The organism is Streptomyces sp. NPDC030838, from assembly GCF_055572035.1.
The window spans coordinates 1,357,991-1,413,840 of sequence record NZ_JBVIED010000001.1 but is presented as its reverse complement, the minus strand read 5'-3'; the positions used below and the strand labels follow the sequence as shown (position 1 = coordinate 1,413,840).

Genomic DNA, 55,850 nt, shown 5'->3' with positions numbered 1-55,850 from the left:
GGGAGCGGTGCCTCGCCCTGGCCCCGTCCGACTGGCCCGCGCTGCGCTGCCTGGCCGTCGCCGACCGGGCGGACGGCCACCACGAGCGGGCCGCGGACCGGTACACGGAGGCCTACGAGGCCCTCTGCCGGGACGACGCCGGGGGACGGGCAGAGATCGCCGCCGCCCTCGGCCGCGAGGCCGTCGAGGCGCTGCTCGCGGTCGGACGGACGGCCGGGGCGCGGGCCGTGTGGGAGCGGCTGGACCCGGTGACCCGGGCACGCGGCGGGTTCCGGCTACTGGAGGCCGGACTGCTGCTCGCCGAGGGCCGTCGGGACGCCGCACGCGCCGTGTTCGACGCCGGGTTCGACGTCGCCGACCTGCGCGAGGGCGCCGAGTCCATCGGCCTGCTGTGGGCCCGGCTCTCGGACGAGCCGCTGCCCGCGCGGTACGACTTCCGGATGCGCCCGCCGACGTCGTGACCGAGCGTCGCCCGCGACCGGCGCCGTGACCAAGCGTTATCCCCGACCGGCACCGGGTACCCGGCGGCCATGAACCGCATGGATCATCTGGAGCATCTGGACAAACACCTCGTCGACGAGCTGGCGCAGGTGGCGCGCGAGACGATCCGCGACGAACTGCGGGAGCAGACGCGCAAGCAGCGCAGGACGGCCATGCTGTACGCCGCGTCCGGCACCGTCGCGCTGTACGCGGGCGCGGCCCTCGCGCTCGCCGTCGGGCTCGCCCTGGCGCTCGCGCTGCCGGACTGGGCCGCCGCGCTGATCACCGCGGTGATCCTCGGCGCCGTCGCCTACGCGCTGCGCGGCGCCGCCCGGCCGAAGCACACGTCGATGTACGACTCCGGGAGCGGACGCACCGTCGGCGGCACCGCGCCCGCCGCACCGCCCAGCGGGCTCGGCATGCCCTACCCGCCGATGCCGCCGGTCGCCCCGGGTGGGGCCGGTGCCGCCACCGGCGCACCGGGCGCGGGCACCCCGGCCCCCGGCGGGACCGGCGCCCCCGCGCCGCGGCCGGAGGACATCGACCCCGAGCGGCCGCACCACCGGGCGTGACCGCGATGCGCCGGCCGGGGATGCCGTCGCGGCGCGGCAGAGCAGTCGTCGTCACCGGGGCCGCCGGGGGCGTGGGCCGGGCCACGGCCCGCGCCTTCGCCGCGCGCGGCGACCGGGTGGCCCTGCTGGCCCGCGGCCGCGAGGGCTTGGCGGCCGCCGCCGACGAGGTGCAGCGCGCGGGCGGGGAGGCGCTGGTCGTCACCGTCGACATGGCCGACGCGCAGGCCGTGGACGACGCCGCCCAGCAGGTCGTCGACGCGTTCGGGCACATCGACGTCTGGGTCAACAACGCCCTCGCCGGGGTCTTCGCACCGTTCACCGAGATCACGCCCGACGAGTACCGCCGGGCGACCGACGTGACCTACCTGGGCTGTGTGTTCGGCACCCGGGCCGCCCTGCGGCACATGCTGCCGCGCGGCAAGGGCACCGTCGTGCAGGTGGGGTCCGCGCTCGCCTATCGCGGGGTGCCGCTGCAGTCCGCGTACTGCGGGGCCAAGCACGCGATCCAGGGGTTCAACGAGTCGCTGCGCTGCGAGCTGCTGCACCAGGGCAGCCGGGTGCGCACCACGATGGTGCAGCTGCCGGCGGTCAACACCCCGCAGTTCGACTGGGTGCTGAGCCGGATGCCCGGCCGGCCCCGGCCGGTGCCGCCGGTCTACCAGCCGGAGGTCGCCGCCCGGGCGATCGTGCACGCGGCCTCCCACGCGCGGCGCCGCGAGTACTGGGTGGGCGGCTCCACGGTGGCCACCCTGCTCGCCAACGCCGTGGCGCCCGGCGTGCTGGACCGGTACCTGGCGCGGACCGGGTACGCCGCCCAGCAGGAGGAGGCCGGGCCCGGGCAGGTCTCCGCCGTCGGCGGGAACCTGTGGACACCGGCCGACGGGCCGCACGGACGGGACTTCGGGGCGCACGGCCGGTTCGACGAGGAGTCCTACGACCGGAGCCCCCAGCAGTGGCTGTCCCGGCAGCGCGGGCGGATGGGCGCCGCACTCACAGCCGGAGCGGCTCTGCTCGCCGCGCGGCGTGTCCGGCGGCTGGTCCGGCGCTAGAGGACTGTCGGCCCGGCGCCGGGGACGGTCGGTCCGCCGGGGACTGCCGGTCCGGCGCTAGGCGACCCGGAAATCCTCCACCTCGTCCGTCCGCAGCGTCAGCCCGTGCCCCACGCCCGCGGTGGGGCGGACCGTGCCGCCCGTCGGGTCCAGGACGCCGTCGAAGAACATCGCCTCGATCCGCACATGGTCGTGGAACCACTCCAGGTGGCGGAGGTTGGGCAGCGAGGCCGCCGCCGCGGCGTGGGCGTGCGGGGCGCAGTGCGCGGAGATCTCCAGGCCGTGCGCCTGGGCGAGGGCCGCGGCGCGCAGGAAGTCCGTGATGCCGCCGCAGCGGGTCGCGTCCACCTGGAGGCAGTCGACCGCGCCGGCCGTGATCATCCGGGCGAAGTAGGGCAGGTCGTAGCCGTACTCGCCGGCCGCCACGTCGCAGACCAGGGTGTCGCGCAGCAGCCGCAGCCCGGTGAGGTCGTCCGATGGCACGGGCTCCTCGAACCAGCCCACCCCGTGCTCGGCCAGGGCGTGCCCCACCCGCACCGCCTGCTTGCGGGTGTAGGCGCCGCCCGCGTCCACGTACAGCTCGGCGTCCTCGCCGACGACCTGGCGGGCCGCCCGGACCCGGGCCAGATCGCGGGTGACCGCCCGGCCCCACGCCTCGCCGATCTTCATCTTCACGCGCGGAATGTGCTGACCGTGCACCCAGCCGTTCAACTGGGCGGCCAGATGCATGTCGTGGTACGTCGTGAAGCCGCCGCTGCCGTACACCGGCACCCGCTCCCGGGCCACCCCCAGCAGCCGCGCCAGGGGCAGTTCCAGCAGCCGGGCCTTGAGATCCCACAGCGCGATGTCCAGCGCGGAGATCGCACAGGCGGCGACGCCCGGACGGCCCGCGTCGCGCACGGCGCGGACCAGCCGGTCGTGCACGGCCGGTACGTCGAGCGCGGAGCAGCCCTCGACGCGCGGGGCGAGATGGTCGCGCAGGAAGTCGCCGACCGCGGGCGGGCCGTAGGTCCAGCCGGTGCCGGTGGCCTCGCCCGCCGACACCTCGGCGAAGACGACCGTCGTGGTGTCCCAGGCGAAGGTGCCGTCCGCCTCCGGGGCGTCCGTCGGCACCGTGTACACCGACACCGCGGGGGTGCGCAGCCTCATCCTCCCGTCAGCTCCCCGGGAGCTGCGGCAGCACCTTCGTGCGGTAGAAATCGAAGAACCCGCGCTGGTCGGGGCCTATCTGGTTGACGTAGATCGTGTCGAAGCCCGCCTCCGCGAACGCGGTCAGCGCCGCCACGTGCTCGTCCACGTCGTCCCCGCAGACGCCGTTCTCGGCGATCATCTCCTCGGTGACCAGCGGCTCCAGCTGCTCGAAGTGGCGCGGCGACGGCAGCACCTGCCCCATCTCGCCGGGCAGGAACTGGTTGGACCACAGCCGGCGCACCGTGCGGACCGCCTCGGCGCGGTCGGTGCCGTAGCAGACCTTGGTGCCGCCGCTGACCGGCTTGCCGTTCCCGCCGCCCTCGCGGAACTGCTGCACCATGTCCGACTCCGGCATCATCGTGATGTAGCCGTCGCCCACGCGGGCCGCGAGCGCGGTCGCCTTCGGGCCGAAGCCGGAGATGTCGATCGGGACGGGCTCGTCCGGGACCGTGTACAGGCGGGCGTTCTCCACCTTGTAGTGGGTGCCGTAGTGGCTGATCTCCTCGCCGGAGAAGAGGCGCCGCATGATCAGGATCGCCTCCTCCAGCATGTCGAGACGGACCTGCGCCGGCGGCCAGGTGTGGCCGACGACGTGCTCGTTCAGCGCCTCGCCCGTGCCCACGCCGAGCCGGAACCGGCCGTTCGTCATCACCGCGCTGGTCGCGGCGGCCTGCGCCACCACCGCCGGGTGGATCCGCACCGTCGGGCAGGTCACCGCCGTCTCGATCGGCAGCGACACCGCCTGGGAGAGCGCGCCGATCACCGACCACACGAACGGACTCTGCCCCTGGGCGTCGTTCCAGGGGTGGTAGTGGTCCGAGATCCACAGGGACCGGAATCCGGCCTGCTCGGCCATCCGGGCCTGTTCCAGGAGGTCCGCGGGGCCGTGTTCCTCGCAGGAGAGGAAGTAGCCGTACTCGGGCATGGGGGGCACCTCCGCGACGGGCGGCTCGAGTCGGGTCGCGGACCGGGTACCCGGCGCCCGGCCGGGAAACCGGCGGACGCTCGGGTGCCCCGGCCGGACGTTTGGGTGCCCCGGCCAGGGGGACGCGGAAAGCTCGAACGCGCGGCCGTACGGGGGTGCTCGTACGTCCGCGTACCCGCCCACGCACACGCCCGCCCTCGTACGGACGAGAGCGCCGGAGGCACACCGTGAGTCGACCCCGCATCGTGATTGTCGGTGCCGGCTTCGCCGGCTACCGGACGGCCCGCACGCTGTCCCGGATGGCCCGGGACAAGGCCGAGATCACCCTGCTCAACCCGACCGACTACTTCCTCTACCTGCCGCTGCTGCCGCAGGTCGCCGCCGGCATCCTGGAGCCGCGCCGGGTCACCGTCTCGCTGTCCGGCACCCTGCCCTGGGTGCGGCTGGTGCTCGGCGAGGCCGACGGTGTGGACCTCGACACGCGCACCGTGCACTACAGCGATCCCGAGGGCGGCGCCGGAACCCTGGAGTACGACCGGCTCGTCCTCGCCGCAGGCAGCGTCAACAAACTGCTGCCCATCCCCGGCGTCGCCGAGCACGCGCACGGCTTCCGGGGCCTGCCGGAAGCGCTGTACCTGCGCGACCACGTGACCCGGCAGGTGGAACTCGCCGCCTCCTCCGACGACCCGAAGAGCTGCGCGGCGCGCTGTACGTTCGTCGTGGTCGGCGCCGGATACACCGGCACCGAGGTCGCCGCCCACGGGCAGCTCTTCACCGACGCGCAGGTGCGCAAACACCCCCTGCGGGAGGGCATGCGTCCTCGCTGGATGCTGCTGGACGTCGCCCCGCGTGTCCTGCCCGAACTGGACGAACGGCTCTCCCGCACCGCCGACCGGGTGCTGCGGCAGCGGGGCGTCGACGTGCGGATGGGGACGTCCGTGAAGGAGGCCATGCACGGCGGGGTGCTGCTGACCGACGGCGAGTACGTCGAGACCCGCACCCTCGTGTGGTGCGTCGGGGTGCGGCCCGACCCGCTGGTCGCCTCGCTGGAGCTGCCGATGGAACGCGGCCGGCTGCTCGTCGACCCGCACCTTCGGGTGCCGGGCCGGCCCGAGGTGTTCGCCTGCGGCGATGCCGCCGCCGTGCCCGACCTGGAGAAGCCGGGGGAGTACACGCCGATGACCGCGCAGCACGCCTGGCGGCAGGGCAGGGTGTGCGCCCGCAATGTCGCCGCCTCGCTGGGGGCGGCGGAGCGGCAGGCCTACCGCCACCGCGACCTGGGGTTCGTCGTCGACCTCGGCGGCGCCAAGGCCGCGGCGAACCCGCTCGGCGTGCCGCTGTCCGGGCCGCTCGCCGGGGCCGTCACCCGCGGCTACCACCTCGCCGCGATGCCCGGCAACCGGGTGCGGGTGGCCGCGGACTGGCTCCTCGACGCGATCCTGCCCCGGCAGGCCGTGCAGCTGGGGCTCGTCCGGTCGTGGTCGGTCCCGCTGGACACGGCCTCACCGGAGCTGGCACAGGTGCCGGAGGCCTCCGGCGGTGGGGGCGGGCGTACGGGGGGTGGGGGTGACGGTGACGAGGGGGCGGAGGCAGGGAGGCGGACCGTGTCGGAGAACGCGAAGAACCAGAAGAACCAGAAGAACCGGATGGGCGCGGAGCCTGCGAGGAACCAGCCGGGTGGGGAGCCTGCGAAGAATCAGCCGGGTGGGGAGCCTGCGAAGAACCAGCCGGGTGGAGAGCCCGCGAAGAACCAGCCCGGCGGTGAGCCCGAGAAGGGTCCGCCGGGCGGTGAGCCCGCGAAGGGTCCGCCGGGCGGTGAGCCCGCGCGGGAGCCGGCGGGTGGCGAGTCGCACGGTGCGGAGCGGCCGGGCGGCAAGCCCGGCGCCGGGCAGCCGGATGTCGAGCCCCTGTCCGGCCGGCCCGATGGCGAGCGCCTGGCCGGGCGGCCGGGGGCTGAGCCAGGCGAGGCCGGTACCGGTGGGGGGCAGGTCCCCTGGGGCGCCGTCGTGGAGGCCGACGCCGAGTGGTCCGGGGTCGCAGGGCCGTTTCTGGACGCGGAGACACCGGGGCCGGTGGGGTCGGCGGACATCGAACCCTCCGGACCCACGGAGACCGTGACCGGCGAGGAGGGATCGAGCCCCGCCGAGCCGCACTGGGGGCCGATGCGCAGCCCTGGCCCTGGCGCGCCGCACTCGGGTTCGGGGCACAACCCTGGCCCCGGCGAGCCGCATGCGGGCTCGAGGCGCAGCCCCGGCGCCGCCGAGCCGCGGGCGGATCGTGAGCCGCCAGGGTCGGGCGAGGCCGAGGCCGAGGCGGGTGCCGAGCCGCCGGGGCCGGTGCGGCGCCCCGAGACGGCCGCCGCTCCGCGGGCCGACCGCGAGCCGCCCGGTCCGGCGGAGGCCGGGTCCGGGCACCGGACGGGCCCCGAGCCGCCCGGGCCGGTCAAGAGCTCCGATCTGCCCGGTGACGACGCCGATCTCCCCGAACCCTCCGCAGAAGGAGAGCGATGAACACCGACGAACTCGAGGAGCTGGGGCAGCAGCTGCGCGTCGACAGTGTGCGGGCGGCGGCTGCCGCCGGCTCCGGGCATCCCACGTCGTCCATGTCGGCCGCCGACCTGATGGCCGTGCTGCTGGCCAACCACCTGCGCTATGACTTCGACCGCCCCGACCACCCCGCCAACGACCGCTTCATCCTCTCCAAGGGCCACGCGTCCCCCCTGCTGTACGCGGCGTTCAAGGCGGCCGGCGCGCTCGACGACGAGGAGCTGCTGACGTTCCGCGAGAGGGGCAGCCGGCTGGAGGGGCATCCCACGCCGCAGCGGCTGCCGTGGGTCGAGACGGCCACCGGGTCGCTGGGACAGGGACTGCCGGTCGGCGTCGGCGTCGCCCTCTCCGGCAAGCGGCTGGAACGCACCGACTACCGGGTGTGGGTGCTGTGCGGCGACAGCGAGCTGGCCGAGGGCTCCGTGTGGGAGGCCGCCGAGCACGCGGGCCACGAGCATCTGGACAACCTCGTCGCGATCGTCGACGTCAACCGGCTCGGCCAGCGCGGCCCGACCCGGCACGGCCACGACCTCGACGCCTACGCCCGCCGCTTCCAGGCTTTCGACTGGCACACCGTGGAGATCGACGGCCACGACGTCGACGCGATCGACCGCGCCTACGGCGAGGCGATCTCCACCATGGGGCAGCCCACCGCCATCCTCGCCCGCACCCTCAAGGGCAGGGGCGTCGAGGGCGTCCAGGACCGGGAGGGCCTGCACGGCAAACCGCTGCCGGACGCGGAGGAGGCGGTCGCGGAACTGGGCGGCAGGCGCGACCTGATCGTCCAGGTGCACGAGCCGTCGGCCGACCGGATCCTGCACGCCGTACGCACCAGGTCGGCGGTCGACCTCCCCGAGTGGGAACGCGGCGGCGACAAGGTCGCCACCCGGGACGCCTACGGCAAGGCCCTCGCCGCCCTCGGCACCGCCCGCGACGACGTCGTCGCCCTCGACGGCGAGGTCAGCGACTCCACCCGGGCCGAGCACTTCGCCAAGGAGCACCCCGACCGCTTCTTCGAGTGCTACATCGCCGAGCAGCAGATGGTCGCCGCCGCGGTGGGCCTCGCCTCCCGCGGCTGGATGCCGTACGCCTCCACCTTCGCGGCCTTCCTCACCCGCGCGTACGACTTCGTGCGCATGGCGTCGATCAGCGGCGCCGGGATCAACCTGGTCGGCTCGCACGCGGGCGTCGCGATCGGGCAGGACGGGCCGTCCCAGATGGGCCTGGAGGACCTGGCGATGTTCCGGGCCGTGCACGGCTCGACCGTGCTGTACCCCTGCGACGCCAACCAGACGGCCCGGCTGGTCGCCGCCATGGCCGGACTCGACGGCATCCGCTATCTGCGCACCTCGCGCGGCGCGACCCCGGTGCTCTACGGGCCCGACGAGGAGTTCCCCGTCGGCGGCAGCAAGGTGCTGCGCTCCTCCGACCGGGACCGGCTCACCCTGGTCGCGGCCGGGGTCACCGTTCCCGAGGCGCTCGCCGCCGCCGACGCCCTGGACCGCGAGGGCATCCAGGTGCGGGTCGTCGACCTCTACTCGCTCAAGCCCGTCGACCGGCTCACCCTCCGGCAGGCCGCCGAGGAGACCGGCTGCCTGCTGACCGTGGAGGACCACCACCCGGAGGGCGGCCTCGGGGACGCGGTCCTCGACCCCTTCCTCGACGGCCGCCCCATGCCGCGCCTGGTCCGCCTCGCGGTCCGTACGATGCCCGGCTCCGCGTCGCCCGAGGAGCAGCTGCACGCCGCCGGCATCGACGCCGAGTCGGTCGCGGCCGCCGTACGCCTGCTGGTGGAGCAAGCGGTGGTGCCATGAGCCGTACCGACATGCGCACGGTGCGGGCGGGCCGCCGTACGGTCGAGGTACGGCGGCCCGGCAAGGTCCTCTTCCCGGGCGGTGACGGTCATCCGGAGTACACCAAGGGCGACCTCGTCGACTACTACCGGTCCGTGGCGCCCTTCATGCTGCCGCAGCTGCGCGGCCGCCCGCTGATGCTGGAACGGCATCCGGACGGCGTCGACGGCCCCCGCTTCCTGCAGAAGAACACCCCGGAGAACTACCCGGACTGGATCACCCGCGTCGAGGTGCCCAAGGAGGGCGGCACCGTCTGCCACACCGTCTGCGACGACTCCGCCACCCTCGTCCACCTCGCCGACCAGGCCTGCGTCACCCTGCACCGCTGGCTGTCGCGCTCCGGACGCCTGCACCGGCCCGACCGGATGGTCTTCGACCTCGACCCCTCCGGCGACGACTTCACGCCCGTCCGCGAGGCGGCCGGACTGCTCGGCGAACTCCTCGACGAACTGCGGCTGCCGTCGGCCCTGATGACCACCGGCTCGCGCGGCGTGCACGTGGTGGTGCCGCTGACCGGACATCACGACTTCGACGAGGTACGGCGGTTCGCCCGGGACGTCGCCGACACCCTCGCCGCCGGGCACCCCGACCGGCTCACCACCGCCGCCCGCAAGAAGGACCGCGGCGACCGCCTCTATCTGGACGTCCAGCGCAACGCGTACGCCCAGACCGCCGTCGCCCCGTTCACCGTGCGTGCCCGCCCCGGCGCGCCCGTCGCCGTGCCCGTCGCCTGGGACCAGCTCGACGCCCCGGACTTCGGTCCGCGCCGCTGGAGCATCACCGATGCCGTCGACCAGGCCCGCACCAACCCCTGGGCGGGCGTGATGAGCCGGGGCCGCGCCCTCGGGCCGGCCCGTCGCAGGCTGGACGCGCTGCGCGGCTGACGTCCCCCCGGACCCCGCTCTGCCGTCCGCAGGTTTGGCCATGGGCTGTGCGGCCACCCGACCTCCGAGGTGGCCATGTCGAACACAAACCGCACAGCACAGTCGCAGAGTTCACGAGAGTCCCATAAGGAGAACGCGCACACGGCGGACGACCGGCCGAGCCCGATGGAGGTGCTGCGCCAGGCGCGCACCCAGCTCACGGAGCTCACCGGCATGGACGCCGAGACCGTGTCGTCCTTCGAACCCACGGAGGACGGCTGGTCCCTGGAGGTCGAGGTGCTCGAACTCGCCCGGGTGCCCGACACGATGAGCCTGATGGCGAGCTACCGGGTGGACCTCGACGACCGGGGCCGGCTCACCGGCTACCGGCGCGTCCGCCGCTACGAACGCGGGCGGGCCGACGCACACCGGCCCGGCGGCCGCTAGGCCGCCCACGGCCCGTCACCATCACACCAGCAGAGAAGGAGGACCGGTCGGCATGACCGTTGTCCCGGCACAGCAGACCGGCTCGGGGGGCGGCTCCAGCGGCCTCTACGACGTCCTGGAACTCGTGCTCGACCGAGGGCTCGTCATCGACGCCTTCGTACGGGTCTCCCTGGTCGGCATCGAGATCCTGAAGATCGACGTACGGGTCGTCGTCGCCAGCGTCGACACCTACCTGCGGTTCGCCGAGGCCTGCAACCGCCTGGACCTTGAGGCCGGGCCGCGCAAGAGCCCCGGCCTGCCCGACGTGGTCGGCTCGATCACCGAGTCCGGCGCGCGCGGCAAGTCCAAGGGCGCGCTGTCCGGCGCCGCGCAGACCATCTCCGACGCCTTCAAGCAGGCGCGCGAGGAGGGCACCGCCGAGCCCGAGACCAAGGCCCGCACCCGCCGGACCACCACCGCCCGCCGGAAGGAGGAGCAGGAGTGAGCACGTACGTCTACGGCATCGCCGCGCGCTCCCACCCCGCGCTCCCCGACGGCATGGCCGGCGTCGGTGATCCCGCCCGCCCGGTGCGGGTCCTGAAGGAGGGCGAACTGGCGGCGATCGTCAGCGACGCGCCCGACGGGCTGCGCCCCAAGCGCCGCGATCTCGTCGCCCACCAGAACGTGCTCGCCGAGGCGGGAGCCGCGGGCTGTGTGCTGCCCATGCGGTTCGGCAGCGTGGCCCCGGACGACGCGGCCGTCACCGGCGTCCTCGCCGAACGCGCCGCGCACTACCGGGAGCGGCTGCGGGCCCTGGACGGCAAGGTCGAGTACAACGTCAAGGCCTCCCACGTGGAAGAGGCCGTGCTGCACCACGTGATGGCCGAGGACCCCGAGATCAGGGCGCTCGCCGAGGCCAACCGGCAGGCGGGCGGCGGCAGTTACGAGCAGAAGCTGCGGCTCGGTGAGATGGTCGCCGCCGCGGTGCGGGACAAGGAGGCGGAGGACGCGCTCGCCGTCCAGCGGCTGCTGGAACCGGCCGCCGAGGGGGTGAGCGTCGGTCCCGACTCCACCGGATGGCTGGTCAACGTGTGCTTCCTGGTCGACCGGGACACGGCCGCGCCGTTCCTCGCCGCGGTCGAGCAGGCCCGCAAGAACCTGCCCCACCTGGAGCTGCGCGCCAACGGGCCGCTGCCGCCGTACAGCTTCGTCGAGCCCGGCCCCGCCGAGCCCGCGGGCAGCACGGCCGGCGGGCGGAGTGCGGAGGAGTGAGCCCGTGGGACTTCTCGGAGAAGTGCTGATGCTGCCGTTCGCCCCGGTGCGCGGCAGCGCCTGGGCGATCAGACAGGTGCTGCGGGAGGCGGAGCGGATTTACTACGACCCCGCCACCGTTCGCGCCGAACTCGCCCGCCTGGAGGAGCAGTTGTCCCTCGGGGAGATCACCGAGGAGGAGTTCGACCGCCGGGAGGACGAACTCCTCGACCGGCTGGAGATGGCACCGTGAAGGGCAGGCTGGCGACGGTGGCCGTACTCTTCCTGATCCGCCGGCGGCTGCGCGCGCTGTCCCGGCAGCTCCGCGAGAACCTGCGGATCCGAGAGATCGAGGAACAACTCCGCGAGGACCTGCGCGGCGTCCCGGACGCGGCGGCGGCCACCCTGACCCGCTGGGCGGAACACCGCCTCGACGTCCTCGCGGACCGGCTGCACGAGCGGACGGAGGAGATCCACGCGAGTTTGGGCGCCGGGGGATCGGTGGGGGTGGCCGGGCGCGTCGAGGCGGGGAAGGCCATGGCAGAAGATGCCGCCGACAAGGCCGCAGCCGGCAAGGCCGCCGACAAGGCCACGGCCGGCGAGGCGACCACCGAGGGCGTCGTCGGCGAGGGCACCGCCGAGAGGGAGGCGCCCCCCGAGGAGGCCGTGAACGAGAGGGAGGCTCCCGCCGAGGAGGCCGTGAAGAAGGCCGACAGGGCTGCCGCCAAGAAGGCGACCGCCGCGCGGGCCGCCGCCCGGCGGTCTGCGGGCGGGCAGCCTGGCGGCGGGCAGGCGGGGGCCGGGCAGGCGTCCGGCAAGAGGGCGCCTGCCAGGGCCGCTGCCCGGCGTCGTGCGGTGTCCGCGCAAGCGAGTGGGCGGGGAGGTGGGGAGCGATGACGGGTGTCCCTACCCAAGGAGTGTCCGGCCGCCCCGGCCTGCTCGGTGAGCTCGCGCGCGGTGAGGCCGCCGACCGGGTCCGGGCGGAGGCGCGGGAGTATCTGGCCGCCCAGGTCCGGCGGCTGCTGGCCGGCGTCGGCCGGGGGCTCGGCGCGGCCACCGTCCGGCTCACCGATCTCGCCGAGGGCCGCGACGCCGGCCTCGCCCGGCTCGCCCGCGACACCGGCCGCAAGATCGTCGCAGGCAGGGGCCCGGCACGTGCCGTGCTGGAGATCGCCGTCGCCCGGATGGCGGCCCGGCCGCTCGTCGTCGTCGAGCGGGTCGACGTCGGCGTACCCCCGCGTACGGCGTACGAGGAATGGGCGCGGCACCCGGACGCGCGGCCCGTCCCCGGCGACCGGCTCGCCTGGACCGCGCACGGCCTGCGGGGCGTGGTCTCCTTCCACCCGCTCGCCGACCGGCTCACCCGCGTGCTGCTGGTCGCCGAGCACCTGCCCGCCGGCCCGGCCGACCGGGCCGGCGCCCTGCTGCGGACGCCGCGCCGCCGGGCCCGGCGCGACCTGGCGGACTTCGCCCGGCACGTCACGCTGAGCGGGGTACCCGAGGGGGACAGCCCCGCCTCCGTACCCGAGGACACCCGGCCGACCACCCGAGGGAGCCATCGATGACCACCGCCAGCCGGCTCCCCGAGCCTTACGGCCGCGACGGGAGCGCCAACCTCGCCGACATCCTGGAGCGGGTGCTCGACAAGGGCGTCGTCATCGCGGGCGACATCCGGATCAACCTTCTCGACATCGAACTGCTCACCATCAAGCTGCGGCTCATCGTCGCCTCCGTCGACAAGGCCAAGGAGATGGGCATCGACTGGTGGGAGGACGACCCGGCCCTGTCCACCCGCGCCCGCCGCGACGAACTCACCCGTCGCGACGAACTCGCCCGCGAGAACGCCGAGTTGCGCGAGCGGCTGGCGGCCCTGGAGACCGGCCGGACCGGGGAGGGATCGTGATGACCATCGGACTGCGCTACGTCTACGCCGTGTGCCGCCCCTTCGACAGGCCGCTCCAGTCCCAGCTGACGGGCGTCGGCGGTGCCCCGCCCCGGCTGCTGCACCACCACGGCCTGGTCGCCGTCGTCAGCACGGTGCCGGAACGGCACTTCGCCGAGGAGCCGCTGCGCGCCCATCTGGAGGACCTGGACTGGCTCACCGAGACGGCCAGAGCCCACCAGCAGGTGATCGACGCGCTGACCACGGTCACCACCCCGCTGCCGCTGCGGCTGGCCACCGTCTTCCGGGACGACAGCGCGGTCCGCGTGATGATGGAAGCCCGCGAGGACTTCTTCCGGCGGACCCTCGACCGGCTGGAGGGCCGGGTGGAATGGGGCGTGAAGATCTACGCCGAAACGGAACCCGGCGAGGCCGGGGATTTCGACGGGCCGCCCGGAAAGGCCGCCTCGGGGCGGGACTATCTCCGGCAGCGCAGCGCCCGCGTCCGCGCCCACGAGGATCTCTGGCAAAGGGCCGAGACTTTCGCCACGCGACTGCACGAAACGCTTTCCGAGTACGCCGAGGATTCCCGGCTGCACGTCCCGCAGAACCCGGCGATTTCCGGTGCGGCCGGACGGAATGTGCTCAACGCTGCCTATCTGGTTCCGCGGGACCGTTCCGAGGAATTCGTGGAACTGGTGGACCGTACGAAGGACGACTCCTCCGGACTGCGTGTGGAACTCACCGGCCCCTGGGCCGCCTACTCGTTCGTCGACGGCCCCGACACCGACGAGGAGAACGCGGAGGAGGTGCCGTGACCGTCGTGGAACGCCGTGAGGTCGCCCTCGTGGACCTGCTGGACCGGCTGTTGGCCGGCGGGGTCGTCATCACCGGCGACATCACCCTGCGGATCGCGGACGTCGACCTCGTCCGCATCGATCTCAACGCCCTGATCAGCTCGGTGAACGCACAGGTGCCCACACCGTGGGAGGGATGAACCGTGGAAGCGAGCGGCGACGACAAGGACGGCCTGCCGCGCTCGAGCCGCCGGCGCCGGCTCGAGCTGGAACCCGACACCGTGGAGCGCGACCTGGTCAAGCTCGTCCTCACCGTGGTCGAGCTGCTGCGCCGGCTGATGGAGCGGCAGGCGCTGCGCCGGTTCGACGCCGGTGACCTGACCGAGGAGCAGGAGGAGCGGATCGGGCTCACGCTGATGCTGCTGGACGACCGGATGACCGAACTGCGCGAGCGCTACGGACTGCGGCCCGAGGACCTGAATCTGGACCTCGGGCCGCTGGGACCGTTGCTTCCCCGGGACTGACGTCCCTTCCCCGGGCTGATGCCCGGGGAATCTCACCACCTATACCACCGTCCCCTGGATCCGCCCGCCGTCGTGCTGCGGAGCAGGAATCCCAGCAGCCACACCACGAGAACGATCAGAGCGATCCACCAGAGGATATCCCAGGCGAATCCGGCACCGAAAAGAATCAGCACCAGAAGCAGTACGAGCAGGATAGGAACCATCTCCAGAACCTCCTGCCGTACGAGTTTCCCGAAATCCGCAGCTCAGACTTCCTTGCGGCACAGAATTTCGCCGTGCAGGACCGTGAACCAGGCGTCCTCCCGGCGCCCCCACTCCCGCCAGGCCTCGGACACCGCCCGCAGCTCCTCCTCGGTGGTGTGCCCGCCCTCGACGGCGACCCGGGCGTACTCGGAGGCCAGGGTGCGGTCCGCCCACAGGCCGCTCCACCAGGCCCGCTCCTCCGGCGTGGAGAACGTCCAGGTGGCGGAGGTCGCCGTGATGTCGGTCAGACCCGCCCGCAGCGCCCAGGACTTCAGCCGGCGCCCGGCGTCCGGCTCGCCGCCGTTGGCGCGGGCCACCCGCCGGTACAGCGCCAGCCAGTCGTCCATCCCCGCCGACGCCGGGTACCAGGTCATCGCGGCGTAGTCGGAGTCGCGCACCGCGATCCAGCCGCCCGGGCGGGTGACCCGCCGCATCTCGCGCAGCGCCTGGACCGGGTCGCCGACGTGCTGCAGCACCTGGTGGGCGTGGACCACGCAGAACGTGTCGTCCGGGTAGTCCAGGGCGTGCACGTCCGCCACGGCGAAGTCGACGTTGCGCAGACCGCGTCCGGCGGCCGTGGCCCGCGCCTGGTCCAGTACGCCAGCGGCCCGGTCGACGCCCGTGACCCGGCCCTCGGGGACCAGTTCCGCCAGGTCGGCGGTGATGGTGCCGGGCCCGCAGCCGATGTCCAGGATCCTCATCTGGGGTTCCAGGACGCCGAGCAGATAGGCGGCGGAGTTGGCGGCGGTCCGCCAGGTGTGCGACCGCAGCACCGACTCGTGGTGGCCGTGCGTGTAGACGGCGGTCTCCTGCGCTTCCGGCATGGCTGTGCCCCCTTCTCGGCATGACGGCTCCCAGGGGACCGAGGCCCCCGCGGGCGACATCGTCACCGTACGCCGCGCGCCGAATGATGAGACAGATTGTTCTGCCATATGGACTGACGGGACATCAGTCTCATGATGTCGGGCGGTACACCGCCAGCGCCTCCGGCTCCTTCTCCAGCGTCACCTCGCCCTCCACGTCGGTGACTTCACCGTCGTACGCGAGCAGCGTCCCCGGCGCCACGCCCGCCAGCCGCAGCCGGCCCACCGCGACGGCCGCGTGCGCCGGCGAGCGGGTCAGCGGGCCCGCGAAGGCGGCGGCGAGCAGCCGCAGCGCCGGACGGCGGCCGCCGTGCACCACCCGGACGTCCAGCAGCCCGTCCGCCAGGTCGCGCCGGCGGCCCGGGGCGAGACCCATCCGGTGGTAGGTGCCGTTCCCGGCGAACAGCAGCCACAACGGGCGTGGCCGGCCGCCCACTTCGGCCTCCAGGGGATGCCGGTCGGCGCGCAGCACCCGCACCGCCGCGAGCACCCCGGCCGGCCAGCCGCCGATCCGGTGCGCCCAGCGGTCCCGCTCGCGCACCAGCTCCGGATAGACGCCCAGGCTGCAGGTGTTGAGGAAGATGCCGCGCCGCGCCCCGCAGGAGAACCGGCCGATGTCCACCCGCACCCCCTCGCCGCGCCGGATCGCCCGGCTGAACGACCGCACGTCCTCCACGCCCAGGTCGAGGGCGAAGTGGTTGAGGGTGCCGCCGGGCAGCACGGCGAGCGGCAGCCCGTGCCGCAGGGCGACCTCGGCGGCGGCGTTCACCGTGCCGTCGCCGCCGCACACCCCGAGCACCCGGGCCCGGGCCGCGGCCTTGCACAGCTCGGCGGCCATGTCCTCGGCGGCGCACTCCACGACCTCCGCGCGCGGCAGCGCCTCGTGCAGCCCGCGCACCCGGTCGGCGGTGCTCGCCTCGGTGTTGGCGACGACGACCAGCCCCTCGCCCTCGGGCAGCGCGGGCAGTTCGGCGCGCGGCCGGGCGGGCGGCGCGTGCCGGTCGCGGGTCGGCACCATGCCCCGTACGGCGAACGCGGCGCCCACCCCCAGGGCGGCACCGGCGGCCACGTCGCTCGGGAAGTGGACGCCCGTGTAGACGCGGGACATCGCCACCGAGAACGCCACCGGCGCCACGGCCGCCCCCCAGGCGGGCGACTCCATCGCCACCCCGGCCGCGAAGGCCGCCGCCGACGCCGAGTGGCCGGACGGGAACGACGTGGTGATCGGCTGCCGCTTCAGCTGCCGCACCAGCGGCACCGGGTCGAGCAGCGGCCGGGGCCGGCGCACCGAGCGCTTGCCGAGGGTGTTGATGGTGGCCGAGGCCAGAGTCAGGGAGGCGAGGCCGCGCGCGGCGGCCCGGCGGCCCCGGGGCGTACGGCTCGCCGCCATCGCCGCGGCCGTCGCGAACCACAGCACCCCGTGGTTGGCGCTGCGGCTGAGGCGCGGCAGGACGGGCTCGGCGGCGGGCCAGTGCCGCGCGGCGGCGAACTCGAACAGCCGGCAGTCGAGAGCCAGCAGGCGGTCCCGGAGGACGTGGCGGCCGGGCTTCGGGGTGGTCAGATCGACGTCTGGACTCATAGAGGTGCGGGTACCCGGAAGTACCCTTTCTCTCTCGGCCCGGCATCGGAGGCCCCGTGCGTCTGCTTCTCGTCCGTCACGCCCAGACCCCGTCCAACGTGAGGTTCCTGCTGGACACGACCGTCCCGGGACCGGGTCTGACCGAGCTGGGCGAGCGGCAGGCCGCCGCGCTGCCCGAGGCGCTCGCCGACGAGGACATCCAGGCCGTCTACGCCTCCACGATGATCCGCACCCAGCTCACCGCCGCGCCCTTGGCCGCCGCCCGCGGCCTCGACGTGTACGTCCGGGGCGGCATCCGCGAGCTGGCCGCGGGCGACCTGGAGATGCTGCGCGGCGACTCCGCGCGGGGCCTCGAGTACATGCGGATCGTCTTCGCCTGGGCCGCCGGGGACACCGGCCTGCGGATGCCGGGCGGGGAGAGCGGCGCGGAGGCGCTGGCCCGGTACGACGCGGTGGTCGAGGAGGCCGCCCGCGACGGCGCCGGAACCGTCGCCCTGTTCAGCCACGGCGCCGCGATCCGGATGTGGACGGCGGCCCGCGCCCACAACGTCGACGTGGCCTTCGCCGCCTCCCACCTCCTGGACAACACCGGCGTGGTGGCCCTGGAGGGCTCGCCCGCCGACGGCTGGAAAGCGCTGACCTGGGCGGGCGCCACGGTCGGCGCCGAGGGGGAGGGCGGCCCCGCCGGACGTCCCCTCGACGCGTCGGGCAGGCCACGCGCCGCCGGCGAGTAGGCGCTCGCCACGCGGGGGACGGGCTTTCGGGCCGCCCCTGCCGGCGAATATGCGTTTGCCGCCTGCCGGGTCCCGCCCGGAGAATGCCACCCCATGGGACATCTGGAAGCCGCACACCTCGAGTACCACCTCCCCGACGGGAGGACGCTGCTCGGCGATGTGTCCTTCCGGGTGGGCGAGGGCGCCGTCGTCGCCCTCGTCGGACCCAACGGCGCGGGCAAGACCACCCTGCTGCGGCTGATCTCCGGCGAGCTCACCCCGCACGGCGGCACCGTCACCGTCAGCGGCGGACTCGGCGTGATGCGGCAGTTCGTGGGCTCCGTACGGGACGATACGACCGTACGCGACCTGCTGGTGTCGGTCGCGCCGCCGCGCATCCGCGAGGCCGCGCGGGCGGTGGACAAGGCCGAGCACGCCATCATGACCGTCGACGACGAGGCCGCCCAGCTCGCCTACGCGCAGGCCCTCGCCGACTGGGCGGAGGCGCGCGGCTACGAGGCGGAGACCCTGTGGGACATGTGCACCACGGCCGCGCTCGGCGTGCCGTACGAGAAGGCGCAGTGGCGCCAGGTGCGCACCCTCTCCGGCGGTGAGCAGAAACGCCTCGTCCTGGAGGCGCTGCTGCGCGGCACCGACGAGGTGCTGCTGCTCGACGAGCCCGACAACTACCTCGACGTGCCCGGCAAGCGCTGGCTGGAGGAGCGGCTGAAGGAGACCCGCAAGACGGTCCTCTTCGTCTCCCACGACCGCGAACTCCTCGCCCGCGCCGCCGAGAAGATCGTCTCCGTGGAGCCGGGACCGGCCGGCGCCGACGCCTGGGTGCACGGCGGCGGCTTCGCCACCTACCACGAGGCCCGCCGGGAGCGCTTCGCCCGCTTCGAGGAACTGCGCCGCCGCTGGGACGAGAAGCACGCCCAGCTGAAGAAGCTGGTGCTGAACCTGCGGCAGGCCGCCTCCGTCAGCCACGAGATGGCCTCCCGGTACGCCGCCGCCCAGACCCGGCTGCGCAAGTTCGAGGAGGCGGGACCGCCACCGGAGCCGCCGCGCGAGCAGGACATCCGGATGCGACTCAAGGGCGGCCGCACCGGCGTCCGGGCCGTCACCTGCCAGGGGCTCGAACTCACCGGCCTCATGAAGCCCTTCGACCTGGAGATCTTCTACGGGGAACGCGTCGCCGTCCTCGGCTCCAACGGCTCCGGGAAGTCCCACTTCCTGCGGCTGCTGGCCGGCGAGGACGTGGCGCACACCGGGCAGTGGAAGCTCGGCGCGCGGGTCGTGCCCGGGCACTTCGCGCAGACCCACGCCCACCCGGAGCTGATGGGCAGCACCCTGCTCGACATCCTCTGGCAGGAGTACTCCCAGGACCGGGGCGCGGCCATGTCCCGGCTGCGCCGCTACGAACTCACCGCGCAGGCCGAACAGACCTTCGACCGGCTCTCCGGTGGCCAGCAGGCCCGCTTCCAGATCCTGCTGCTGGAACTGGCGGGCGCCACCGCCCTGCTCCTGGACGAGCCCACCGACAACCTCGACCTGGAGTCCGCCGAGGCCCTCCAGGAGGGCCTGGAGGCCTACGAGGGCACGGTCCTCGCCGTCACCCACGACCGCTGGTTCGCCCGCTCCTTCGACCGCTACCTGGTCTTCGGCAGCGACGGCCGGGTCCGCGAGACACCCGAGCCGGTCTGGGACGAACGGCGGGTGGAGCGGGCCCGCTGACGCAGCGGGCCCGGTAACGCCGCCGGGGGCGGCTCAGCTCCAGCGCAGCAGCGCGCCGAGACCGCCCACCGGGACGTCCTCCCGCTTCGCCTCGGCGGCGGGGGCCACCGAGATCGCCGGGGCCGCGGTCGCGACCACCGAGCGGATCAGCGCGTCGTCGGCGCGGGCCGGCCAGGAGTGCTGCTCGCCCAGGACCCTCAGGTCCGCACGCCGCACCGCCAGCTGGTCCGGGTCCTCGCCGATCCACACCTCGCGGTGGTTGTCGGGGCCGTCCGGACGCACCAGCAGTTCGTCGATACGGTGCTCGCGGGCCGCCTCGACCAGCGCGGGCACACCCTCCGCCGCCACCACACGCCCCTCGGCGTCCGGCGTGCGACCGGCCAGGAACCGCTCCAGCTCGGCGTCGGCGCGGGCCCGCTCGTGCGCGGCGCGGGCCGCCTCCACATCGGCGTCCAGGAGCCTGCTGCCCGCCCCGTGCGCGGCCTCCACCACCCGATCGTGCAGCCGCTGCGGCAGCCGGTCGCGCACCGCGTGCCGCTCGCGTTCCTCCCCGACGAGGATCAGCAGGTCCGCCCGGGTCTCCTCCTGGCAGACGGCGAGCGCGTCGGCGATCTCCGCGGCGTTGTGCTCCCAGGTGTTCTCCACCCGCAGCTGGAAGTGGCGTTCCGACCAGTCGACCGAGCTGGTGCGGTGCACCGGCCACTGGCGGCCGGCCACCGACCCGGCGTCCTCCCGGATCACCGCGCTGCGCATCTCGAAGTCGGCGCCCTTGCGGTCGATGTAGGCCACCACGCACACCGCGTCCTCGCCCTCCAGGTCGAGCAGCGGCGCGGTCCGCGGCAGGGACGCCCAGGCGGCCCAGCTGCCGCCCTGCGGGGGCCGGGCCAGCGACGGATCGAGCACGACCTCACCCGCCCGGGCGAACAGGGCCCGCCCGTGCGGCTCGGAGGAATGCCGCAGCTCCTCGATCGCGTCCCGTACGGCGTCGCAGGTCGCCTCGTCCGCGCCCTGCCCCCGCAGGTCCCGGGTCATGGCCTCGGCGATGAGGTGCCGCTGGTGGGGGGTGTCCTCCGCGTGCATGGAGAGATCGACGTACACGGAGGCCCACGGCCCCGGATGTTCGTAGAGTGGATTCAGGAACGCGAGGTCCATGGCTCCCTCCCGGATGCCGTCGGGGGATTTGCTCACCGGGCGGGTACCCGAACCGTATGAACGAACACGACGAGCGGGGCACCACGATGACCGGAGTCGACCCGGGACGGCTGGACGACCAGCAGCTCATGAAGGAGCTGGAGACCATCCACCGCACGCGCCACGACACGCTGCTCTACGGCTCGAACGACGCGCTGCGGGCCCACAACGAGCGCATGGCCCAGCTGGAGGGCGAGTACCTGCGCCGCAATCCGCGCCGCTTCGTCGCCGCGGCCCGCACCCGCGACGGCGCCCGCGAACGCGCGGCGGGCGACATCCGGGACAACGGGCGGGCACCGGTCGGCAAGTGGGGTCCGGGCGACACCGGGACGGCGTGAAACGGCGCACCGGCCGGTTCCCCGGCCGGTGCGCCGCGCTCGCGGCCCCCTGGGTCGTCGGGTGTGTCCCCAGGGGGTCCGTCCTCAGGCGGACTCCTGGGCGAACACCTCCAGGAACGCCTCGCAGAACGCCTTGAGATCGTCCGGTTTGCGGCTGGTGACCAGCTTGTTGGCGCCCCGCTCGCAGACCACGACCTGCTCGTCCACCCAGGTGCCGCCCGCGTTGCGGATGTCGGTCCTCAGGCTCGGCCAGGAGGTCAGCTCACGGCCCCGTACGACGTCCGCCTCGACGAGCGTCCAGGGGGCGTGGCAGATCGCCGCCACCGGCCGCCCCTGGGTGAAGAAGTCCCGTACGAACGCCACGGCCTTGTCGTTCAGGCGCAGGAAGTCCGGGTTGGCCACTCCGCCCGGCAGCACCAGCGCGCCGAAGGAGTCGGCCGAGGTCTCGCCGACGACCTCGTCCACCGGGAACGTGTCCGCCTTGTCGAGGTGGTGGAAGGCCTGGATCTCGCCGGGCTTCGTCGACACGAGCACCGGCTGGTGTCCCGCGTCCTCGGCCGCCCGCCAGGGATCGGTGAGCTCGACCTGCTCGACGCCCGCGGGCGCGGCCAGGAAAGCGATACGCATGATGAATCGACGTCCCTTCGGATCAACGTCCTGATGCGTCCTTGTCTGTCCTTGTGCGGCGATGTGTCCTTCTGCGGCGCCGGGCCGCCCGCCCGCAGCGCAGCAGCTCCTCGCCGTACGGCAGCAGCACGCACACGCCGATCGCGGCGGCGATCCCGGCGAGATAGCCGCGCGGCAGCGGTGGCCGCCGCGGCACGAACCGCCAGGCGTCCGGATCGCCGTGCCCGCCCCGCAGCAGCGACCTCACCTGGTCCGGATGGAGACACATCAGCGAGGCGATCGCCCCGAACGGCAGCGACTCCAGGAAGCTGTGGATGTGCTGCTCGACGGGCTTGACCTCGCGGTCGCTGTGATGGGCCGTGCGGACGTCCCAGAGCGCGGTCGCCTCGTGCGCCGCGGCCCCCGTCAGCTGCACCGTCAGCAGCAGCGGGTTGATCTCGTGGCGCAGGCTCAGCGCGATCGGGATGCCGACCTCGGCCATCATCAGCGAGTGGATCAGGGACTCCTTCGTCCCCGTGGTCTCCTCGATGCGGGTGCGCCGGTGCATCGCCCAGTCGGCGACACCCGGCACGAACCAGCTGGGCAGCAGCCCGTACAGCAGATACCGGGTGGTGGCCTCGCCGACGTCGACGGAGACTCCGGTCGCGGCGGCCCGGGCCGCCGCCTCCTTCCGGCTCATCCGGGGCCTCGGACGTCGGGTCCGGCCCGGCCGCCCGCCTCGTCCGGCGCGGCCCGGCTGATGTCGGCGAGCGCGCTCTCGGGGTCCTGCGCCACGGCCAGGTCGCCGAGACTCACCATGCCGACCGGCAGCCCGTGCTCCACCACCGGGAGCCGGCGCACCGCCTTCTCGCGCATCAGCGCCACCGCGGTCGACACCGGGTCGTCCGGGGCCACCACGGCGGGATGCGGGGTGCACACCTGCCCGGCGCTCACGGTGAGCGGGTCACGGCCCTCGGCTACGGCCCGTACCGTGATGTCCCGGTCGGTGAGCACGCCGACGACGTCCTGTCCGTCGGCCACCACCACGTCGCCGATGTTCTGGCTGCGCATGAGCTGCGCGGCCTCGACGATCGAGGCGTCCGGGCGGACGGCCACCACGCCCGGGGTCATCACCTCCCTCACGTAGTCGGCCATCACGGCGCCTCCTCCCGTCGGGTCAACGCCTCGGCCAGCTCCTGGACGTTGCCGTAGCGGGCCCCGCGCGGCCGCCGGGTCAGCGGCTCGACCAGCGCGTCGGGCGCGTTGTGCCGGCGCAGCTCGCCGATCAGCTCGCCCGGGCCGGCCGGGAAGGGCTTGCGGCCGAGGACCTTGGCCAGCTCCAGGCGGGTCTCCTCCAGGGAACCCAGCGCCGGTCCGCCCGCGACGCGCGGATCGTCGTCGGCCGAGGGCTCGGGGTCGTGCCACTCCTCGGTACGGGTGGAGTGGCCCGACCGCAGCATGCCCTGCAGTTGGTGCTTCATCTCGTCGTCCCGGTGCACGCTCAGCCGGTCACTGCCTCGCTGCATGTCTCCCTCCAGATCTGCCGGGGGTGGACACCGCGTACCCGACGAGCGGGAGCCGACACGGGGTTTGCACGGCGGATCGGCGGAGACCCGATCCTCGCCCCCCGCGCACACCTCTGCGGAAGGACAGGCCATGGCGATCCTCGCTGTGCTCCTCCCGTTCGTGCTGCTCGGCGTGGTGCTGGCACTCGGGCGCTACGAGGAACTGATGCTGCCGGCGGACCGGGACAGCTCTCAGAACGGGTAGTGGGCGTGCTGGGTCGCCAGCGTCACCCAGCGGGTGTTGGAGAACGCCTCGATGCCCCACCGGCCGCCGAACCGCCCGTAACCGGACGCCTTGGCGCCGCCGAACGGGGCCTGCGGCTCGTCACCGACGGACTGGTCGTTGATGTGCACGATGCCGGTCTGTATCCGGCGCGCGACCCGGAGCCCGTGCGTGCCGTTCTCGGTGATGATCCCGCAGGTCAGCCCGTTCTCGGTGTCGTTGGCCAGCGCGACGGCCTCCTCGTCTGTTGCGAAGACGGCCAGCGTGCACACCGGACCGAACGCCTCCGCGCGGTACACCTCCATCTCTCGGGTGACGCCGGTGAGGACCGTCGCCGGGTACACCGCGCCCTCGGGCGCGCCGCCGCCGGTCAGCGCCGTGGCGCCCCGGGCGACCGCGTCGGCGACCAGCGCGCCGACCCGGCGGGCCGCGTCCTCGGTGACCAGCGGGCCGACGATCGTGCGCGGGTCGGCGGGGTCGCCGGACGGCAGGGAGGCCACCTTGGCGGTGAACTTCCGGGTGAACTCCTCGGCCAGGCTCTCGTGGACGAGGACGCGGTCGGCGGACATGCAGATCTGCCCGGCGTTCATGAACACGCCGAAGACGGCGGCGTCGACGGCGTGGTCCACATCGGCGTCATCGAGGACGATCACGGAGTTCTTGCCGCCCAGCTCCAGCACGGCCGGCTTGAGGTGGCCGGCCGCGTGGGCGCCGATGATGCGGCCGACCCGGGTGGAGCCGGTGAAGTTGACCGCCCGCACGCGCGGGTCGGCGATCAGCGCCTCGGCGATGACGGCGGCGTCCTCGCGCGCGTTGGTGACGACGTTCAGCACCCCGTCGGGCAGCCCGGCCTCGCGCAGTACGTCGGCGACGAGCAGGCCGCAGGCGACCGGCGCGTCCTCGCTGGGCTTGAGCACGACGGTGTTCCCGGCGGCGAGCGGCGCCGCCACCGCGCGGACCCCGAGGATGACGGGCGCGTTCCAGGGCGCGAACGCGGCGACCACCCCGAGCGGTTCCCGGACCGCGAGCCCGAGCGCGCCCTCCTCCTGCGCGGTGAGCACCTCGCCCCGCGGCGCGGTGACGGCGGCGGCCGCCTCGCGCAGCATCTGGGCGGCGAGCATGACGTTGAAGCCGGCCCAGGGCCGGGTGGCGCCGACCTCCCGGGCCATGATCTCGGCGACCTGGCCGGCCCGCGCTTCGAGCAGGTCGGCGGCCCTGAGGAAGACCGCGCGGCGCGCGAAGGGGCTCAGCGCGGCCCACGCCTCGAACGCGGCGTCGGCGGCGGCCACGGCCCGCTCGACGTCCTCCGGACCGGCGGCGGCCACCGTCGCGTAGGTGTCGCCCGTGAAGGGACTGATGTCCGGCGTGGTCCGGCCGGAGGCGGCAGGGGTCTCCTTGTCGCCGATCAGGAGGTCACGGGTGACGGTCATGGGGGAGCCTCCGCGCGCGTTCGCCTGGTGAAGAAGGATTCACTTCATGTTCCGGGCGAGTCTGCAGTCGAGGCGAAGTGCCTGTCAATGAATGCGCGAGGCATTGACGCGGGCCGCGCGGGCGGCGAAACTCGCCCAGCCCAGGCAGTGAAGCAAGTTTCACTACGCGAACATCTCTGCCTGTGTGCGACCCCGCTCGCTCCCTCCCGTACCTCCCAGGGACAGACATGACCTCATTCCGCTCCGTCTTCCCCGTCCTCGCGCTGTGCTGGCTCGCCGTCTTCTTCGACGGCATGGACGTCAACATCTACGGCGCGGTGATGCCGTACATGCTCGACGACCCCGGCCTCGGCCTGACCGCCGCCGACGCGGGCACCATCGGCAGCTGGACCACCTTCGGCATGCTCATCGGCGCGCTGCTCGCCGGGAACGTCACCGACTGGCTGGGCCGCCGGCCGATGCTCGTCGCCAGCGTCGTGCTGTTCTCCCTCGGCTCCGGCCTGTGCGCCGCCGCGGGCAGCCCCGGACTGTTCGGCGCCGGACGGTTCGTCGCCGGGCTCGGGCTCGGCGGGCTGATGCCGCTGTGCCTGGCGATGGTGCTGGAGTTCGCCCCGCCGCGCCGGGCCGCGCTCACCACCGGCCTGCTGATGACCTCGTACCACGCGGGCGGCATGGCGGCGACCGGCCTCGGCCTCACCCTCGCGCCCGCCGCCGGATGGCGCTGGGTGTTCTGGGCGGGCGTGCTGCCGGCCGTCGTCGCCGTCCCGCTGCTGCTGAGGCTGCTGCCCGAGTCGCCGGGCGTGCTGCTGGCCCGGGGCCGCCGCGAGGAGGCGTACGCCGTCGCCGACCGCTACGGCCTGCCGCGCCCCGCCCCCGTCGTGGCGCCCGCCGCCGGTGCGAAGGGGCGGCTCGCCGCGATCCGCGAGTTGTTCCGCCCGGAGTCGCGCTGGGCCACCCCGTTGCTCTGGCTGGCGTCCTTCTGCGGCCTGCTGCTGGTCTACGGCGTCTCCACCTGGCTGCCGCAGATGATGCGCTCCTCCGGCTATGGCCTGGACTCCTCGGTGTCCTTCCTGATGGTGATCAACGCGGGCGGCATCGTGGGCATGCTGATCGCCGGGCGCACCGCCGACCGCTTCGGCGCCGTCCGGGTCTCGGCGATCTGGTTCCTGCTCACCGCCGCCGGCGCCCTGCTGCTCAGGAACGAGCTGCCGCTCGGCGTCACCTACCTGGTGGTGGCCGTCACCGGTGTCTGGCTCTTCAGCGCGCAGGTCATGGTCTACGCCGCCACCGGCACCGTGTACCGCGCCGGCGAGCGCGCGGCCGGGCTCGGCTGGGTCACCGGCGTCGGCCGCACCGGCGCGATCGTCGGCCCCTGGCTGATCGGCGTCCTCGCCCAGAGCGGCAACGAGACCTGGGGCTTCACCGCGTTCGCGCTGACCGGCGCGGTCGGCGCCGTGGCCATCGCACTGGTGCCCCTGGCCCGGCGGCTCGGGGGCGCCCGCCCCGAGGCTCCGGCCGCGACGCCGGTGCAGGCCTGAGTCCGCCGCGACACGGGCCTGCCCCTGCCGGGCCCGACCCTGCCCGGCGTGGGCTCGTCCGGCCCCGGCGTGGGCCGGACCTGCCTGGCTGGGGGTGGTGGGGGTCCCGCTCCTGGCGGCGGGCCAGGCCCCAGCTCGGTGCCTGACCTGCCTGGGCTGGGGCTGTCCGGCTCTTGGTGGCGGGCTTGGCCTGGCGGGGCGGGCTGTCCTGCCCCTGGCGGCGGGCCTCACCTGCCCGGCTGGGGGCGTCCCGCTCCTGGCGGTGGGCCCGAGCCTGCCCAGCTCGGGCTCGCCCGGCCCCGGGCTAGGGCTGTCCGGCTCCTGGCGGTGGGCTTGGCCTGGCGGGGCTGGGGCTATCCGGCTCTTGGTGGCGGGCTTGGCTTGGCGGGGCTGGGGCTGGGGCTGTCTGGCTTCTGGCGGCGGGCCTGACCTGCCCGGCTGGGGGTGTCCCGATCGCACTCGGCGGCGGGCCAGGCCCTGCCCGGCTTGGGCTCGCCCGGCCCCGGCTGGGGCTGCCCCGCTCCGGGCGCCGGCCCTGGCCTGCCCCGGCCGGGCCCGCCCCCGCCCCGGCGGCGGACCCGAGGCTCCGTTCAGACCACCGGTACGTCGGTGAACCGCCCGGCGATGTGCAGATCCGCCTCGATGCGGGCCGCCTCGGCCCGCAGGTCGGGCAGCACCCGCTCCACGCACTCCTCGACGGTGCGGTGACTGGCGTGCATGGCCACGTTGACGGCCGCCACGACGGTGCTGGAGCGGTCGCGCACCGGTACCGCGATCGACCGCAGGCCCACCTCCAGCTCCTCGTCGACCAGGGCGTACCCCTCCCGCCGCACCCGCTCCAGCAGGACGGCGAGCTCGACCGGGTCGGTGACGGTGTGCGGGGTGAGCGGCGTCAGGTCGGTGCGGGCGAGGCGGTCCGCGCGCTCGGCGGCCGGCAGCCCGGCCAGCAGCACCCGGCCCATCGAGGTGGCGTACGCCGGGAAGCGAGTGCCGACGGTGATGTCGGCGGTCATGATCCGCCGGGCCGCCGCGCGGGCCGTGTAGCGCACGTCGTCGCCGTCGAGCACGGCCAGCGACGAGGAGTCGTGCAGGCGCTCGGTGAGAGCGGCCAGGTGGGGGGCGGCGATGCGCGGCAGCGTGGTCCGGGACAGCGGCGGAAAGCCCAGCCCCAGTACGCGCGGGGTGAGGCGGAAGGCGCGACCGTCCTGGACGACGTAGCCGAGGTGGCCGTAGGTGATCAGGGCGCGGCGGGCGGTGGCCCGGGCCAGGCCCGTCGCCTCGGCGACGGCGGTCAGGGTGAGCGCGCCGCGGCCCTCGCCGAAGGCCGTCAGCACGGTCAGCCCGCGCGCCAGCGACTCGTTGAAGGTCCGGCCCAGCTCCTGCTTGGACGCGCCGGTCCAGGCGGCCAGCCCGGACGGCCCGGGCTCCTGCTCGCCGCCCGCCGGGACCCGGCCCAGGTCCCCTTCCATGGCCTCGACGGCGGCCCGCAGCCGGGGCAGCAGACGCTCGCGCAGCGATCCGGCGCTGTGCCGGCTGGTGTGGCTCACCACGCTCACGGCGCAGACCGGGGTCCCGTCCGGCGCGTGCACGGGCATCGAGAGGGCGATCAGGCCCGGCTCGATCAGCTGGTCGTCCAGCGCGAAGCCCCGCTCGGCGGCGAGCCGCACGGCCGCCGTGAACTCCCCCTCCGAGGGGCGGTCCGCCAGCCGCCGCGGCGGCAGCGCCGGAAAGCCCTCCTCCGCCGGATCGGCAGCGCGCCGGGCCCGCCACCGCGCCCAGTCCTCCTCGTCCCACCGGGCGGCGAACAGCGCGCCCGGCGCGGTGCGTTCGGCGGGCAGCAGATCACCGATGCGGAAACTCACGGACATGGTGCGGCGCCGCGTGGTCTGGTGGATGAACCGGATGCCGTCGCCGTCGGGCACCGCGAGGGACACCGACTCGTCCAGCTCGTCGGCGAGCGCGTGCGCGGCCGGGCCCAGCAGCGCGGGCAGCCGCAGCGCCGCCAGGTACGCGTTGCCCAGCTCCATCAGCCGGGGCGCGAGCAGCGCGGTCCGCCCGTCCAGGCGGACGTATCCCATGCGGGCGAGCGTGCCGACCACCCGGTCGAGGGTCGAGCGGGCCAGGCCGGTCGCCCGCTCCAGGTCGGCGAGGGTGAGCGCCCCGTCGGCGTCGGTGAGCCGGCGCAGCACCGTCAGACCGCGCATCAGCGGCGCGACGGCCTCCGCGGGCACCGCCTCGGAGGGCTCCGCCGTCAGGGCGTGGGTCGGGGACATGGGCGCTCCGTGCTCGACGCGTCGGGATCGGGTGAACGCTAACTCCTGGCCGGGCCCCCTTGCGCGGGCGGCAGGGGTGTTGACACCCGGCGCAGGGGCGAAGAGACTGCGGCCCGGGCACATGTGAAGAATAGTTCACTGCGCGAACACGGTCCAATCGTACCCAGTGAAAGGGGCTGCGCCATGGCGTACCCGAGCCGCACCCGAGTGGGCATCGTCGGCGCCGGACCCGCGGGGCTGCTGCTCGCCCGCCAACTGCACCGGCAGGGCATCGACTGCGTCGTCCTGGAGAGCCGCGACCGCGCCTACGTGGAGCAGCGCCAGCGCGCCGGGATCCTGGAACAGGGCACCGTGGACGCCCTGCGCGAGGCCGGCGCCGCGGACCGCCTGGAGCGCGAGGGCCTGCCGCATGACGGCATCGAACTGCGCTTCGCCGGCCGCGCCCACCGGGTCGACTTCCCGTCCCTGACCGGCGGCCGCCGGGTGTGGGTCTACGCCCAGACGGAGGTGGTCAAGGACCTCATCGCGCTCCAGCTCAAGGAGGGCCCGCCGCTGCTCTTCGAGGCCCGCGCGCACGCCGTCGAGGGCGCGGACACCGACAGCCCCGTCATCCGCTACACCCACGGCGGCCGCGAACACACCCTGACCTGCGACTGGGTCGTCGGCTGCGACGGCTACCACGGCGTCACCCGCCGCGCCGTACCCGAGGGCGCCCTCACCACGTACGAACGCACCTACCCGTACTCCTGGTTCGGCATCCTCGCCGACGCCCCGCCCGCCTACGACGAGCTGATCTACGCCCACTCCGAGCGCGGCTTCGCCCTCGCCAGCATGCGCTCCCCGCAGGTCAGCCGCCTCTATCTCCAGGTCCCCAACGGCACCGACCCGGACGACTGGTCCGACGAGAGGATCTGGGACGAGCTGGACGAGCGCCTGAGCGCCGCCGGCACCCGGCCGCTCACCCGCGGGCCGATCACCGCGCGGTCCGTGCTCCCCATGCGCAGCTCGGTGACCGAGCCCATGCGCCACGGCCGCGTCCTGCTGGCCGGGGACGCCGCCCACATCGTGCCGCCCACCGGTGCCAAGGGACTCAACCTCGCGGCGGCCGACGTGGTCGTGCTGGCCCGCGCCCTAGGCCACCTGCACACCACCGGCTCCACCGAGCTCCTCGACGCCTACTCCGACACCTGCCTGCGCCGGGTCTGGCGCGCGGAGCACTTCTCGTACTTCATGACCACCACGCTCCACACCGACCCGGCACAGTCCCCCTTCGACACCCGCCTCCAGCTCTCCCAGCTGGACCGCGTCACCACCTCCCCGCACGCGGCGGCGGAACTCGCCGCCAACTACGCGGGGCTGCCGATGGGCTGAGCCGGGGTCACTTCTTGTCACGGCCCCTCTCGCGGCCCTTCTCGCGGCCCTTCTCGCGGCCCGGCAGGAACTCCTGCACCTTCGCCTTGAACCCCTGCTTGACCACCGACGCCCGGTCCGCGTCGCCCTTCAGGATCGACGCGGCCGTGGCCTCCATATGGTCCCAGGTGGCGTGCGGCGGGACCGGCGGCACGGAGGGGTCGGTCAGGAACTCGATCACCGCGGGGCCGTCCGCCTCGAGCCCGGCCCGCCAGCCCGCCTCGACGTCCTCCGGCTTCTCCACCCGGACCCCGGTCAGGCCCAGCGAGCGGGCGAACGCGGCGTACTGCACGTCCGGCAGCTCCTGCGAGGGCAGGAAGGACGGCGCGCCGCCCATCGCCCGCAGCTCCCAGGTGACCTGGTTCAGATCCTGGTTGTTCCACACGCCCACCACCAGGCGCGGATCCTCCCACCGGTCGCGGTACTTCGCCGCCGTGATCAGCTCCGCCATGCCGTTCATCTGCATCGCGCCGTCGCCGACCAGGGCGATCGCGGGCCGGTCCGGATGCGCGAACTTCGCGCCGATCACATACGGCACCCCGCAGCCCATCGTGGCGAGCGTCCCGGACAGCGAGCCGCGCATGCCCGGCCGCATGGTCAGGTGCCGCGCGTACCAGTTCGCCGTCGACCCCGAGTCGGAGGTGACGATCGCGTTGTCCGGCAGCAGCGGATCGAGGGCACGGGCCACGTACTCCGGGTTGATCGGGTCGGCGCTCAGCCCCGCGCGCCGCTCCATCACCTCACGCCAGCGGCTGACGTTGTCGCACACCGTCTCGTACCACTCGCGTCCGCGCCCGGACTCGATCAGCGGAATCAGCCGCTCCAGCGTCGCCTTCGCGTCGCCGACCAGGTTCACCTCGTACGGGTAGCGCATCCCGACCATGTGCGGATCGATGTCGATCTGCACGCCCCGCGCCTTGCCGAACTCCGGCAGGAACTGGCTGTACGGGAACGAGGACCCGATGGTCAGCAGCGTGTCGCAGTCCCGCATCAGCTCGTACGACGGGCGGGTGCCCAGCAGCCCGATCGAGCCCGTGACGTACGGCAGTTCGTCGCTCAGGACGTCCTTGCCGAGCAGCGCCTTGGCGACCCCCGCGCCGAGCAGCTCGGCGATCCGCTCCACCTCGGCCCGCGCCCCCGCCGCGCCCTGACCGACCAGGATCGCCACCTTGTCACCGGAGTTGAGGATCTCCGCCGCCCGCCGCACCGCGTCGTCCGACGGCACCGCCGTCCAGGAGCTGCGGTCCAGGCTGGACGGCACCATCTTGAACTCGTGCGTCGGCGCCGAGTACTCCAGCTCCTGCACGTCCCCCGGGATGATGACCGCCGTGGGGCTGCGGCGCGCGTACGCGGTGCGGATCGCCCGGTCCAGCACGTTCGGCAGCTGCTCGGGCACCGTCACCGTCTCCACGAAGTCCGAGGCCACGTCCTTGAACAGCGTGTGCAGGTCCACCTCCTGCTGGTAGGAGCCGCCCATCGCGGTGCGGTGCGTCTGGCCGACGATCGCCAGCACCGGCACATGGTCCAGCTTCGCGTCGTACAGGCCGTTGAGCAGGTGGATCGCACCCGGCCCCGACGTGGCCGCGCACACGCCGAGACGTCCGCTGAACTTGGCGTAACCGACCGCCTGGAACGCGGACATCTCCTCGTGCCGTGACTGGATGAAGCGGGGCCGGTTCTCCGCCCGCCCCCAGGCGGCGAGCAGACCGTTGATGCCGTCACCGGGATAGCCGAAGACGTGCTCCACACCCCACTCGCGCAGTCGTTCGAGGACGTGGTCGGAGACCTGGATGCTCATCGAGGGACCTCCCGGGTCACGTGGGTGTTGGATGCCGAGTCACCCTCCGGGTGGGGGGAAAACTTCCGGGGGTGCCGCGTCGTCACCCCGTTGGCCGTACCGTTCCCGCGAATGGGGGTCGGCCGCGCGCGGTGCTCGTGGGCAGCGGATGTGATGGCTGCGTGTCCGTCGTCGCCGTCGTGGGGAGTCCTGATCGTGCGTCGCGCAGCCCGTGCTCTGTCCGTTGTCGTCCTGGCCGGAGTCGCGGTCGCCGGAGGAGCCTCGGGCGCCCTCGCCGAACCGGCCGCCGAGGTCAGCCCCGGCCAGGCCGCGCCCGAGGAGAGCGTCACCGTCTCGGTGACCTGCGATCCCGTCGGCGGATCGCCGCCCGGCACCCTGGAGGCCACCTCCGAGGCCTTCGAAGACGGTCTGGCGGAGCTGCGGCTGGTCGGCGGGAACGACGACACGACATCCGGCCCGGCCTACCAGGGCACCGCGCGGATCGCCCTCCCGGAGGACTTCGAGGGCGGCGGGGATGCCACAGGTGAGGACGGTGCGGGCGGGGGCGTCACGGGTGAGGACGCTGCGGGCGGGGGAGTTACGGGCGAGGACGCCGCAGGCCAGGACGCCGCGGGCGGGGGCTCTACGAGCGGGCAGGCTGCGGGCGAGGATTCCGAGGGAGAGGGGCCCACGGACGAGGACTCCGCGAGCGGGCGCGCCGCAGGCGGGGACTCCCCGGGCGAGCACGCTGTGGGCGCGGATTCCGCGGGTGAGCACGCCACGGACGAGGATTCCGCGGACGGGCACGCTTCGGGTGAGGGTTCCACGGGCGAGCACACCGCGGCCGAGGACTCCACAGGCGGGTACGCCACGGGCGGGCACGCCGCGGGCAAGGATTCCACGGACGGGCACGCCGCGGGGAAGGATTCCACGGACGGGCACGCCACGGGCAAGGAATCCGCAGGCGAGCACGCCGCCGGCGAGGACTCCGCGTGGACCGTGGACGGCACCTGCCCGGACGCGTCCGGTGGGCAGGGCAAGCCGTGGAGCGCGAGCTTCACCGTGCCCCCGGGCGGCGGTCGCCACCACAGCGCGTCGTCCTGCCCCGACCTGAAGGACCCCGGCTGCGGCACGGCGGTGATCCAGCGTGGGGTGCGGGCCGGAGCGGGCGGTGCCCTCGACGGGTCCGTGCCCGCCCTGGTGCTGGGCGGAGTGCTGATCGCGGGCGCGCTCGGGGCCGCCGCGCACCGGCTGATCGGCAAGGGTTCGCGCGCCGACGGCTGACCCGGCGGCGCGCTGGGTACGCAGTAGCCCGGGACGACGACAACGGCGACCGGGAGCACCGTACGAACCCGGCACCACACCACCCACGGACCAGGGAGCGAGCCACGACGGAAACGGAACACGACGGGACGGCCCTACGTCACCACGCCCCCGGCAGCGCGGAGGACCCCATGCAGCGCAGGGACCCGGAGGACCACGGCCCCGTCCGCTACGGGCCGCCCCCGCCCGAGGACGGGCTGCCCGTGCTGCCGGAGCTGGCCGCCGTGCTCGCCTCGGCGGCGCACCTCGGCGGCGGGGAACCGGTCGGCGGCGGCCCGGCCCTGCTGGAGGCCGGCTGCGGCTACTGGGCGCGGCGCGGCCTCGCCACCACGCCCGAACACACGGTCGCCGCGCCCGGCGCGCCCGCCGTGCTGCTCGCGCTGACCGCCGCGCTCGGCGGCGACGTCCTGGTGCCCCGGCCCTGCGCCGCCTGGTGGGCGCCGTACGCGCGCCTGCTGGGCCGGCCCGTCTTCCACGTGGCGACCCCGGCCGAGTGCGGCGGCGTACCCGACCCGTACGCCCTGCTGGAGACCGTGCGCCGGGTGCGCGCGGAGGGCGGCGATCCGCGGCTGCTGGTGCTGTCCGTCGCCGACGACCCGACCGCCACCGTGGTGCCGCCGGAGGTGCTGCACGAGACCGTGGAGGCCGCCGAGGGGGAGGGGCTGCACCTGGTCAGCGACGAGACCTGGCGCGACACCCTGCACGACCCGCACGACACCGTGCTGTTCAGCCCCGCCGAGATGCTGCCCGAGCGGGTCACCGTCGTCACCGACCTGGCCGGCGCGCTGCTGCCGCCCGGCTGGCCGGCCGCCCTCGCCCGGTTCCCCGCCGGTGCCGCCGGCGACGGCCTCCGCGCGCGCGTGCTCGACGTCCTCACCGCCCTCGGCGCCCGGATCGCCGGACCGGTCGCCGCCGCCGCGGCCTACGCCCTCGCCGAACCCGAACCCGTCACCGCGCGGATCACCGCCGCCGTACGCCTGCACGCGCGCGTGGCCGACGCCGTGCACCGCGCGGTCGTCGCCGCCGGTGCGCTGGCCCTGCCCCCGCGCGCCGGCCGCCATGTCTACGTCGACCTGGGGCCGTTGAGGTCCGCGCTCGCCGCGCACGGGGTGACCGACGCGCAGGAACTGGAGGACTTCCTCTCCGCCCGGCTCGGCATGCCCGCGCCCGGCGGCCACCGCTTCGGCGACGAGCTGAGCGCGTTGCGGGTCCGGCTGTCCACCGGCGCGCTGCTGGGCGGCTCGGACGCCGACCGCACGGAATGCCTGCGTTCCCCCACGCCGTTGGAACTGCCACACCCGCACCACTCGTTGATCACCCTGAGGTCGGTCTTCGACGACCTCCGCGACGACGCTCGGCGATGGGAGCCTCCTCGATGACGCAGCAGTCCGAGTCGACCACGAGCCCGACGGCCCGGGAGACCGCCGACCCGGCCGCCGCCTCACCCCTCGCGCCGCCCTTTCCGCCGCTCGCCGACCCGCGCCCGCTGGGGGAGCGCAGAGTCTGGCCGCGCACCTTCCACGACCGGCTGACCGCGCCGCTGCCCGGCATCAAGGCGCTCGCCCGCTTCGCCCGCGAGGGCGCCGTACGGCCCGGCAAGGAGGGCCTGGCCGACATCCCCCGGCTGCCGTACGAGCCCGGCCCGCTGCCCCGCGTGGACGCCCGCACCGTCGCCGTCACCTGGGCGGGACACGCCAGCTGGGTGGTGCGGATCGGCGGGCTCACCGTCCTCACCGACCCGGTCTGGTCCCGGCGCATCATCGGCACCCCCGCGCGGATCACCCCCGTCGGCGTGCCGTGGAGCGACCTGCCGCGCGTGGACGCGGTCGTCATCAGCCACAACCACTACGACCACCTGGACGCCCCGACGCTGCGCCGACTCCCGCGCGAGACCCCGGTGTTCGTCCCGGCCGGACTCGGCCGCTGGTTCCACCGGCGGCGGTTCACCACCGTCACCGAGCTGGACTGGTGGGAGGCGTCCGAACTGGGCGGCGTGCGCTTCGACTTCGTCCCCGCCCACCACTGGTCCAAGCGGACCCTGACCGACACCTGCCGCTCCCTGTGGGGCGGCTGGGTGCTCACCGCGCCCGATGGCAGGCGGGTCCACTTTGCGGGCGACACCGGCTACGGCCATTGGTTCTCCCGCATCGGCCGCCGCTACCCCGGCATCGACCTCGCCCTCCTCCCCATCGGCGCCTACGACCCCCGCTGGTGGCTCAGCGACGTCCACTGCGACCCCGAGGAAGCGGTCCGCGCCGCCCAGGACCTGGGCGCCCGCCGCATGGCCCCCATGCACTGGGCGACCTTCGTCCTCTCCGCCGAACCGGTCCTGGAACCCCTGACCCGCGTCCGCGCCGCCTGGGAGAAGGCGGGCCTGGACCGCGCGGACCTGTGGGACCTGCCGGTGGGGGCTTCGCGGGTGCTGGAGAGCCCGCCGGGCGGGCTGCCGGGGTAGGTAGGCCGCAGGCGGGTGGCCGGAGCAGGCCGCAACGACGGGTGCCGGACGGGCGATCACCGGCGGGCCGCGCGCCCACCCCTACGACGCCGCCGACCCCCGTACCCGCTACGACGCCGCCGACCCCCGCACCCGTCGCCACACGCTCGGGACCGCGCTGATCAGCAGGGTCAGGGCGACCGCTGCCACCACGCCCTCCCAGGGCTCGGCGAAGAGGGAGCCGCCGAGGATGCCGATGAGCTGGTAGGTGACGGCCCAGGCGAGGCACGCGGGGAGGTTGCCGCGGACGAAGCGGCGCAGCGGCCACTCGGCGACGAGGCAGGCCAGCATGACCGGCAGCCGGCCCGCCGGCATCAGCCGGGACAGGACGAGGACGGCCACGCCGTGCGCGGCCAGCTTGTCCTGCGCCTGCGTCAGCCGGTCCTCCGGCGCCCGGGCCCGGATGGCCTCCAGCCACCGCGAGCCGTTCCTCGACCTCATCCCGCGCCGCCCCAGCCAGTACAGCGCGATGTCCCCGAGGAACGCGGCCAGCGCCGCCGTCACGAACACCAGCGCCAGCGAGAACGGCGCCGTCTGATGGAACGCCACCACCGCCGCGCCGCTGACCAGCGCACCTGTCGGCACCACCGGCACCAGCGCCCCGACCAGCACCAGCAGGAACAGCGTCGGATAGCCGATCGCCTGCTGGGTGGACTCGGGCGGCACCGTCGTCGAGGCCGCCCCCAGCCAGCTCACCGCGCGACCTCCGGGCGGACGCTCTCCCCGTGCCGCAGCCGGTGCACCGTCACCCCGGGCGCCCGCTCGGCCGCCAGCCGGACGAACTCGTCGCCGGGCGCGTGGAACTCGTGGGGGCGCACCGCGTCCATGCCGATCGGCCAGTACGTGCCGTAGTGCACCGGCACCGCGCTGCGTGGCGAGAGGCGGGCCAGTGCCTGCGCGGCCCGCCCCGCGTCCAGATGGCCTTCGCCGAGATACGGTCCCCAGCCGCCCACCGGCAGCAGCGCCACATCGACCGGCCCGACCTCCTCGGCCATGGAGTCGAACAGCCCGGTGTCCCCGGCGAAGTAGGTGCGCGCCTCGCCCTCCACCACGTAGCCCAGCGCGGGGGAGCGGTGCGGGCCGAGCGGCAGCCGCCGCCCGTCGTGCCGCGCGGGCACGGCCCGTATCACCAGATCACCGACCTTCACCTGGTCGCCGGGCGCCACTTCGGTCACGCGCAGATGGGAGAGCCGGCGCAGCGTGGGCACCGCCCGGGGTGCGCCCCGGGGCACGAGCAGGCGCGTGCCCGGTGCGAGCCGCGCCAGCGACGGCACATGGAGATGGTCGGCGTGCAGATGTGAGACCACCGCGACGTCCGCGCGCCACGCTCCGGGCGGCGGCAGCGCCCCGCGTCGGCGCCGCAGATGCGCGAGCCGGCGCACGAACAGGGGATCGGTGAGCACCCGTATGTCCGAGTCCTCGACCGTGCAGGTGGCGTGACCCCACCAGGTGATCTCCACCGGCACCTCTTTGCCTCCTTCGCGCGACTCCCCGAAGCGTACGGGCAGGAGTAGGGTCGGCGGCGAAACCCTGAGGTGAGGGGGACGCCATGGGAGAAGGCCCCGGGCCGGTCCGCGTCACGGCGATCGCCAGTCTGACGCCGTTGCAGGAGCTGGAGATCGATCCCTTCCTGGTGGACTCCCGCGGCCAGCACGCGATGTGCGCCCGCTGGGCCGCCGAGCACGGCTATGTCGTCACGCGTGAGCTGCTGGTGCGCGGGCTGCGCCCGGACCACTGTCTGCTGTGGGACGGGGTGCGCCCCGGCTGCGACGTGTTCGTCGCGCCGAGCCGCCGGGTGCTGGAGAGCGCCCTGGCGAACGTCGAGGAGTTCACCGCCGAGTGCGCGCGGCGCGGGGTACGGGTGGAGACCGTGGGACGCGCGGAGCCGTTCTACGACGCGCAGATGAAGGCCCGGGTGCACCGCCGGCTGTCGATGCCGACGGCCGGATACGACGGGCGATAGCGCGGCGGAGCCCATCAGACGGGGCAGATCAGACGAGGCCCGTCAGGCGGCACCCATCAGGCGGGGCCCGTCACGGCCGGTGTGACACGCTGGGGGCGGGCCCGTGCCGGCTACGGGCCGGGACGTGAGGTGTACGGGGCGTGCGTGCAGGGCGTTGGCGGCGGGTCGCGAGTCAGGTCGGGCGGAGCGTCGCCGTCTGGGCGGTCAGTACGGTCACCATGCTGGTCCTCGCCGGCATCCTGCCGGACTTCCGGCTCCGGTCGGCGGACGGCGACAGCGCCACCGACATCGCCGTCACCGCCGCGTTCGGCGCGGGCGCCTTCGGTCTGCTGTCGGCCCTGGTGTGGCCGCTCCTCGTACGGCTGTTGCTGCTGGTGCCGGCGCTCGTCCTCGGGCTGCTGGTGTTCGCGCTCAACGGGGCGCTGCTGCTGCTCGCGCTGCGGCTGAACCCGGCGGAGCGGGGTGCCGCCGACCCCGAGACCGCGGTGGTGGTGGCCGCCGTGATGTCCGCGGTGGCCTCCGCCACCGGCGCCGCCCTGGCGGTGCGCGACGACGACGCCTACCGGCGCCGGCTCTACCGGCTCGCCGACCGCCGCCGCAGAAAGCTGCCGCCAGGCCCCGTCACCCACGGCACGCTCTTCGTGCAACTCGACGGCGTCGGCCACGACGTGCTCCTCGACGCCGTCGGCAAGGGCCTGATGCCGACCGTCGCCCGCTGGCTCGGCACCGGCGACGAGCCCGGCACGGCCCGTCCCAGCCACCGCCTCGTCCCCTGGCGCACCGACTGGTCCAGCCAGACCGGCGCCAGCCAGCTGGGCATCCTGCACGGCAGCACCTTCGACGTGCCCGCCTTCCGCTGGTACGAGAAGGACACCCAGGAGGTGATGGTCAGCAACCGCCCCACCAGCGCCGCCGAGCTCCAGCGCCGCGCCGTCGCCCGCACCGGCGACGGGGGACTGCTCACCGCGGACGGCGCGAGCCGCGGCAACCTGTTCAGCGGCGGCGCGGACGAACAGGCCCTGGTGCTGTCCATCGCCACCCGGCGGCGCAGCCGCGAGAACCGCTCCCGCGCCGGCTACTTCGCCTACTTCTCCGACCCGGCCAACGCCGTGCGCACCGCCCTGTCGTTCGTCGCCGAGGCCGCCCGCGAGGTCGGCCAGGCCACCCGTTCCCGGCTCCGCAAGGAGCGCCCGCGCGTCTCCCGCGGCGGCCTCTACCCGTTCATCCGGGCCTTCGCCACCGTCGTCGAACGCGACGTCGTGGTCGCCGCGGTCATGGGCGACATGCTCGCCGGCCGCACCGCGATCTACGCCGACCTGGTCGCCTACGACGAGGTCGCCCACCACTCCGGGCCGTTCAGCCGAGACGCCGAGAAGGTCCTCGCGCGCCTCGACCGGGCGCTGGCGCTGATCGAGAAGGTCGCCGAGCACGCCCCGCGCCCGTACCGGATCGTGGTCCTCTCCGACCACGGACAGAGCCCCGGCGAGACCTTCCGCGCCCGCTACGGCCTCACCCTCGCCGACCTGGTGCGGGCCGGCTGCGGGCTGCCCGTGCCGCGCCGGGCGGAGCGCACCCACAGCGGCGCCGAGGCCCGCACCGCGGTCCGGGCCGCGCTGCGCATCCCGGTCGAGGAGGCCGGCGAGCAGCGCCGCCCGGCCCGCCGCTCGGAACCGATCGTGCTGGCCTCCGGCAACCTCGGCCTGGTCTCCTTCCCGGACGTGCCGCACCGGATGAGCAAGGAGGAGATCGACGCCCGCCACCCGGCGCTGCTGTCCACCCTCGCCAACCATCCCGGGATCGGCTTTCTGCTGGTGCGCAGCGAGGAGCACGGCGGGGTCGTGCTCGGCGCGTACGGCGCGGAGATCCCGGTGGACGACCTCGACGACGACCGCCCCGGCCCGCTGGCCGGGCTCGGCCCGGGCGCCGCGGAGGCGGTCCGCCGCACCCACACCTTCCCGCACGCCGCCGACATCATGGTCAACTCCTTCCACGACCCGGCCGACGGCGAGGTCCTCGCCTTCGAGGAGCAGATCGGCTCCCACGGCGGCCTCGGCGGCCCGCAGAGCAAGCCGTTCCTGCTGTCGCCGCTCGCCCTGTCCGCGCCCGCCGCGGACGGCGAGGAGATCATCGGCGCGGAGCACGTCCACCAGGTGCTGCGCCGCTGGCTGCGGGAGGCGGACGGCCCCCAGGTACCGGTGGACGATTCCCGGTCCGAGGCCCTCGACGGCGCACCTTTTGCGGTGCCGGACCCCAGCGTGCAGGACAAAACAGCGTGATTTGGAGCGTCTCGAACCCGTGACCGACCATGGGCGGTCGTCCGGCGATCCCGGGCACCGGCCCGGCGGCTCACCGGGCCACCCGGCGATCCCGGGCACCAGCACGACGAGAGGCGCACCACCCCATGCACGACACCGGAACCGTCCCGGCTCCGGCCCCGCAGGCGACCGCACCCCGGACCGTCGCGGCATCCGACAAGCACACCCGGCGCTTCGGGCTCCCCGTCGCCACCGCCCTGGTCATGGGCAACATCATCGGCGGCGGCATCTTCCTGCTCCCGGCCGCCGTGGCCCCCTTCGGCACCGTCAGCCTGGTCGCCTTCGGCGTCCTGACGGCCGGCGCGATCGCCCTGGCCCTGGTCTTCGGACGGCTCGCCGAACGCGACCCGCGCACCGGCGGCCCGTACGTCTACGCCCGCGAGGCCTTCGGCGACTTCGCCGGCTTCCTCGCCGCCTGGGCGTACTGGATCACCACCTGGGTGTCCAACGCGGCCCTCGCCGTCGCCGCCGTCGGCTACCTCGACGTGCTGATCCCGGTGAACGACCACGCGTGGACCGCCTGCCTGGCCGCCCTCGTCATCCAGTGGCTGCCCGCGCTGTCCAACTTCGCCGGCACCCGGTACGTCGGCGCCGTCCAGCTCGTCTCCACCGTGCTGAAGTTCGCGCCGCTGCTGCTCGTCGCGGTCGGCGGACTGTTCTTCTTCGACCCGGACAACCTCGGCCCGTTCAACGCGAGCGGCGGCAGCGCGCTCGGCGCGGTCTCCGCGTCCGCCGCGATCCTGCTCTTCTCCTACTTGGGCGTCGAGTCGGCCGCGGTCAGCGCCGGCGAGGTCCGCGACCCGCGCCGCAACGTCGGCCGCGCCACCGTCATCGGCACGATCGGCGCCGCCGTCGTCTACCTGCTCGGCACGTTCTCCGTGTTCGGCACCGTCGCCCACGACAGGCTGGCCGAGTCCACGGCTCCCTTCTCGGACGCCGTGAACGCCATGTTCGGCGGCACCTGGGGCGGCTGGGCCGTCGCGCTCGCCGCGCTGGTGTCGATGACCGGCTGCCTCAACGGCTGGACCCTGCTGAGCGCCCAGACGCCGTACGCGGCCGCCCGCGACGGCCTGTTCCCGGCGGCGTTCACCCGCAAGCGGCGCGGCGTGCCGACCGTCGGCGTCGGCGTCACCGTCGTCCTGGCCTCCCTGCTGACCGTCTACAACTACACGGCGGGCTCGGCCCGGGTCTTCGAGATCCTGGTCCTGGTCACCACCTTCACGGCGACCGTGCCCTACCTGCTGGCCACCGCCGCGCAGATCTTCCACCTGGTCCGCGGGGAGCACGAGAAGGTGAACCGGGCCCGGCTGGTGCGCGACGCGGTGCTCGCCGCGCTCGCCTTCGGCTTCTCCCTGTGGCTGGTCGCGGGCGCCGGCTACGCGGCCGTCTACCAGGGCGTGCTGTTCCTCTTCGCGGGCGTGCCCGTCTACGCCTGGCTGGCGGCCCGGCGGCAGCGCGCCACCGCCTGAGCGGGAGGAAAATCGGCTGCGTGTGACGCGCGGGAGGCCCACACTGTTCGAGCCCGGCGCGGGGAAGCCCCGCGCCCTTCGAACACCCCCGAGGAGCCGCCGCCTTGCAGGCAGCCGTCACCGTCACGCCCGCCCGTATACCCGAGCTGCTGCTCGGACTGGCCACCGTCCGGCCGGTGTTCCTCTGGGGCGCCCCCGGCATCGGCAAGTCCTCCCTGGTCCGGGAGTTCGCCGAGTCGCTGGGTCTCGAGTGCGTGAGCCTGCTCGGCACCCAGCTCGCCCCCGAGGACCTGATCGGCGTACCGCAGATCCGCGACGGGCGGTCCGTGTTCTGCCCGCCGGAGGCCATCGCCCGCGACGAGCCGTACTGCCTGTTCCTGGACGAGCTGAACGCGGCCACGCCGGATGTGCAGAAGGCGTTCTACTCGCTGATCCTGGACCGCCGTATCGGAAACTACGAACTGCCCAAGGGCTCGATCGTCATCGGCGCCGGGAACCGGGCCACCGACAACGCCCTCGCTCGCCCGATCGCCTCCGCGCTGGTCAACCGCCTCACCCACGTCCACCTGGAGGCCTCCGCCAAGGACTGGCTGACCTGGGCGGCGAACAACGGCATCCACCCGTGGATCCTCGACCACCTCACCGACCGGCCCGACCACCTGTGGTCGAAGCCGCCCAAGACCGAGGAGCCGTTCTCCACCCCGCGCTCCTGGCACATGCTCTCCGACGCCCTGCACTCCTTCGGCGCCGGCCTCGACGAGGAGACGCTGAAGGTCGTCGCCCACGGCACGCTGACGCCCGCGCACGCCACCGCCTTCTGCGGCTACGTCAAGATCGTGCGCAGCCGCTTCGGCATCGAGGCGATCCTCCGGGGCGACGCCCGCTGGCCGAACCGACTGGAGGACCGGGACCTGCTGTACTACCTCGCCGAGTCCTTCCGCGGCCGCCTGATCAAGGAGCTGCCCGCGAGCAAGGAACACCTGTCGGCGAACGGGCGCCAGACCGCCTACCGCGCCAAGTCGCTGCTCGTCCAGCTCGCCGAGATCTCCGTCGAGGTCGCCCAGTCCGTCATCGCCTCCGACGCCGACGGCAACCCCGTGCTGCCCGCCTGGTTCCTCGTCGAGGCCGCCCGCGACATGCCCCGCCTGGTGGAGGCCCGCCGGTGAGCCGCGGCCGTCCGGCGAAGACCAGGCCGGACCCGGCCGCCGAGGACTGCGCCAAGGGCGTCCAGCTGGCCTGGGCCAACCCCGCGCTCGCCGCCATCGAGGCCAAGCTGTGCCGCACGGAGGACTGCGAGCACGCCCCCCGGCACGGCCTGGCCCGCGTCACCTCCAACGGCACCGTGCACCTCAGCCGCACCCGCCGCGCCGAACCCGCCGAGTGGGCCTGGGCCATCGCCCACGCCCTGATCCACCTCGGCTTCGGCCACGTCCCCGCCGCCGAGGGCGAGCGCGCGCAGCCCGACCGGTACGACCTCGCCGCGCGCTGCACCGTCGTCAACCGCTTCCTGGCGACCTTCCCCGTCGGCCGCGCGCCCGACGACCTGCCGGCCTCCTACCCGGACGGCGACGAGGAGCAGCTCGCCGCCCGCTGGCGCCGCGACGGCATCCCGCCCGCCTACGAGCACGGCGGCACCGCGGGCCACGAACCCGACCAGCTGCTGATGCCCTGGGGCCGCTGGAACGGGCCGGTGCCCGACTGGCAGCTCGCCTTCGCGCACGCCCTGACCCGCACCATGTCCACCGCCATGGAGCTGGCGGGCGGCCGCCGCGACTCCATGAGCGGCGGCCCCACCCGGCTGCGGCCCTGGGAGCGGGCGCTGAGCTGGTTCGTCTCCTCCTACCCCCTGCTCGGCGGCATCGCCTCCGGCATCACCCTGGTCGCCGACGCCGAGCTCGCCCGCGCCCACGGCATCTCCGTCGCCGCCGTCGACGCCGAGGCCGCGGAGATCTACGTCAACTCCCTCCGACGGCTGGACGACGAGGAGTGGCGGTTCGTCCTCGCCCACGAGATGCTGCACGCCGCCCTGCGCCACGGCGACCGCTGCGGCCCCCGCGACCCGTTTCTGTTCAACGTCGCCTGCGACTACGTCATCAACGGCTGGCTGCGGGACATGCAGGTCGGCACCATGCCCGAAGGGCTGCTGTACGACCCGGAGCTGGCCGGGCTGTCCGCCGAGGAGGTCTACGACCGCATCGCCGGCGACCTGCGCCGTATGCGCCGCCTGTCCACGCTGCGCGGCAAGGGTGTCGGCGACGTCCTCGGCGGCCCGCTCGGGGCGCCCCGCGACTACGTCGACCTCGACGGCTTCTACCGGCGCGGCCTCGCCCAGGGCCTCGACCTGCACCAGCGGCAGGAGCGCGGCTTCCTGCCCGGCGGCCTGGTCGAGGAGATCCGGGCGCTCAGCCATCCGCCGCTGCCCTGGGACGCCCGACTGGCCCGCTGGTTCGACGAGTTCGTGCCCCGCCCGGAGCCGGTCCGCTCCTACGCCCGCCCCGCGCGGCGCCAGGCCTCCACGCCGGACATCCCCCGCGCGGGCCGCCACTTCCCGCCCGAGGAGATCGCCCGCTGCACCTTCGGCGTCGTCCTCGACACCTCCGGCTCCATGGACCGCACCCTGCTCGGCAAGGCCCTCGGCGCCATCGCCTCCTACGCCGAGGCCCGCGACGTACCCGCCGCGCGGGTCGTGTTCTGCGACGCCGCCCCGTACGACGCGGGCTATCTGCCGGTCACCGAGATCGCCGGCCGGGTCCGGGTGCACGGCCGGGGCGGTACGGTCCTCCAGCCGGGCATCGATCTGCTGCACCGCGCGGACGACTTCCCGCCCACCGCGCCCGTGCTGATCATCACCGACGGCTGGTGCGACGTACTGCGGGTACGGCGCGAGCACGCCTACCTGATTCCCCAGGGCGCCCGACTCCCGTTCACCGCGCGTGGCCCGATCTTCCACGTGCGGTGAGCCGGAGTGTGATCGGATGGTGTCCGTCCACCCGGATCCTTACCAGAACCGGGACCTCACGAAAGGAAAGACCGTGGCCACCACGCGCTCCGCACACACTGTCTGGGAAGGCAACCTGCTCGAGGGCAACGGAGTCGTCACCTTCGACTCCTCCGGCATCGGCAAGCAGCCGGTGTCGTGGCCGTCGCGCGCCGAGCAGGCGAACGGCAAGACCAGCCCCGAGGAGCTGATCGCCGCGGCCCACTCCAGCTGCTTCTCCATGGCGCTCTCGCACGGCCTGACCGGTGGCGGCACCCCGCCCACCAAGCTGGTCACCTCCGCGGACGTCACCTTCCAGCCGGGCGAGGGCATCACCGGCATCCACATCACCGTGGAGGGCACGGTGCCGGGCCTGGACAACGACGCGTTCGTCGCCGCCGCCGAGGACGCCAAGGCCAACTGCCCGGTCAGCCAGGCCCTGAAGGCCGTACCGATCACGCTGTCGGCGAAGCTCGCCTGACCCGGAGGCGTCTTCGCGGCATGCTGGTGCAGGCCGTCCCCGCGCCGGGGGCGGCCCGCACGGTTCACGGCGGTGGGGCAGGGGGTATCAACGCCCTGCGCCGAGGCGGGGAGGGGACTTCTTCTGATGGCGGCGGGAACATCCGGCACGACGGCGGTGCTCGACTCGGCCACGCGCGAACGCACGCGCATCCTGATGCTGTTCAGCCTGGCCGGCCGGATCCACCCCCGCGGGGACGACTTGGGACCGCTCGTCGACCGGTTCGACTTCGGCCGCTTCACCCCGCACCTGGTGGCCGGCGCCGCCTTATTGCCCGTACCGGTGCTGGCGCAGCGTCTGGAACCGGGGGAGCTGGGCCTGCCCGACGGCGACCACGGGCTCGCCCTGGACACCGCCGGGCTCCTCGTCGTCTCCAGCCCGCGCGGGGACGCGACCCTGCTGCTGGACTGCGAGTTCGCCGGTGACACCCCGGCCGGCGCCGTCGCCGCCTGGCTGGCCGACACCTGTTTCGACCGGGGCCGGATCACCCTCGGCGGCCGTCCGCTGCTCGATGTGCTGGCCGAGCGGCTGGGCCTGGACACCCGCCTCGCGTTCGGGCAGAACGTCCATCAACTCGTCTTTCCCGGCGGCCGGTTGCTCACCGACCTGCTCACCGCCGCCGCCGACGGCGGCCCCGACCTGTTCGGCCCGCTCAACGAGATCGTCTACCGCGGCAAGATGGCGAACGGCCCCAGCGTGCCGCCCAACCTCAAGAACCAGGGCGCGATGGTCTCCGCGCACGGCCGGGGCGTCTCCGTCCAGGCCGGCTGGGCCCCGCACGTGGAGAACGGCCTCGCCCTGGTCGCCGTCGGCATGGTCTCCGCGCTGGCCGTGCTCCAGCGCACCCGGCTCGCCGCGTTCGCGATGATGCGCGCCAACGAACAGGCCCTCACCGACTCCCCGCAGAACGTCCGCTCCCTGATCTCCCGGCTGTCGGCCGGCGTCAACGAACTCCAGCTCGACCTGGCCTTCGGCGTGGAGGCCTACGTGGACAGCCTGCTGATCCCGGAGATGCTGATGGAGGGCTTCCAGTCCTCCCTGCGGGACACGCTCGGCATCCGCGACAGCCTGGAGAACTCGGCCCGCATGGTGGAACGTCTCACCTCCGTCATCAACGCCCGCTCCGCCGCCCTGGACGCCGCGCTCGCCGAACGCGACGAGGCCCGCGACCGCACCATCTCCGGCCTGGTCGCCGCGGCCACCCTGATCGCGCTGCCGCCGACCCTGCTGCTGGCCTTCTTCGGCGTGAACGGCAGCAACGTGGACGAGCGCCGCTCCATCCTCGACCTCGGCACGTACGGCGTGGCCTACGTCCTGGCCTGGCTGCCCTTCATCATCCTCGTGGTGATCGGCTATCTGCTGCTGAGACGGGCCGGCGGCGGCTCCGGAGAGCTGCTCTCCCCGCCCGACGACGGGCCCCTTCCCGTCCCCGCACCCCGCACGACCTCCGGGAGCTGACCGCCATGACCCCACGCCCCGCCGTCTCCGCCCACCGCGGCGGATCCGAGACCTTCGGCCCCGCCACCTGGCAGGCGTACGAGGACGCGCTGCTCACCGGTGCCGAGTACGTCGAGTTCGACATCCGGCGCACCGCCGACGGCGTCCTCGTCGTCTACCACGACCCGCGGGTGCGGCACACCGGCCCGCTGCTCGGCGAGCTGACCCACGCCGAGCTGAGCGAACGCGCCGGCTACCCGGTGCCCGTCGTCGACGAGGTCATGGAGCTGATCGCCGGAAAGCTGATCGGGCACCTGGACCTGAAGGAGACCGGCTACGAGCGGGACGTGATCGACCGGGCGATCGCCCTGCTCGGCGAGGACGGCTTTGTCGCCACCACCCTGGAGGACCGTTCCGTCGCCGCCATCACCCGGGCGTACCCCGGCGTGAAGACGGCGCTGTCCCTCGGCCGGGACAGCAAGGAGATCGGCGCGGCCCGGCTCACCGCCACCCGGCTCAGCGAGCTGTTCCCGATGCGCCGGGTGCGCGCGTGCGGGGCGCACGGGGTCGCCGTGCACCAGCGGCTCGCCCGCGCCAACGTCCTGCGGGAGGCCGCCCGGAACGGCCTGTTCACCATGGTCTGGACGGTCAACGACGACACCGCGATGCGCGGCTTCCTCACCGACCCACGGGTGGACGTGCTGATCACCGACCGGCCCCGCCGCGCCCTCGAACTGCGCGGAGTGCCGACGCAGGCGGACGGGCGCGGCACCCCCGCCGCCGAGTCCTCCCACCCCTGACGCCGGGCGGGGTGCCCCCGGGCGCCGGGAAGGCGCCGGTCGGGCACGGCGGGCGCCCCATTGACAGCGAGCCACTCAGGTTCTGTGCTGGAAACCGAGGGGCTCCCTGGCGGAAGGGGTGACAGCGATGGCACGCGCGGTCGGCATCGATCTGGGGACCACGAACTCGGTGGTGGCCGTCCTGGAGGGCGGCGAACCCACCGTCGTCGCCAACGCGGAGGGAGCCAGGACCACCCCGTCGGTCGTGGCCTTCGCCAAGAACGGCGAGGTACTGGTCGGCGAGGTCGCCAAACGGCAGGCCGTGACCAACGTCGAGCGCACCGCGCGGTCGGTGAAGCGGCACATGGGCGACGCGACCTGGCGCTTCCCCGAGCAGGGCTCCGTGGACGGCACCCGCTACCGGGCCCAGGAGCTGTCCGCGCGGGTGCTGCAGAAGCTGAAGCGGGACGCGGAGGCCTACCTCGGCGAGGACGTCACCGACGCCGTGATCACCGTGCCCGCCTACTTCGACGACGCCCAGCGGCAGGCCACCAAGGAGGCCGGGGAGATCGCCGGCCTGAAGGTGCTGCGGATCATCAACGAGCCGACCGCCGCCGCCCTCGCCTACGGACTCGACCGCGGCGAGGAGCAGACGGTGCTCGTCTTCGACCTCGGCGGCGGCACCTTCGACGTCTCCCTGCTGGAGATCGGCGACGGCGTCATCGAGGTCAAGGCCACCAACGGCGACACCCACCTCGGCGGCGACGACTGGGACCAGCGGATCGTCGAGCACCTGGTGAAGAAGTTCAAGGGCCAGTACGGCATCGACCTGAGCAAGGACAAGATGGCCGTGCAGCGGCTGCGCGAGGGCGCCGAGAAGGCCAAGATCGAGCTGTCCAGCTCCTCCGAGACCTCGATCAACCTGCCCTACATCACCGCCTCCGCCGAAGGCCCCCTGCACCTGGAGGAGCGGCTCACCCGCGCCCAGTTCCAGGAACTCACCGCCGACCTCCTGGACCGCTGCAAGACCCCCTTCCACCAGGCGGTGAAGGACGCCGGGATCAAACTCGCCGCGATCGACCACGTCATCCTCGTCGGCGGCTCCACCCGGATGCCCGCCGTCACCGACCTGGTCCGCGACCTCACCGGCAAGGACCCGCACAAGGGCGTCAACCCCGACGAGGTTGTGGCCGTCGGCGCCGCCCTCCAGGCCGGTGTGCTGCGCGGCGACGTCAAGGACGTCCTCCTCCTCGACGTCACCCCGCTGTCCCTGGGCATCGAGACCAAGGGCGGCATCATGACGAAGCTGATCGAGCGCAACACCACGATCCCCACCCGGCGTTCGGAGATCTTCACCACCGCCACCGACAACCAGCCCTCGGTCGGCATCCAGGTCTACCAGGGCGAACGCGAGATCGCCGCGTACAACAAGAAGCTCGGCACCTTCGACCTGACCGGACTGCCGCCGGCCCCGCGCGGCGTCCCGCAGATCGAGGTGGCCTTCGACATCGACGCCAACGGCATCATGCACGTCTCCGCCAAGGACCTCGCCACGGGCCGCGAGCAGAAGATGACGGTGACCGGCGGCTCGGCGCTGCCCAAGGACGACATCGACCGCATGATGCGGGAGGCCGAGCAGTACGCCGAGGAGGACCGCAAACGCCGGGAGGCCGCCGAGACCCGCAACCAGGCCGAACAACTCGTGTACCAGACCGAGCGGTTCCTGCGCGACAACGAGGACAAGGTCCCCGCCGACACCAAATCCGAGGTGCAGTCGGCGGTCACCGACCTCAAACAGCAGCTGGAACGGAACGCCGACACCGCCGAACTGCGCACCGGCATCGAGAAACTGGCCACCGTCAGCCAGAAGATGGGCCAGGCCATGTACGCCCAGGCCCAGCAGGCCCCCACCGACACCGGCCAGGACCGCACCGCCCCGCCCGAGGAGGAGGGCGTCGTGGACGCGGAGATCGTCGACGAGGAACGGGACAAGAAGGGCGGCGCGGCCTAGCGTGCTTCAGGAGCTGGTGAGGACGACGAGCTGCCGGGTCGCCCGCGTCATCGCGACATAGCGGTCGACCGCCCCTTCGACCCCCGTGCCGAACCTCTCCGGGTCGACGAGGACGACCAGGTCGAACTCGAGCCCCTTGGACAGCTCCGGGGTCAGCGAGCGGACGCGGGGCGTCTCCCGGAACGCGGGAGCGCCGATGACGCAGGCGGTCCCCTCGGCGTGCGCGGCGAGCCAGGAGCCGAGGACCGAGTCGAGGTCCGCGACGGATCCGTGTACGACGGGAATCCCGCTGCTGCGGACGGAGGTCGGCACGTTGGCGTCCGGGAGGGCGGCCCGGATGACCGGCTCGGCCTCCGCCATGACCTCCTCCGGCGTCCGGTAGTTGACGCTCAGCGAGGCCACGCTGATCCGGTCGAGCCCGACCCGCTCCAGCCGTTCCCGCCACGACTCCGTGAACCCGTGCCGGGCCTGGGCCCGGTCGCCGACGACGGTGAAGCTCCGGGACGGGCAGCGCAGCAGCAGCATCTGCCACTCCGCGTCGGTCAGTTCCTGGGCCTCGTCCACGACGATGTGCGCGAACGGGCCGGCGAGCGGATCCGGTCCGGCGGCGGGCAGTTCGGACTCGTCGACCAGGCTGACCCTGGCGTCCTGGCCGCGCAGCATGGTCACCAGGCCCTCCCCGTCGTCACCGTCGGCGCCGGAGGCGGACGCGGCCTCGATCAGGTTGTCGACGACCTGCGTCATACGCTCGCGCTGGGCGGCGAGGACGGCCTCCTGCCGGCGCCGGTGCCGGGCCGCCCCCGGGTCCCCGAGCCGCTGCCGTGCCGCGTCCAGGAGCGGCAGGTCGGACACCGTCCACGCCTGGGGTTCCGCGCGTTGCAGCCTCCGCACCTCCTCGCGGCTGAGCCAGGGGGCGCACATCCGCAGGTAGGCGGGCACCGACCAGAGGTCTCCGACGAGGTCCGCCGCCTCGATCAGCGGCCACGCGCGGTGCAGGGTGTCGACCAGCTCCGTGTCGCGCAGCAGCGACGTCCGGAACAGGTCGGGCGGCACCTCACCGTCGAGCTTGTCCAGCAGGATCGCGACCAGTTCGTCCCAGATCTGCTCGCGCGCCTCGTTGTGCGGCGTGCCCGGCGCGGGTGCGTCGAACGCCTCCGCCCAGTCGTCGGCGGTCAGCCGGAGGTCGGCCCAGTCGGTGGTGACCGTCATGCCCTCGGCGGGCGGCTCCTCGTAGAACCGGACGGCCTTCTCGATTGCCTTCACCATGTCCGCGGACGATTTCAGGCGGGCCACCTCGGGGTCGTTCTCGATCCCCGCTCCGGCCCCTTCGGCGACCAGGTCCCGCAGGGTGCAGGTCGTGACGCCCTCCTCGCCGAGGCTGGGCAGGACGTCGGCGACGTACGCCAGATACGGCTGGTGCGGACCGACGAACAGCACGCCGCCCCGACGGTGACCGAGGCGGGGGTCGGAGTAGAGCAGGTAGGCGGAGCGGTGCAGCGCGACGACGGTCTTGCCCGTGCCCGGACCGCCGTCGACGACCAGGGCACCGCGGGACCCCGCCCGGATGACGGCGTCCTGGTCGGCCTGGATGGTGGCGAGCACGTCCCGCATCCGGGGCGACCGGCTGCCGCCCAGACTGGCGATGAAGGCGGACTGGTCGTCGAGCGCGGCATGCCCGTCCAGCCCGTCGGCGGCGAACACCTCGTCCCAGTAGTCGCTGACCCGGCCGCCGGTCCAGCGGTAGCGGCGACGGCTGGCCAGACCCATCGGGTTGGCGTGGGTCGCCGCGAAGAACGGCTCGGCGGCGGGGGAGCGCCAGTCGACCAGCAGCCGGCGCCCCGCGCTGTCGGTGAGGCCGAGCCGTCCGATGTACACGGGCTCGGGGTCGTCCGCCCGGACGATGTGGCCGAGGCACAGATCCAGACCGAAGCGGCGCAGGGCGCGCAGCCGGCCCGTCAGCCGGTGGATCTCCACGTCCCGCTCCATCGCCTCCCGGCCGAGACCGCCGGGCGCCCTGCGCAACTCGTCGAGACGGCCGGACAGTTCGGCGATCGCCTGCTCCAGGCTCTCCGCGACGGCCGCGAACTGCCGCTCGTCGTGGGCGATCAGCGCCGGGTCGGCCTTGGCGGAGAGACGGTCGGGGAGGTTGAACGCGCTGGTGGACATCGACAAAGAGGAACGCACTTCGTGAAACTCCCATTTCCGCAGGTTCCGGCTCAGGCCAGAGATTCTGCGGTACGAAGGGGGCCTTGCCGCAAGCCCCCCAGTGCGCTATACGTTGAGAGTGGCGAGGAGCGTGTGCACTGGCCGGCTCTCCAGGAACCGGCCCGCTCCCGGCCCCGCCGCTCCGGGCGAGGCCCCAACTACCGTGGATCCCGTGTCCGGTAGACCACACACGGCCGGAACGTACCGCTCAGTAGTCCCCACGGCATTCCTGAAGGATCTTCTTCGTACGCCGCGCCGACGCGGCCCGCGTCGTCATGTGGTCCAGCACCTCCAGGTGCGCGGAGACCTCCGTACGGGAGTCCAGGTACAGCGCGCCCGTCAGATACTCGGTGAACACCATGTCCGGCAGCTCCGGCTCGGCGAACCGGAACAGCGCGAACGGCGCGTACGTCCCCGGATGCGGGCCGCTCGCGAACTCGGCGACCTGGAGCGTGATCCGGTCACTCTCGACGGCCTCCAGCAGCCGGTCCAGCTGGCCGCGCATCACCTCGGGCCGGGTGCTCACCGGCCGCCGCAGCACCGTCTCGTCCATGATCACCCACAGATGGGGCGGGTTCGGGCGCTCCAGCAGCTCCTGCCGGGCCATCCGCAGCGACACATGCCGCTCCAGCGTCTGCCGGTCCGTCTGCCCGATCGTCCCGGCCTCCAGCACGGCCCGCGCGTACTCCTCGGTCTGCAGCAGACCGGGCACGAAGTGCGGCTCGTAGGAGCGGATCATCCGGGCCGCGCCCTCCAGGCTCACGAACAGGCTGAACCAGTCCGGCAGCACGTCGTGGAACCGCTGCCACCAGCCCGGCTGGTTCGCCTCCTCGGCCAGCGTGACGAACGCCGCCACGTCGTCCTCGGGCACCCCGTACGCGCCGAGCAGCAGCTGCACGTACGGGATCTTCAGCGCGACCTCGGCCATCTCCATCCGCCGTACGGTCGCCGGGGCCACCCGCAGCACCCGGGCGGCGTCCTCGCGGCTCAGACCGGCCGCCTCCCGCAGTTCCTGCAGCCGCTTGCCGAGCACCACCTGGCCCACGGTGGGCGCCGGCCGCCGCTCACTCACGCCACGCCTCCCCTACGCGCCGGAAGTCCGCGAGCAGTGTGTCATGTTCCGGCCGCGCACACACGGGTTCGCGGGGCGCTGCTCGCCCTATGAGACACCGTTGGCGGGAGACGTCCGAGCCCCGCCGGCACCGGCACCGGCAGACACCCCTGCGCCCCCGCCGCACCGGGCATGACCTCCCATTACCTCCCGGGTAATCGACCCGGCACCCCGCCCGGCGCGATCGTTGACGCACCGGGTTCCGGGGCGGCGCACTCCGCCCCGGCACCCGGGCCCCTGCACCGACGACCTCGCCGGAGGATGATCCACCATGTCCGCCACCCAGCTCGCCGCGCTCGCCCGCACCTCCGACCCGCGCACCATGCTGCGCCGCTTCCTCGCCCTCGACGCGGTCGTCACCGGCACCAACGCCGTCGCCTACCTCGCCGTCTCCGGCCCGCTCGGCGACCTGCTCGGCGTCGACTCCGGGCTGCTTCTGGTGCTCGGCGCGCTCCTCGCCGTCTACGCCGCCGGCGTCGGCCTGCTCGCCTCCCGCCCGCACCCGGCGACCCTGCCCGTGCGGGTCGTGGTGGAGGCCAACCTCGCCTGGGCGGTGCTCAGTTTCCTCGCCCTCGCGCTGTGGCTGACCCCGAGCACCGCGGGCGCGGTGTGGACCGTGCTTCAGGCGCTCACCGTCGCCGGTTTCGCCGCCCTCCAGCACATGGCGCTGAAGGTCCGTCAGGAGACCAGTTCCTGAAGGTGCTTGACCGTCGCCGGGTCGGCCGGGAGGAACGTCTCGATGGCCAGCTCGGCGACGGTCACGTCCATCGGCGTGTTGAAGGTGGAGATCGACGAGATGAACGACAGGATCCGGCCCTCGTACTCGATCTGCATCGGCAGCGCGAAGTACGGGACCGGCTCCTCCGGTTCGGCGACCGGTGCCGTCTCCGGCACCGGATACGCCGCCACCTCCTCGTACAGCGCCCGCAGCGGCGCCGAGCGGTGCAGCGCGATCTGCCGCTCCATCTGCGCCAGCAGATGCCCCCGCCACTCGCGCAGATTGCGGATCCGCGGCGCCAGCCCCCGCGGGTGCAGCGTCAGCCGCATCGCGTTCAGCGGCGGCCCGAGCAGCTCCTCGGGCACCTCGTCCAGCAGCATGGTGATGCCCCGGTTCGCGGCGACCACGTTGTACGTCGCGTCCACCACCAGCGCCGGATACGGCTCATAGCCGCGGATCAGCCGCTCCAGGCCCGCCCGCAGCGCCCCCATCGCCGGGTCGTCCAGCGGGGTCTCCGGATAGCGCGGGGCGTAACCGGCCGCCAGCAGCAGCGCGTTGCGCTCCCGCACCGGTACCTCCAGATGCTCGGCCAGCCGCAGCACCATCTCCTCGCTCGGCCGGGACCGCCCCGTCTCGATGAAGCTGATGTGCCGGGCGGAGGAGTCGGCACGCAGCGCCAGCTCCAGCTGGCTGATCCGCCGCCGCTCCCGCCAGGCCCGCAGCAACGGGCCGACGCCCTGGTCGGCGGGGGCGGTGACGGGCCCGGCGGGCGCGGACGTGAGAATGCTCATGTGGACGACCGTAGTCGAGGAGGGACCCCGTGAACGAGCCGTGGCAGCAAGGAAACCGGCAGGCACGGGCGGTGTACCGGTCCCGGGTGCGCGGCTGTCTGCTGGGCGGCGCGCTCGGCGACGCCCTCGGCTATCCCGTCGAGTTCAGCTCCCTGGACGCCATCCGCGCCGCCCACGGCCCGCGCGGCGTGACCTCCCTCGTCCCCGACGCGACCGGCGTCGCCGGCCGGATCAGCGACGACACCCAGATGACCCTGTTCACCGTCGAAGGCATCCTCGCCGCCCGCCGGCGCGAACGGGAGAAGGGCATCGGCGGCGCCGCCCACCAGCTGCTGTACGAGGCCTACCAGCGCTGGCTGCGCACCCAGCAGCAGCCCGGCCCCGACGGCACCGTCGCCGCGCACCCCGGATTCGACCGCCCGCTCCTCGCCGAACCCTGGCTCTACGCCCGCCGCGCCCCCGGCAACGCCTGCCTGTCCGGACTCCACCACCCGTACGTCCCCGACACGGGCGCCCCGCTCGGCGGCTTCGGCCCGGTCAACCCCAACTCGAAGGGCTGCGGCACCGTGATGCGCTCCGCGCCCTTCGGACTCACCGGCGCCCCCGCCGACCGCGCCTTCGACCTCGCCGCCCGGTGCTCCCGGCTCACCCACGGCCACCCCACCGCCTCCTACGCGGCCGGCGCGCTGGCCGCCATCACCGCCCATCTGATCGCCGGCGACTCCGTCGAGGGCGCCGTCCTGCGCACCCTGCGCCTGCTCGCCGTCCACCCCGGCCACGAAGAGACCAGCGCCGCCCTGGAACAGGCCCTCGACCTGGCCGCCGAGGGCAGCCCCGGCGCTGCGCGGGTGGAGAAGCTGGGCGCCGGCTGGACCGCCGAGGAGGCCCTCGCCATCGGCGTGTACTGCGCCCTCGCCGAACCGCACCGGGTGCGGGAGGCGCTCCTGCTCGCGGTCAACCACTCCGGCGACAGCGACTCCACGGGCTCGATCTGCGGCAACCTCCTCGGCGCCCGGTACGGTGATGTGGGCCTGCCCCACTCCTGGGTGCGGCGGGTCGAGGGCCGCGACCGGATCGCCGCGCTGGCGGACGACCTGGCGGCCGAGTGCGAGGGTGGCGTCTGACGCATATGGCGCATATGACACCGACCAATTCCCGACGGCCGAATGCGACCGGAGCCGACCCCCGACGGCCCCTCTGACCAGGACTGCGACCGCACCCCTGTGGCAGGCTGGACGAGGACGTCCGGGGAAGGAGCGAGGTCATGGCCGTCGAACCGCTGTCGCCGCAGGAGATCGAGGACCGGCTGGCCGCACTGCCGGGCTGGTCGCTGGACGAGGACCGCCTCACCCGCACCTACCGGCTCGGCTCGCACATCGCCGCCGCCGCGCTGGTCGTGCACATCGCCCGGGTGCAGGACGAGCTGGACCACCACTCCGACCTCACCCTCGGCTACCACACCGTGACCCTCTCGGTGAACACGCACAGCGTCGGCGGCAAGGTCACCGAGCTGGACGTCGAGCTGGCCCGCCGCGTGTCCGACCTCGCCCCGGCCCACGGCGCGAGCTGAGCCGGCGGTGCTCGACTACGGCCAGGAGGCGGAGCGCTACGACGCCTCCCGGGGCGGCGAGCCGCGCGCGGCGGCCGCCGCGGAGGGCGTCCTCGGCCTGGTGCCCGGCGGCGCCCGCACCCTGCTCGACCTCGCCTGCGGCACCGGCATCGTCACCCGGCGGCTGGCCGCGGCCCGGGATGGGATGCGGGTGACGGGCGTCGACCTCACCGACGAGATGGTCCGCCGCGCCGCCACCCGCCTTCCGGGCACCGTGCTCCGCGCCGACGCCCGCCGACTGCCCTTCCCCGACGGCACGTTCGACGCGGTGACCAGCGTGTGGCTG

At 74.0% G+C, this 55,850-nt stretch carries 55 protein-coding genes (2 of these 55 running past the window's edge); 37 read left to right on the top strand and 18 right to left on the bottom strand.

Features of this window, described 5'->3' with window-relative positions; genetic code table 11:
* The 3 genes from ACZ42A_RS06350 to ACZ42A_RS06340 all read left to right on the top strand — a co-directional run.
* Window positions 1–461: the 3' end of a DUF5107 domain-containing protein gene (locus tag ACZ42A_RS06350; protein WP_468525969.1), read on the top strand. Its footprint begins 1,486 nt before the window's first position; only the last 461 of its 1,947 coding nucleotides appear in the window; its start codon lies off the left edge, out of view; the stop codon is at window positions 459–461.
* 69 nt (window positions 462–530) lie between these two features.
* On the top strand, window positions 531–1,052 hold the full coding sequence (locus tag ACZ42A_RS06345; protein ID WP_468525968.1) for a phage holin family protein: 522 nt from the start codon (window positions 531–533) through the stop codon (window positions 1,050–1,052).
* Window positions 1,053–1,072: 20 nt separating this feature from the next.
* Window positions 1,073–2,101 carry an SDR family oxidoreductase gene (locus ACZ42A_RS06340; RefSeq protein WP_468526149.1) on the top strand — a complete coding sequence of 343 codons (1,029 nt, stop codon included), beginning with the start codon at window positions 1,073–1,075 and terminating at the stop codon, window positions 2,099–2,101.
* 57 nt (window positions 2,102–2,158) lie between these two features.
* Here ACZ42A_RS06340 and ACZ42A_RS06335 read toward each other — a convergent pair whose 3' ends face one another.
* Window positions 2,159–3,250 carry an enolase C-terminal domain-like protein gene (locus ACZ42A_RS06335; protein ID WP_468525967.1) on the bottom strand — a complete coding sequence of 364 codons (1,092 nt, stop codon included), beginning with the start codon at window positions 3,248–3,250 and terminating at the stop codon, window positions 2,159–2,161.
* Window positions 3,251–3,257: 7 nt separating this feature from the next.
* On the bottom strand, window positions 3,258–4,217 hold the full coding sequence (locus ACZ42A_RS06330) for an LLM class F420-dependent oxidoreductase (RefSeq protein ID WP_468525966.1): 960 nt from the start codon (window positions 4,215–4,217) through the stop codon (window positions 3,258–3,260).
* Between the two features lie 227 nt (window positions 4,218–4,444).
* Here ACZ42A_RS06330 and ACZ42A_RS06325 point away from each other — a divergent pair, with 227 nt between their 5' ends.
* The 13 genes from ACZ42A_RS06325 to ACZ42A_RS06265 all read left to right on the top strand — a co-directional run bounded on the left by ACZ42A_RS06325 (window position 4,445) and on the right by ACZ42A_RS06265 (window position 14,359).
* Complete coding sequence (locus ACZ42A_RS06325) at window positions 4,445–6,727, top strand: NAD(P)/FAD-dependent oxidoreductase (protein WP_468525965.1); 2,283 nt, start codon at window positions 4,445–4,447, stop codon at window positions 6,725–6,727.
* The gene (locus ACZ42A_RS06320) at window positions 6,724–8,577 is read left to right on the top strand and encodes a transketolase (protein WP_468525964.1); all 1,854 of its coding nucleotides are present in this window, start codon (window positions 6,724–6,726) and stop codon (window positions 8,575–8,577) included. The genes ACZ42A_RS06325 and ACZ42A_RS06320 overlap by 4 nt, the downstream gene beginning before the upstream one ends.
* On the top strand, window positions 8,574–9,500 hold the full coding sequence (gene ligD, locus ACZ42A_RS06315; RefSeq protein ID WP_468525963.1) for a non-homologous end-joining DNA ligase: 927 nt from the start codon (window positions 8,574–8,576) through the stop codon (window positions 9,498–9,500). Before ACZ42A_RS06320 ends, ligD begins: the two co-directional genes overlap by 4 nt.
* 75 nt (window positions 9,501–9,575) lie before the next feature.
* Window positions 9,576–9,926, top strand: a complete 351-nt coding sequence (locus tag ACZ42A_RS06310; RefSeq protein WP_468525962.1) for a gas vesicle protein GvpO — start codon at window positions 9,576–9,578, stop codon at window positions 9,924–9,926.
* A 52-nt stretch (window positions 9,927–9,978) separates the two neighbouring features.
* A complete protein-coding gene (locus tag ACZ42A_RS06305) occupies window positions 9,979–10,410 on the top strand; it encodes a gas vesicle structural protein GvpA (RefSeq protein WP_468525961.1) in 432 nt (143 codons plus the stop codon).
* Entirely contained in the window at window positions 10,407–11,177 is a 771-nt protein-coding gene (locus ACZ42A_RS06300) for a GvpL/GvpF family gas vesicle protein (RefSeq protein WP_468525960.1), read from the top strand. Before ACZ42A_RS06305 ends, ACZ42A_RS06300 begins: the two co-directional genes overlap by 4 nt.
* Window positions 11,178–11,181: 4 nt before the next feature.
* Window positions 11,182–11,409: a gas vesicle protein GvpG gene (locus ACZ42A_RS06295; RefSeq protein ID WP_468525959.1), complete on the top strand. Its 228-nt coding sequence runs from the start codon at window positions 11,182–11,184 to the stop codon at window positions 11,407–11,409.
* Window positions 11,406–12,053, top strand: coding sequence for a hypothetical protein (locus ACZ42A_RS06290; protein ID WP_468525958.1), 648 nt, complete (start codon window positions 11,406–11,408; stop codon window positions 12,051–12,053). Before ACZ42A_RS06295 ends, ACZ42A_RS06290 begins: the two co-directional genes overlap by 4 nt.
* Window positions 12,050–12,721, top strand: coding sequence for a hypothetical protein (locus ACZ42A_RS06285; RefSeq protein ID WP_468525957.1), 672 nt, complete (start codon window positions 12,050–12,052; stop codon window positions 12,719–12,721). Before ACZ42A_RS06290 ends, ACZ42A_RS06285 begins: the two co-directional genes overlap by 4 nt.
* Entirely contained in the window at window positions 12,718–13,059 is a 342-nt protein-coding gene (locus tag ACZ42A_RS06280) for a gas vesicle protein (RefSeq protein WP_468525956.1), read from the top strand. Before ACZ42A_RS06285 ends, ACZ42A_RS06280 begins: the two co-directional genes overlap by 4 nt.
* Window positions 13,059–13,856: a GvpL/GvpF family gas vesicle protein gene (locus tag ACZ42A_RS06275; RefSeq protein ID WP_468525955.1), complete on the top strand. Its 798-nt coding sequence runs from the start codon at window positions 13,059–13,061 to the stop codon at window positions 13,854–13,856. Before ACZ42A_RS06280 ends, ACZ42A_RS06275 begins: the two co-directional genes overlap by 1 nt.
* The gene (locus ACZ42A_RS06270) at window positions 13,853–14,035 is read left to right on the top strand and encodes a gas vesicle protein (protein ID WP_468525954.1); all 183 of its coding nucleotides are present in this window, start codon (window positions 13,853–13,855) and stop codon (window positions 14,033–14,035) included. Before ACZ42A_RS06275 ends, ACZ42A_RS06270 begins: the two co-directional genes overlap by 4 nt.
* Window positions 14,036–14,038: 3 nt before the next feature.
* Entirely contained in the window at window positions 14,039–14,359 is a 321-nt protein-coding gene (locus ACZ42A_RS06265; protein ID WP_468525953.1) for a gas vesicle protein K, read from the top strand.
* Between the two features lie 32 nt (window positions 14,360–14,391).
* On the opposite strand, the gene ACZ42A_RS06260 is transcribed toward ACZ42A_RS06265, so the two are convergent.
* The 3 genes from ACZ42A_RS06260 to ACZ42A_RS06250 all read right to left on the bottom strand — a co-directional run bounded on the left by ACZ42A_RS06260 (window position 14,392) and on the right by ACZ42A_RS06250 (window position 17,044).
* The gene (locus tag ACZ42A_RS06260) at window positions 14,392–14,562 is read right to left on the bottom strand and encodes a hydrophobic protein (protein ID WP_468525952.1); all 171 of its coding nucleotides are present in this window, start codon (window positions 14,560–14,562) and stop codon (window positions 14,392–14,394) included.
* A 42-nt stretch (window positions 14,563–14,604) separates the two neighbouring features.
* Window positions 14,605–15,426: a methyltransferase domain-containing protein gene (locus ACZ42A_RS06255; protein ID WP_468525951.1), complete on the bottom strand. Its 822-nt coding sequence runs from the start codon at window positions 15,424–15,426 to the stop codon at window positions 14,605–14,607.
* Window positions 15,427–15,556: 130 nt separating this feature from the next.
* Entirely contained in the window at window positions 15,557–17,044 is a 1,488-nt protein-coding gene (locus ACZ42A_RS06250; RefSeq protein WP_468525950.1) for a phosphatase PAP2 family protein, read from the bottom strand.
* A gap of 56 nt (window positions 17,045–17,100) precedes the next feature.
* Here ACZ42A_RS06250 and ACZ42A_RS06245 point away from each other — a divergent pair, with 56 nt between their 5' ends.
* Together ACZ42A_RS06245 and ACZ42A_RS06240 are read left to right on the top strand one after the other, a co-directional pair.
* Window positions 17,101–17,778: a histidine phosphatase family protein gene (locus ACZ42A_RS06245; RefSeq protein ID WP_468525949.1), complete on the top strand. Its 678-nt coding sequence runs from the start codon at window positions 17,101–17,103 to the stop codon at window positions 17,776–17,778.
* A gap of 93 nt (window positions 17,779–17,871) precedes the next feature.
* Complete coding sequence (locus tag ACZ42A_RS06240; protein WP_468525948.1) at window positions 17,872–19,491, top strand: ABC-F family ATP-binding cassette domain-containing protein; 1,620 nt, start codon at window positions 17,872–17,874, stop codon at window positions 19,489–19,491.
* 33 nt (window positions 19,492–19,524) lie between these two features.
* On the opposite strand, the gene ACZ42A_RS06235 is transcribed toward ACZ42A_RS06240, so the two are convergent.
* Window positions 19,525–20,643, bottom strand: coding sequence for a baeRF2 domain-containing protein (locus tag ACZ42A_RS06235; RefSeq protein ID WP_468526148.1), 1,119 nt, complete (start codon window positions 20,641–20,643; stop codon window positions 19,525–19,527).
* Window positions 20,644–20,699: 56 nt separating this feature from the next.
* Between ACZ42A_RS06235 and ACZ42A_RS06230 the strand changes: the two genes are divergently transcribed.
* The gene (locus ACZ42A_RS06230) at window positions 20,700–21,020 is read left to right on the top strand and encodes a DUF6158 family protein (protein ID WP_468525947.1); all 321 of its coding nucleotides are present in this window, start codon (window positions 20,700–20,702) and stop codon (window positions 21,018–21,020) included.
* A gap of 84 nt (window positions 21,021–21,104) precedes the next feature.
* On the opposite strand, the gene ACZ42A_RS06225 is transcribed toward ACZ42A_RS06230, so the two are convergent.
* From ACZ42A_RS06225 to ACZ42A_RS06205, 5 genes are all read right to left on the bottom strand, one after another.
* Window positions 21,105–21,647 carry a type 1 glutamine amidotransferase domain-containing protein gene (locus tag ACZ42A_RS06225; protein WP_468525946.1) on the bottom strand — a complete coding sequence of 181 codons (543 nt, stop codon included), beginning with the start codon at window positions 21,645–21,647 and terminating at the stop codon, window positions 21,105–21,107.
* Window positions 21,648–21,669: 22 nt separating this feature from the next.
* Complete coding sequence (locus ACZ42A_RS06220) at window positions 21,670–22,326, bottom strand: diguanylate cyclase (protein WP_468525945.1); 657 nt, start codon at window positions 22,324–22,326, stop codon at window positions 21,670–21,672.
* Complete coding sequence (locus tag ACZ42A_RS06215) at window positions 22,323–22,781, bottom strand: CBS domain-containing protein (RefSeq protein ID WP_468525944.1); 459 nt, start codon at window positions 22,779–22,781, stop codon at window positions 22,323–22,325. Before ACZ42A_RS06215 ends, ACZ42A_RS06220 begins: the two co-directional genes overlap by 4 nt.
* Window positions 22,781–23,152 (bottom strand): DUF2795 domain-containing protein, encoded by a 372-nt coding sequence (locus ACZ42A_RS06210; RefSeq protein ID WP_468525943.1) that lies wholly within the window; start codon window positions 23,150–23,152, stop codon window positions 22,781–22,783. Before ACZ42A_RS06210 ends, ACZ42A_RS06215 begins: the two co-directional genes overlap by 1 nt.
* Window positions 23,153–23,383: 231 nt before the next feature.
* Window positions 23,384–24,844, bottom strand: a complete 1,461-nt coding sequence (locus ACZ42A_RS06205) for an aldehyde dehydrogenase family protein (RefSeq protein ID WP_468525942.1) — start codon at window positions 24,842–24,844, stop codon at window positions 23,384–23,386.
* A gap of 227 nt (window positions 24,845–25,071) precedes the next feature.
* Between ACZ42A_RS06205 and ACZ42A_RS06200 the strand changes: the two genes are divergently transcribed.
* Window positions 25,072–26,382 carry an MFS transporter gene (locus ACZ42A_RS06200; protein WP_468525941.1) on the top strand — a complete coding sequence of 437 codons (1,311 nt, stop codon included), beginning with the start codon at window positions 25,072–25,074 and terminating at the stop codon, window positions 26,380–26,382.
* Between the two features lie 590 nt (window positions 26,383–26,972).
* Here ACZ42A_RS06200 and ACZ42A_RS06195 read toward each other — a convergent pair.
* Window positions 26,973–28,655, bottom strand: a complete 1,683-nt coding sequence (locus tag ACZ42A_RS06195; RefSeq protein ID WP_468525940.1) for an IclR family transcriptional regulator domain-containing protein — start codon at window positions 28,653–28,655, stop codon at window positions 26,973–26,975.
* Between the two features lie 183 nt (window positions 28,656–28,838).
* Here ACZ42A_RS06195 and ACZ42A_RS06190 point away from each other — a divergent pair, with 183 nt between their 5' ends.
* Window positions 28,839–30,026 (top strand): 4-hydroxybenzoate 3-monooxygenase, encoded by a 1,188-nt coding sequence (locus ACZ42A_RS06190; protein WP_468525939.1) that lies wholly within the window; start codon window positions 28,839–28,841, stop codon window positions 30,024–30,026.
* 7 nt (window positions 30,027–30,033) lie between these two features.
* Here the strand turns inward: ACZ42A_RS06190 and ACZ42A_RS06185 are convergent, their stop codons facing one another.
* Window positions 30,034–31,863, bottom strand: coding sequence for a thiamine pyrophosphate-requiring protein (locus ACZ42A_RS06185; protein ID WP_468525938.1), 1,830 nt, complete (start codon window positions 31,861–31,863; stop codon window positions 30,034–30,036).
* A 195-nt stretch (window positions 31,864–32,058) separates the two neighbouring features.
* Between ACZ42A_RS06185 and ACZ42A_RS06180 the strand changes: the two genes are divergently transcribed.
* The 3 genes from ACZ42A_RS06180 to ACZ42A_RS06170 all read left to right on the top strand — a co-directional run bounded on the left by ACZ42A_RS06180 (window position 32,059) and on the right by ACZ42A_RS06170 (window position 35,620).
* On the top strand, window positions 32,059–33,126 hold the full coding sequence (locus tag ACZ42A_RS06180) for a hypothetical protein (RefSeq protein WP_468525937.1): 1,068 nt from the start codon (window positions 32,059–32,061) through the stop codon (window positions 33,124–33,126).
* 170 nt (window positions 33,127–33,296) lie between these two features.
* Complete coding sequence (locus ACZ42A_RS06175) at window positions 33,297–34,544, top strand: aminotransferase class I/II-fold pyridoxal phosphate-dependent enzyme (RefSeq protein WP_468525936.1); 1,248 nt, start codon at window positions 33,297–33,299, stop codon at window positions 34,542–34,544.
* A complete protein-coding gene (locus ACZ42A_RS06170) occupies window positions 34,541–35,620 on the top strand; it encodes an MBL fold metallo-hydrolase (protein ID WP_468525935.1) in 1,080 nt (359 codons plus the stop codon). The genes ACZ42A_RS06175 and ACZ42A_RS06170 overlap by 4 nt, the downstream gene beginning before the upstream one ends.
* Before the next feature lie 108 nt (window positions 35,621–35,728).
* Here ACZ42A_RS06170 and ACZ42A_RS06165 read toward each other — a convergent pair whose 3' ends face one another.
* Together ACZ42A_RS06165 and ACZ42A_RS06160 are read right to left on the bottom strand one after the other, a co-directional pair.
* Entirely contained in the window at window positions 35,729–36,355 is a 627-nt protein-coding gene (locus ACZ42A_RS06165; protein ID WP_468525934.1) for a DedA family protein, read from the bottom strand.
* Window positions 36,352–37,125 (bottom strand): MBL fold metallo-hydrolase, encoded by a 774-nt coding sequence (locus tag ACZ42A_RS06160; protein WP_468525933.1) that lies wholly within the window; start codon window positions 37,123–37,125, stop codon window positions 36,352–36,354. Before ACZ42A_RS06160 ends, ACZ42A_RS06165 begins: the two co-directional genes overlap by 4 nt.
* A gap of 83 nt (window positions 37,126–37,208) precedes the next feature.
* Here ACZ42A_RS06160 and ACZ42A_RS06155 point away from each other — a divergent pair, with 83 nt between their 5' ends.
* From ACZ42A_RS06155 to dnaK, 9 genes are all read left to right on the top strand, one after another.
* Entirely contained in the window at window positions 37,209–37,622 is a 414-nt protein-coding gene (locus tag ACZ42A_RS06155) for a hypothetical protein (protein ID WP_468525932.1), read from the top strand.
* 140 nt (window positions 37,623–37,762) lie between these two features.
* Window positions 37,763–39,898 (top strand): phage holin family protein, encoded by a 2,136-nt coding sequence (locus ACZ42A_RS06150; RefSeq protein WP_468525931.1) that lies wholly within the window; start codon window positions 37,763–37,765, stop codon window positions 39,896–39,898.
* Between the two features lie 125 nt (window positions 39,899–40,023).
* A complete protein-coding gene (locus ACZ42A_RS06145; RefSeq protein WP_468525930.1) occupies window positions 40,024–41,406 on the top strand; it encodes an amino acid permease in 1,383 nt (460 codons plus the stop codon).
* Between the two features lie 104 nt (window positions 41,407–41,510).
* Window positions 41,511–42,572: an ATP-binding protein gene (locus tag ACZ42A_RS06140; protein ID WP_468525929.1), complete on the top strand. Its 1,062-nt coding sequence runs from the start codon at window positions 41,511–41,513 to the stop codon at window positions 42,570–42,572.
* Complete coding sequence (locus ACZ42A_RS06135) at window positions 42,569–44,365, top strand: vWA domain-containing protein (RefSeq protein ID WP_468525928.1); 1,797 nt, start codon at window positions 42,569–42,571, stop codon at window positions 44,363–44,365. The genes ACZ42A_RS06140 and ACZ42A_RS06135 overlap by 4 nt, the downstream gene beginning before the upstream one ends.
* 73 nt (window positions 44,366–44,438) lie before the next feature.
* Window positions 44,439–44,864, top strand: a complete 426-nt coding sequence (locus ACZ42A_RS06130) for an OsmC family protein (protein ID WP_468525927.1) — start codon at window positions 44,439–44,441, stop codon at window positions 44,862–44,864.
* A gap of 126 nt (window positions 44,865–44,990) precedes the next feature.
* The gene (locus ACZ42A_RS06125; RefSeq protein ID WP_468525926.1) at window positions 44,991–46,361 is read left to right on the top strand and encodes a magnesium transporter CorA family protein; all 1,371 of its coding nucleotides are present in this window, start codon (window positions 44,991–44,993) and stop codon (window positions 46,359–46,361) included.
* Window positions 46,362–46,366: 5 nt separating this feature from the next.
* On the top strand, window positions 46,367–47,140 hold the full coding sequence (locus ACZ42A_RS06120) for a glycerophosphodiester phosphodiesterase family protein (protein WP_468525925.1): 774 nt from the start codon (window positions 46,367–46,369) through the stop codon (window positions 47,138–47,140).
* 127 nt (window positions 47,141–47,267) lie between these two features.
* On the top strand, window positions 47,268–49,130 hold the full coding sequence (gene dnaK, locus ACZ42A_RS06115) for a molecular chaperone DnaK (RefSeq protein ID WP_468525924.1): 1,863 nt from the start codon (window positions 47,268–47,270) through the stop codon (window positions 49,128–49,130).
* 6 nt (window positions 49,131–49,136) lie between these two features.
* Here the strand turns inward: dnaK and helR are convergent, their stop codons facing one another.
* Entirely contained in the window at window positions 49,137–51,296 is a 2,160-nt protein-coding gene (gene helR / locus ACZ42A_RS06110) for an RNA polymerase recycling motor ATPase HelR (RefSeq protein WP_468525923.1), read from the bottom strand.
* Between the two features lie 247 nt (window positions 51,297–51,543).
* Window positions 51,544–52,407, bottom strand: a complete 864-nt coding sequence (locus ACZ42A_RS06105) for a helix-turn-helix domain-containing protein (RefSeq protein WP_468525922.1) — start codon at window positions 52,405–52,407, stop codon at window positions 51,544–51,546.
* A gap of 310 nt (window positions 52,408–52,717) precedes the next feature.
* Between ACZ42A_RS06105 and ACZ42A_RS06100 the strand changes: the two genes are divergently transcribed.
* Window positions 52,718–53,143, top strand: coding sequence for a hypothetical protein (locus ACZ42A_RS06100; RefSeq protein WP_468525921.1), 426 nt, complete (start codon window positions 52,718–52,720; stop codon window positions 53,141–53,143).
* On the opposite strand, the gene ACZ42A_RS06095 is transcribed toward ACZ42A_RS06100, so the two are convergent.
* A complete protein-coding gene (locus ACZ42A_RS06095) occupies window positions 53,125–53,955 on the bottom strand; it encodes a helix-turn-helix domain-containing protein (RefSeq protein WP_468525920.1) in 831 nt (276 codons plus the stop codon). The two genes, ACZ42A_RS06100 and ACZ42A_RS06095, sit on opposite strands and share 19 nt — an antisense overlap.
* Before the next feature lie 29 nt (window positions 53,956–53,984).
* Between ACZ42A_RS06095 and ACZ42A_RS06090 the strand changes: the two genes are divergently transcribed.
* The 3 genes from ACZ42A_RS06090 to ACZ42A_RS06080 all read left to right on the top strand — a co-directional run.
* Window positions 53,985–55,079: an ADP-ribosylglycohydrolase family protein gene (locus ACZ42A_RS06090; RefSeq protein WP_468525919.1), complete on the top strand. Its 1,095-nt coding sequence runs from the start codon at window positions 53,985–53,987 to the stop codon at window positions 55,077–55,079.
* A 140-nt stretch (window positions 55,080–55,219) separates the two neighbouring features.
* On the top strand, window positions 55,220–55,525 hold the full coding sequence (locus tag ACZ42A_RS06085) for a 4a-hydroxytetrahydrobiopterin dehydratase (protein ID WP_468525918.1): 306 nt from the start codon (window positions 55,220–55,222) through the stop codon (window positions 55,523–55,525).
* Window positions 55,526–55,532: 7 nt separating this feature from the next.
* Window positions 55,533–55,850: the 5' portion of a class I SAM-dependent methyltransferase gene (locus tag ACZ42A_RS06080; protein ID WP_468525917.1), read on the top strand. Its footprint extends 462 nt past the window's final position; only the first 318 of its 780 coding nucleotides appear in the window; it begins with the start codon at window positions 55,533–55,535; its stop codon lies off the right edge, out of view.

Coding starts and splice junctions, on each gene's coding strand:
- ACZ42A_RS06260 (WP_468525952.1), bottom strand. CDS start 14,562: ATGGTTCCTATCCTGCTCGTACTGCTTCTGGTGCTGATTCTTTTCGGT.
- ACZ42A_RS06305 (WP_468525961.1), top strand. CDS start 9,979: ATGACCGTTGTCCCGGCACAGCAGACCGGCTCGGGGGGCGGCTCCAGC.
- ACZ42A_RS06170 (WP_468525935.1), top strand. CDS start 34,541: ATGACGCAGCAGTCCGAGTCGACCACGAGCCCGACGGCCCGGGAGACC.
- ACZ42A_RS06250 (WP_468525950.1), bottom strand. CDS start 17,044: ATGAGTCCAGACGTCGATCTGACCACCCCGAAGCCCGGCCGCCACGTC.
- ACZ42A_RS06275 (WP_468525955.1), top strand. CDS start 13,059: ATGACCATCGGACTGCGCTACGTCTACGCCGTGTGCCGCCCCTTCGAC.
- ACZ42A_RS06190 (WP_468525939.1), top strand. CDS start 28,839: ATGGCGTACCCGAGCCGCACCCGAGTGGGCATCGTCGGCGCCGGACCC.
- ACZ42A_RS06320 (WP_468525964.1), top strand. CDS start 6,724: ATGAACACCGACGAACTCGAGGAGCTGGGGCAGCAGCTGCGCGTCGAC.
- ACZ42A_RS06205 (WP_468525942.1), bottom strand. CDS start 24,844: ATGACCGTCACCCGTGACCTCCTGATCGGCGACAAGGAGACCCCTGCC.
- ACZ42A_RS06280 (WP_468525956.1), top strand. CDS start 12,718: ATGACCACCGCCAGCCGGCTCCCCGAGCCTTACGGCCGCGACGGGAGC.
- ACZ42A_RS06120 (WP_468525925.1), top strand. CDS start 46,367: ATGACCCCACGCCCCGCCGTCTCCGCCCACCGCGGCGGATCCGAGACC.
- ACZ42A_RS06340 (WP_468526149.1), top strand. CDS start 1,073: ATGCCGTCGCGGCGCGGCAGAGCAGTCGTCGTCACCGGGGCCGCCGGG.
- ACZ42A_RS06155 (WP_468525932.1), top strand. CDS start 37,209: ATGGGAGAAGGCCCCGGGCCGGTCCGCGTCACGGCGATCGCCAGTCTG.
- ACZ42A_RS06210 (WP_468525943.1), bottom strand. CDS start 23,152: ATGCAGCGAGGCAGTGACCGGCTGAGCGTGCACCGGGACGACGAGATG.
- ACZ42A_RS06085 (WP_468525918.1), top strand. CDS start 55,220: ATGGCCGTCGAACCGCTGTCGCCGCAGGAGATCGAGGACCGGCTGGCC.
- ACZ42A_RS06230 (WP_468525947.1), top strand. CDS start 20,700: ATGAACGAACACGACGAGCGGGGCACCACGATGACCGGAGTCGACCCG.
- ACZ42A_RS06125 (WP_468525926.1), top strand. CDS start 44,991: ATGGCGGCGGGAACATCCGGCACGACGGCGGTGCTCGACTCGGCCACG.
- ACZ42A_RS06330 (WP_468525966.1), bottom strand. CDS start 4,217: ATGCCCGAGTACGGCTACTTCCTCTCCTGCGAGGAACACGGCCCCGCG.
- ACZ42A_RS06225 (WP_468525946.1), bottom strand. CDS start 21,647: ATGCGTATCGCTTTCCTGGCCGCGCCCGCGGGCGTCGAGCAGGTCGAG.
- ACZ42A_RS06195 (WP_468525940.1), bottom strand. CDS start 28,655: ATGTCCCCGACCCACGCCCTGACGGCGGAGCCCTCCGAGGCGGTGCCC.
- ACZ42A_RS06310 (WP_468525962.1), top strand. CDS start 9,576: ATGTCGAACACAAACCGCACAGCACAGTCGCAGAGTTCACGAGAGTCC.
- ACZ42A_RS06100 (WP_468525921.1), top strand. CDS start 52,718: ATGTCCGCCACCCAGCTCGCCGCGCTCGCCCGCACCTCCGACCCGCGC.
- ACZ42A_RS06255 (WP_468525951.1), bottom strand. CDS start 15,426: ATGCCGGAAGCGCAGGAGACCGCCGTCTACACGCACGGCCACCACGAG.
- ACZ42A_RS06215 (WP_468525944.1), bottom strand. CDS start 22,781: ATGGCCGACTACGTGAGGGAGGTGATGACCCCGGGCGTGGTGGCCGTC.
- ligD (WP_468525963.1), top strand. CDS start 8,574: ATGAGCCGTACCGACATGCGCACGGTGCGGGCGGGCCGCCGTACGGTC.
- ACZ42A_RS06345 (WP_468525968.1), top strand. CDS start 531: ATGAACCGCATGGATCATCTGGAGCATCTGGACAAACACCTCGTCGAC.
- ACZ42A_RS06235 (WP_468526148.1), bottom strand. CDS start 20,643: ATGGACCTCGCGTTCCTGAATCCACTCTACGAACATCCGGGGCCGTGG.
- ACZ42A_RS06200 (WP_468525941.1), top strand. CDS start 25,072: ATGACCTCATTCCGCTCCGTCTTCCCCGTCCTCGCGCTGTGCTGGCTC.
- ACZ42A_RS06145 (WP_468525930.1), top strand. CDS start 40,024: ATGCACGACACCGGAACCGTCCCGGCTCCGGCCCCGCAGGCGACCGCA.
- ACZ42A_RS06175 (WP_468525936.1), top strand. CDS start 33,297: ATGCAGCGCAGGGACCCGGAGGACCACGGCCCCGTCCGCTACGGGCCG.
- dnaK (WP_468525924.1), top strand. CDS start 47,268: ATGGCACGCGCGGTCGGCATCGATCTGGGGACCACGAACTCGGTGGTG.
- ACZ42A_RS06335 (WP_468525967.1), bottom strand. CDS start 3,250: ATGAGGCTGCGCACCCCCGCGGTGTCGGTGTACACGGTGCCGACGGAC.
- ACZ42A_RS06220 (WP_468525945.1), bottom strand. CDS start 22,326: ATGAGCCGGAAGGAGGCGGCGGCCCGGGCCGCCGCGACCGGAGTCTCC.
- ACZ42A_RS06095 (WP_468525920.1), bottom strand. CDS start 53,955: ATGAGCATTCTCACGTCCGCGCCCGCCGGGCCCGTCACCGCCCCCGCC.
- ACZ42A_RS06240 (WP_468525948.1), top strand. CDS start 17,872: ATGGGACATCTGGAAGCCGCACACCTCGAGTACCACCTCCCCGACGGG.
- helR (WP_468525923.1), bottom strand. CDS start 51,296: ATGTCCACCAGCGCGTTCAACCTCCCCGACCGTCTCTCCGCCAAGGCC.
- ACZ42A_RS06285 (WP_468525957.1), top strand. CDS start 12,050: ATGACGGGTGTCCCTACCCAAGGAGTGTCCGGCCGCCCCGGCCTGCTC.
- ACZ42A_RS06185 (WP_468525938.1), bottom strand. CDS start 31,863: ATGAGCATCCAGGTCTCCGACCACGTCCTCGAACGACTGCGCGAGTGG.